General features: G+C 73.1%; 53 protein-coding genes (2 of these 53 running past the window's edge). 25 read left to right on the top strand and 28 right to left on the bottom strand.

Going from position 1 to position 57095, the window contains the following annotated elements:
- Window positions 1–901 carry the 5' portion of a malate dehydrogenase gene (locus ABD665_RS15370; protein ID WP_204913499.1) on the bottom strand. Its footprint begins 89 nt before the window's first position, so the window shows 901 of its 990 coding nt (coding positions 1–901); its start codon is at window positions 899–901; its stop codon lies off the left edge, out of view.
- A gap of 86 nt (window positions 902–987) precedes the next feature.
- Between ABD665_RS15370 and ABD665_RS15365 the strand changes: the two genes are divergently transcribed.
- The gene (locus ABD665_RS15365; RefSeq protein ID WP_204913498.1) at window positions 988–1563 is read left to right on the top strand and encodes a hypothetical protein; all 576 of its coding nucleotides are present in this window, start codon (window positions 988–990) and stop codon (window positions 1561–1563) included.
- A 63-nt stretch (window positions 1564–1626) separates the two neighbouring features.
- On the opposite strand, the gene ABD665_RS15360 is transcribed toward ABD665_RS15365, so the two are convergent.
- The 4 genes from ABD665_RS15360 to ABD665_RS15345 all read right to left on the bottom strand — a co-directional run bounded on the left by ABD665_RS15360 (window position 1627) and on the right by ABD665_RS15345 (window position 6812).
- Entirely contained in the window at window positions 1627–2598 is a 972-nt protein-coding gene (locus ABD665_RS15360) for a DNA polymerase domain-containing protein (protein ID WP_344742497.1), read from the bottom strand.
- A 13-nt stretch (window positions 2599–2611) separates the two neighbouring features.
- Window positions 2612–4834, bottom strand: coding sequence for an NADP-dependent isocitrate dehydrogenase (locus tag ABD665_RS15355; RefSeq protein ID WP_204913497.1), 2223 nt, complete (start codon window positions 4832–4834; stop codon window positions 2612–2614).
- A 174-nt stretch (window positions 4835–5008) separates the two neighbouring features.
- Entirely contained in the window at window positions 5009–5398 is a 390-nt protein-coding gene (locus ABD665_RS15350) for a cupin domain-containing protein (protein WP_344742496.1), read from the bottom strand.
- Between the two features lie 97 nt (window positions 5399–5495).
- Window positions 5496–6812: a nucleotide sugar dehydrogenase gene (locus tag ABD665_RS15345; RefSeq protein WP_204913495.1), complete on the bottom strand. Its 1317-nt coding sequence runs from the start codon at window positions 6810–6812 to the stop codon at window positions 5496–5498.
- Window positions 6813–7032: 220 nt separating this feature from the next.
- Here ABD665_RS15345 and ABD665_RS15340 point away from each other — a divergent pair, with 220 nt between their 5' ends.
- The gene (locus tag ABD665_RS15340; protein WP_204913494.1) at window positions 7033–8373 is read left to right on the top strand and encodes a CNNM domain-containing protein; all 1341 of its coding nucleotides are present in this window, start codon (window positions 7033–7035) and stop codon (window positions 8371–8373) included.
- Between the two features lie 28 nt (window positions 8374–8401).
- Here the strand turns inward: ABD665_RS15340 and ABD665_RS15335 are convergent, their stop codons facing one another.
- From ABD665_RS15335 to ABD665_RS15325, 3 genes are all read right to left on the bottom strand, one after another.
- Entirely contained in the window at window positions 8402–8914 is a 513-nt protein-coding gene (locus ABD665_RS15335) for a hypothetical protein (RefSeq protein ID WP_204913493.1), read from the bottom strand.
- Window positions 8911–9501: a sigma-70 family RNA polymerase sigma factor gene (locus ABD665_RS15330; RefSeq protein ID WP_204913492.1), complete on the bottom strand. Its 591-nt coding sequence runs from the start codon at window positions 9499–9501 to the stop codon at window positions 8911–8913. The genes ABD665_RS15335 and ABD665_RS15330 overlap by 4 nt, the downstream gene beginning before the upstream one ends.
- Before the next feature lie 345 nt (window positions 9502–9846).
- Complete coding sequence (locus ABD665_RS15325; protein WP_204913491.1) at window positions 9847–11751, bottom strand: Na+/H+ antiporter; 1905 nt, start codon at window positions 11749–11751, stop codon at window positions 9847–9849.
- Between the two features lie 66 nt (window positions 11752–11817).
- On the opposite strand from ABD665_RS15325, the gene ABD665_RS15320 reads away from it, so the two are divergent.
- A complete protein-coding gene (locus tag ABD665_RS15320) occupies window positions 11818–13398 on the top strand; it encodes a methylmalonyl-CoA mutase family protein (RefSeq protein WP_204913490.1) in 1581 nt (526 codons plus the stop codon).
- Between the two features lie 265 nt (window positions 13399–13663).
- Here the strand turns inward: ABD665_RS15320 and ABD665_RS15315 are convergent, their stop codons facing one another.
- Window positions 13664–14557 carry an SIP domain-containing protein gene (locus tag ABD665_RS15315; RefSeq protein WP_204913489.1) on the bottom strand — a complete coding sequence of 298 codons (894 nt, stop codon included), beginning with the start codon at window positions 14555–14557 and terminating at the stop codon, window positions 13664–13666.
- A gap of 163 nt (window positions 14558–14720) precedes the next feature.
- Between ABD665_RS15315 and ABD665_RS15310 the strand changes: the two genes are divergently transcribed.
- From ABD665_RS15310 to ABD665_RS15280, 7 genes are all read left to right on the top strand, one after another.
- A complete protein-coding gene (locus tag ABD665_RS15310; RefSeq protein ID WP_204913488.1) occupies window positions 14721–15959 on the top strand; it encodes an amidohydrolase in 1239 nt (412 codons plus the stop codon).
- Window positions 15960–16134: 175 nt separating this feature from the next.
- Complete coding sequence (locus ABD665_RS15305; RefSeq protein ID WP_204913487.1) at window positions 16135–17253, top strand: BMP family ABC transporter substrate-binding protein; 1119 nt, start codon at window positions 16135–16137, stop codon at window positions 17251–17253.
- Between the two features lie 48 nt (window positions 17254–17301).
- Window positions 17302–18960 (top strand): ABC transporter ATP-binding protein, encoded by a 1659-nt coding sequence (locus tag ABD665_RS15300; protein WP_204913486.1) that lies wholly within the window; start codon window positions 17302–17304, stop codon window positions 18958–18960.
- A complete protein-coding gene (locus ABD665_RS15295) occupies window positions 18957–20171 on the top strand; it encodes an ABC transporter permease subunit (RefSeq protein WP_204913485.1) in 1215 nt (404 codons plus the stop codon). The genes ABD665_RS15300 and ABD665_RS15295 overlap by 4 nt, the downstream gene beginning before the upstream one ends.
- Window positions 20168–21469: an ABC transporter permease subunit gene (locus ABD665_RS15290; RefSeq protein WP_204913484.1), complete on the top strand. Its 1302-nt coding sequence runs from the start codon at window positions 20168–20170 to the stop codon at window positions 21467–21469. Before ABD665_RS15295 ends, ABD665_RS15290 begins: the two co-directional genes overlap by 4 nt.
- 9 nt (window positions 21470–21478) lie before the next feature.
- Window positions 21479–21925 carry a cytidine deaminase gene (locus tag ABD665_RS15285; protein ID WP_204913483.1) on the top strand — a complete coding sequence of 149 codons (447 nt, stop codon included), beginning with the start codon at window positions 21479–21481 and terminating at the stop codon, window positions 21923–21925.
- A 43-nt stretch (window positions 21926–21968) separates the two neighbouring features.
- Window positions 21969–23051, top strand: a complete 1083-nt coding sequence (locus ABD665_RS15280) for an adenosine deaminase (RefSeq protein WP_204913482.1) — start codon at window positions 21969–21971, stop codon at window positions 23049–23051.
- Between the two features lie 172 nt (window positions 23052–23223).
- On the opposite strand, the gene ABD665_RS15275 is transcribed toward ABD665_RS15280, so the two are convergent.
- Together ABD665_RS15275 and ABD665_RS15270 are read right to left on the bottom strand one after the other, a co-directional pair.
- A complete protein-coding gene (locus ABD665_RS15275; RefSeq protein ID WP_344742495.1) occupies window positions 23224–24453 on the bottom strand; it encodes an ArgE/DapE family deacylase in 1230 nt (409 codons plus the stop codon).
- Between the two features lie 75 nt (window positions 24454–24528).
- Window positions 24529–25047 carry a mycothiol transferase gene (locus ABD665_RS15270; RefSeq protein WP_204913481.1) on the bottom strand — a complete coding sequence of 173 codons (519 nt, stop codon included), beginning with the start codon at window positions 25045–25047 and terminating at the stop codon, window positions 24529–24531.
- Between the two features lie 62 nt (window positions 25048–25109).
- Between ABD665_RS15270 and ABD665_RS15265 the strand changes: the two genes are divergently transcribed.
- The 4 genes from ABD665_RS15265 (at window position 25110) to ABD665_RS15250 (ending at window position 29499) form a co-directional block, all read left to right on the top strand.
- Window positions 25110–26105, top strand: a complete 996-nt coding sequence (locus tag ABD665_RS15265) for a WYL domain-containing protein (RefSeq protein WP_204913480.1) — start codon at window positions 25110–25112, stop codon at window positions 26103–26105.
- A 31-nt stretch (window positions 26106–26136) separates the two neighbouring features.
- Window positions 26137–27921 (top strand): methionine--tRNA ligase, encoded by a 1785-nt coding sequence (metG, locus tag ABD665_RS15260; RefSeq protein ID WP_204913479.1) that lies wholly within the window; start codon window positions 26137–26139, stop codon window positions 27919–27921.
- Between the two features lie 231 nt (window positions 27922–28152).
- The gene (locus ABD665_RS15255; RefSeq protein WP_204913478.1) at window positions 28153–29004 is read left to right on the top strand and encodes a phytanoyl-CoA dioxygenase family protein; all 852 of its coding nucleotides are present in this window, start codon (window positions 28153–28155) and stop codon (window positions 29002–29004) included.
- Window positions 29005–29076: 72 nt separating this feature from the next.
- Window positions 29077–29499 carry a PPOX class F420-dependent oxidoreductase gene (locus tag ABD665_RS15250; protein WP_344742494.1) on the top strand — a complete coding sequence of 141 codons (423 nt, stop codon included), beginning with the start codon at window positions 29077–29079 and terminating at the stop codon, window positions 29497–29499.
- Between the two features lie 37 nt (window positions 29500–29536).
- On the opposite strand, the gene ABD665_RS15245 is transcribed toward ABD665_RS15250, so the two are convergent.
- Window positions 29537–30721: a M20/M25/M40 family metallo-hydrolase gene (locus ABD665_RS15245; RefSeq protein WP_344742493.1), complete on the bottom strand. Its 1185-nt coding sequence runs from the start codon at window positions 30719–30721 to the stop codon at window positions 29537–29539.
- Window positions 30722–30950: 229 nt separating this feature from the next.
- On the opposite strand from ABD665_RS15245, the gene ABD665_RS15240 reads away from it, so the two are divergent.
- The gene (locus ABD665_RS15240) at window positions 30951–32186 is read left to right on the top strand and encodes an MFS transporter (protein WP_204914964.1); all 1236 of its coding nucleotides are present in this window, start codon (window positions 30951–30953) and stop codon (window positions 32184–32186) included.
- A 188-nt stretch (window positions 32187–32374) separates the two neighbouring features.
- On the opposite strand, the gene ABD665_RS15235 is transcribed toward ABD665_RS15240, so the two are convergent.
- Window positions 32375–33232 (bottom strand): NAD(P)-binding domain-containing protein, encoded by an 858-nt coding sequence (locus tag ABD665_RS15235; protein WP_204913477.1) that lies wholly within the window; start codon window positions 33230–33232, stop codon window positions 32375–32377.
- A 149-nt stretch (window positions 33233–33381) separates the two neighbouring features.
- On the opposite strand from ABD665_RS15235, the gene ABD665_RS15230 reads away from it, so the two are divergent.
- The 3 genes from ABD665_RS15230 (at window position 33382) to ABD665_RS15220 (ending at window position 36229) form a co-directional block, all read left to right on the top strand.
- Window positions 33382–34308, top strand: a complete 927-nt coding sequence (locus ABD665_RS15230; RefSeq protein ID WP_344742492.1) for a hypothetical protein — start codon at window positions 33382–33384, stop codon at window positions 34306–34308.
- 128 nt (window positions 34309–34436) lie between these two features.
- On the top strand, window positions 34437–34799 hold the full coding sequence (locus tag ABD665_RS15225) for a DUF2256 domain-containing protein (protein WP_344742491.1): 363 nt from the start codon (window positions 34437–34439) through the stop codon (window positions 34797–34799).
- Between the two features lie 212 nt (window positions 34800–35011).
- Window positions 35012–36229 carry an MFS transporter gene (locus ABD665_RS15220; protein ID WP_344742586.1) on the top strand — a complete coding sequence of 406 codons (1218 nt, stop codon included), beginning with the start codon at window positions 35012–35014 and terminating at the stop codon, window positions 36227–36229.
- 42 nt (window positions 36230–36271) lie between these two features.
- Here the strand turns inward: ABD665_RS15220 and ABD665_RS15215 are convergent, their stop codons facing one another.
- From ABD665_RS15215 to deoC, 4 genes are all read right to left on the bottom strand, one after another.
- A complete protein-coding gene (locus ABD665_RS15215; RefSeq protein ID WP_344742490.1) occupies window positions 36272–36880 on the bottom strand; it encodes a uridine kinase in 609 nt (202 codons plus the stop codon).
- Window positions 36881–37020: 140 nt separating this feature from the next.
- Window positions 37021–37917, bottom strand: coding sequence for an aldehyde dehydrogenase family protein (locus tag ABD665_RS15210; RefSeq protein ID WP_204913475.1), 897 nt, complete (start codon window positions 37915–37917; stop codon window positions 37021–37023).
- Window positions 37917–39389, bottom strand: coding sequence for an aldehyde dehydrogenase family protein (locus tag ABD665_RS15205; protein WP_204913474.1), 1473 nt, complete (start codon window positions 39387–39389; stop codon window positions 37917–37919). The genes ABD665_RS15210 and ABD665_RS15205 overlap by 1 nt, the downstream gene beginning before the upstream one ends.
- Before the next feature lie 13 nt (window positions 39390–39402).
- Entirely contained in the window at window positions 39403–40413 is a 1011-nt protein-coding gene (gene deoC, locus ABD665_RS15200) for a deoxyribose-phosphate aldolase (RefSeq protein WP_204913473.1), read from the bottom strand.
- A gap of 99 nt (window positions 40414–40512) precedes the next feature.
- On the opposite strand from deoC, the gene ABD665_RS15195 reads away from it, so the two are divergent.
- A complete protein-coding gene (locus ABD665_RS15195) occupies window positions 40513–41892 on the top strand; it encodes a TrpB-like pyridoxal phosphate-dependent enzyme (protein ID WP_204913472.1) in 1380 nt (459 codons plus the stop codon).
- Between the two features lie 69 nt (window positions 41893–41961).
- Here the strand turns inward: ABD665_RS15195 and lat are convergent, their stop codons facing one another.
- The gene (gene lat, locus ABD665_RS15190) at window positions 41962–43299 is read right to left on the bottom strand and encodes an L-lysine 6-transaminase (RefSeq protein ID WP_204913471.1); all 1338 of its coding nucleotides are present in this window, start codon (window positions 43297–43299) and stop codon (window positions 41962–41964) included.
- A gap of 115 nt (window positions 43300–43414) precedes the next feature.
- Window positions 43415–43780, bottom strand: a complete 366-nt coding sequence (locus ABD665_RS15185) for a metalloregulator ArsR/SmtB family transcription factor (protein ID WP_204913470.1) — start codon at window positions 43778–43780, stop codon at window positions 43415–43417.
- Window positions 43781–43883: 103 nt separating this feature from the next.
- Between ABD665_RS15185 and ABD665_RS15180 the strand changes: the two genes are divergently transcribed.
- A complete protein-coding gene (locus ABD665_RS15180) occupies window positions 43884–45128 on the top strand; it encodes a sodium:proton exchanger (protein WP_204913469.1) in 1245 nt (414 codons plus the stop codon).
- 4 nt (window positions 45129–45132) lie between these two features.
- Here ABD665_RS15180 and ABD665_RS15175 read toward each other — a convergent pair whose 3' ends face one another.
- From ABD665_RS15175 to ABD665_RS15160, 4 genes are all read right to left on the bottom strand, one after another.
- Window positions 45133–46818 (bottom strand): phosphohexomutase domain-containing protein, encoded by a 1686-nt coding sequence (locus ABD665_RS15175; protein WP_204913468.1) that lies wholly within the window; start codon window positions 46816–46818, stop codon window positions 45133–45135.
- Window positions 46819–46826: 8 nt separating this feature from the next.
- Window positions 46827–47639 (bottom strand): purine-nucleoside phosphorylase, encoded by an 813-nt coding sequence (locus ABD665_RS15170; protein ID WP_204913467.1) that lies wholly within the window; start codon window positions 47637–47639, stop codon window positions 46827–46829.
- Between the two features lie 107 nt (window positions 47640–47746).
- Window positions 47747–48706: an oxidoreductase gene (locus ABD665_RS15165; protein ID WP_204913466.1), complete on the bottom strand. Its 960-nt coding sequence runs from the start codon at window positions 48704–48706 to the stop codon at window positions 47747–47749.
- A gap of 70 nt (window positions 48707–48776) precedes the next feature.
- Window positions 48777–49232: a gamma-glutamylcyclotransferase gene (locus tag ABD665_RS15160; RefSeq protein ID WP_204913465.1), complete on the bottom strand. Its 456-nt coding sequence runs from the start codon at window positions 49230–49232 to the stop codon at window positions 48777–48779.
- Between the two features lie 86 nt (window positions 49233–49318).
- Here ABD665_RS15160 and ABD665_RS15155 point away from each other — a divergent pair, with 86 nt between their 5' ends.
- Both ABD665_RS15155 and ABD665_RS15150 read left to right on the top strand, forming a co-directional pair.
- On the top strand, window positions 49319–50752 hold the full coding sequence (locus tag ABD665_RS15155) for an NAD(P)H-quinone dehydrogenase (RefSeq protein WP_204913464.1): 1434 nt from the start codon (window positions 49319–49321) through the stop codon (window positions 50750–50752).
- Complete coding sequence (locus ABD665_RS15150) at window positions 50752–51060, top strand: hypothetical protein (RefSeq protein WP_204913463.1); 309 nt, start codon at window positions 50752–50754, stop codon at window positions 51058–51060. Before ABD665_RS15155 ends, ABD665_RS15150 begins: the two co-directional genes overlap by 1 nt.
- A 25-nt stretch (window positions 51061–51085) precedes the next feature.
- On the opposite strand, the gene ABD665_RS15145 is transcribed toward ABD665_RS15150, so the two are convergent.
- Both ABD665_RS15145 and ABD665_RS15140 read right to left on the bottom strand, forming a co-directional pair.
- Window positions 51086–51304, bottom strand: a complete 219-nt coding sequence (locus ABD665_RS15145; protein WP_204913462.1) for a hypothetical protein — start codon at window positions 51302–51304, stop codon at window positions 51086–51088.
- Window positions 51301–52008, bottom strand: coding sequence for a haloacid dehalogenase type II (locus ABD665_RS15140; protein WP_204913461.1), 708 nt, complete (start codon window positions 52006–52008; stop codon window positions 51301–51303). The genes ABD665_RS15145 and ABD665_RS15140 overlap by 4 nt, the downstream gene beginning before the upstream one ends.
- Window positions 52009–52076: 68 nt before the next feature.
- Between ABD665_RS15140 and ABD665_RS15135 the strand changes: the two genes are divergently transcribed.
- Entirely contained in the window at window positions 52077–52925 is an 849-nt protein-coding gene (locus ABD665_RS15135; RefSeq protein ID WP_344742489.1) for a Sir2 family NAD-dependent protein deacetylase, read from the top strand.
- Between the two features lie 141 nt (window positions 52926–53066).
- On the opposite strand, the gene ABD665_RS15130 is transcribed toward ABD665_RS15135, so the two are convergent.
- Both ABD665_RS15130 and ABD665_RS15125 read right to left on the bottom strand, forming a co-directional pair.
- Window positions 53067–53876 (bottom strand): hypothetical protein, encoded by an 810-nt coding sequence (locus ABD665_RS15130; protein ID WP_204913460.1) that lies wholly within the window; start codon window positions 53874–53876, stop codon window positions 53067–53069.
- 107 nt (window positions 53877–53983) lie between these two features.
- Entirely contained in the window at window positions 53984–55771 is a 1788-nt protein-coding gene (locus tag ABD665_RS15125) for an ATP-binding protein (protein ID WP_204913459.1), read from the bottom strand.
- A 113-nt stretch (window positions 55772–55884) separates the two neighbouring features.
- Between ABD665_RS15125 and ABD665_RS15120 the strand changes: the two genes are divergently transcribed.
- Window positions 55885–56460 carry a DinB family protein gene (locus tag ABD665_RS15120; protein ID WP_344742488.1) on the top strand — a complete coding sequence of 192 codons (576 nt, stop codon included), beginning with the start codon at window positions 55885–55887 and terminating at the stop codon, window positions 56458–56460.
- Between the two features lie 16 nt (window positions 56461–56476).
- Here ABD665_RS15120 and ABD665_RS15115 read toward each other — a convergent pair whose 3' ends face one another.
- The gene (locus ABD665_RS15115) at window positions 56477–56950 is read right to left on the bottom strand and encodes a VOC family protein (RefSeq protein WP_204913458.1); all 474 of its coding nucleotides are present in this window, start codon (window positions 56948–56950) and stop codon (window positions 56477–56479) included.
- A 129-nt stretch (window positions 56951–57079) separates the two neighbouring features.
- Between ABD665_RS15115 and ABD665_RS15110 the strand changes: the two genes are divergently transcribed.
- A protein-coding gene (locus ABD665_RS15110) for a serine hydrolase domain-containing protein (RefSeq protein WP_344742487.1) crosses the window boundary here: on the top strand, window positions 57080–57095 show its 5' portion. It continues 1358 nt past the right edge of the window; 16 of the gene's 1374 nt are visible here — the first part of the coding sequence; the start codon lies at window positions 57080–57082; its stop codon lies off the right edge, out of view.

Raw genomic sequence — 57095 nt, 5'->3', positions numbered from 1 at the left:
TGACCTCGAGGCCCTCGACGATCGTGTACGACCCGTCCGCGGTCGTGCAGGCGAAGGAGCTGACGATGCCCTCGGGGACGCCGTACGAGCCGTCGGACGGCACGGCCATGGAGACCCAGTCGCCCTCGGGCGTGCCGAGGACCCAGTCGTGCATGTGGTCGATCGTGGCCTTCGCCGCGCTGGCCGCGGAGCTCGCCCCGCGGGCCTCGATGATCGCGGCGCCGCGCTTCTGCACGGTCGGCAGGAAGTCGTTCTCCAGCCACGCGGTGTCGTCGATGACCGTCGAGGCCTGCTCTCCGCGGATCCGGGCGTTGAAGACGTCCGGGTACTGCGTGGCGGAGTGGTTGCCCCAGATGGTCACGTGGCTGACGTCGGCGACGGGCACGCCCGCCTTGATCGCCAGCTGGCCCGCGGCCCGGTTGTGGTCCAGGCGGGTGAGGGCGTTGAAGCGCTCGGCGGGGATGTCGGGGGCGTTGCTCAGCGCGATGAGCGCGTTGGTGTTAGCCGGGTTGCCGGTGATGAGGACCTTGACGTCGTCGGCGGCGTGGTCGTTCAGCGCGCGGCCCTGCGGCTTGAAGATCGCGCCGTTGGCCTCAAGCAGGTCGCCGCGCTCCATGCCCTTGCTGCGCGGGCGGGCGCCGACGAGGAAGGCGAGGTTCACGCCGTCGAAGACGTGGTTGGGGTCGTCGCCGATCACCACGGAGTCGAGCAGCGGGTAGGCGCAGTCGTCGAGCTCCATCACGACGCCCTCGAGCGCCTTGAGCGCCGGCGTGATCTCCAGCAGGCGCAGCTGCACGGGCTGGTCCCGACCGAGCAGCTCGCCGCTCGCGATCCGGAACAGCAGGCTGTAGCAGATCTGCCCAGCTGCTCCGGTGACGGCGATCTTCACGGGTGTGCTCACGGGTCTCCTCGCATCGGTGCTGGCGCCCTCGGGGCGCCGTTAACCTGACCGACGCTAGTCGACGGGCGTCGGCGTACGGAGGTCAGGTGGGGGTCCGGATCCGGGCGGACGAGGTGCCGGCGTTCGTCCACGGGTGCCTGGCCGGGCTGGGCGGCACCCGCTGGGTGGGGATCGACGGCAAGGGCGCCTCGGGCAAGACCACGCTCGCGGCGGTGGTGGCGGCCGCGCTGCCCGGGGCCGTGGTGGTGCACGTGGACGACTTCGCGCGACCGTCGGTGGAGACCTGGGAGCGCGACCGGTTCGTCGAGCAGGTGCTGACGGCGCTGCGGCAGGGGCGTCCCGCGCGCTACGAGCGGTGGGACTGGGGGACCGACGCCTCGGCCGGCTGGTCGGAGGTGCCCGTCGGCGTCCCGGTCGTGGTCGAGGGCGTCTCGAGCACCGACGTGCGCCTCGGCGTCCCCTGGGACGTCACGCTCTGGGTCGACGCGCCCGCCGACGTGCGCCTGGCCCGCGCGCTCGCCCGCGACGGCGAGGCCATGCGGGAGCAGTGGGTCGAGCGGTGGATGCCCGCGGAGGACGCCTACGAGGCCGCTCAGCGCCCGCAGGACCGCGTCGACGCGGTCGTCGTCGCGGGAGTCGTCGCCGACGTCGCGGAGTTCTGACCCCTCGTTGGCCTCAGTGCGCCGGCGTGAGCCTCGACGGCTCCGCGCCGTGCGGTCGAACGGTCACTTCGCCGCGTCGCCGCCGCCGGCCTCCCGGGCGCGCTTGCGGCGCTTGCCCTCGTGCATGGCCAGGACGCGCGCGACGGGGATCTCGTGGCCCTCGGCGACGAGGTCCGCGGGCAGCTCCTGCGGCGCGGGGAGGTGCTCCTCCCAGGACGGCCGGCCGTTCAGCAGCCCGAGGACCGTCCGGACGGTGAAATCGGCCGGCGTCACGGCGTCGAGGTCGTCCCAGGCCACCGGGAAGGAGACCGCCGTGCCGGGCCGGACCCGCGGGCTGTAGACGGCGGCCAGCGTCCCGCCCCCGACCCGGGTGGGGTCGAGGAACACCTTCCCGTCTCGGTCCTCCCTGAGGTACGCGGTGGTGGTCAGCGCGGGGTCGGCCCGCTCGGCGCGCACGGCCAGCGCCCGCGTCGCGGCCGCCGCGTCGGTCGTGGTGGTGGGGCCCAGCGGCACGACGACGTGCACGCCCTTGGAACCGCTGGTCTTCACCGCCCCGACCAGCCCGGCCTCGTCGAGCGCGTGCCGGACCACCCGCGCCGCGGCCACGACGACGTCGAAGCCGGTCCCCTCGGGCGGGTCGAGGTCGAGCACCAGGGCCGTGGGCCGGTCCGGCTCGGCCAGCCGGTAGAGCGGGACGTGGTACTCGACCGCCCGCTGGTTCCCGAACCACACGAGCGCGGTCACGTCCTCGGCGACGGCGTACGCGACCTCCCGGTGCGACGCCTCCGACCACTGCGGGACGCGTCGGATCGAGGCCGGGGCGTACGCGGGCAGGTTCTTCTGCATGAACGCGGGCTGCCCGGGCCGCACCCGGATCACCGAGAGCGGCCGGTCCACGAGGCCGGGCAGCATGACGTCCGCGACGGCCTCGAGGTGGTCGAGCAGGTCGCGCTTGGTCGCGTCCGCGCCGGCGAACAGCTGGTCGTCCAGGGAGCTCAGGGAGATCCCGTGACGCTGCTCGCCGGACGCGGTCACGACGTGGGGCCGATCAGGCGTTCAGGTCGGTGAGGACCGCGTTCAGCGTCGCCGACGGGGTCATCACCTCGCGCACCCTGGTCACGTCGGGGCGGTAGTAGCCGCCGATGTCGACGGGGTTGCCCTGGACCGCGGCGAGCTCGCCGACGATCGTCTGCTCGTCCTCCGCCAGGCGCCGGGCGGTGTCCTTCATCGCCGCCGCCAGCTCGGGGTCGTCGGTCTGCGCCGCGAGCTCCTCGGCCCAGTAGCGGGCGAGGTAGTAGTGGCTGCCGCGGTTGTCGATGGTGCCGAGGCGACGACCGGGGGAGCGGTTCTCGTTGAGGAAGGTCCCCGTCGCCCGGTCGAGCGTGTCGGCCAGCACCTGCGCGCGGGCGTTCCCGGTCGACTGGGCGAGGTGCTCGAGGCTGACCGCGAGCGCCAGGAACTCGCCCAGGCTGTCCCAGCGCAGGTAGTCCTCGCGGACGAGCTGCTGCACGTGCTTGGGCGCCGAACCGCCGGCGCCCGTCTCGAACAGGCCACCGCCGTTGATCAGCGGGACGACCGAGAGCATCTTGGCCGACGTCCCCAGCTCGAGGATCGGGAAGAGGTCGGTCAGGTAGTCGCGGAGCACGTTCCCGGTGACCGAGATCGTGTCCTCGCCGCGGCGGATCCGCTCCAGCGAGAAGGCCGTCGCCTCGACGGGCGGCAGGATCGAGATCTCCAGGCCCTCGGTGTCGTGGTCGGCGAGGTACGTCTGCACCAGGCGGATCAGGTTCGCGTCGTGCGCGCGGTCGGCGTCGAGCCAGAAGACCGTCGGGCTGCCGGTGGCGCGGGCGCGGCTCACGGCCAGCTTGACCCAGTCGCGGATGGCCACGTCCTTGGTCTGGCACATGCGCCACACGTCGCCGGCGGCGACCGGGGTCTCGAGCACGGTGGTGCCGTCCTCGGCGACGACGCGGACGGTGCCCGGCCGGTCGACCTCGAACGTCTTGTCGTGGCTGCCGTACTCCTCGGCGGCCATGGCCATCAGGCCGACGTTCGGCACCGAGCCCATGGTCGTGGGGTCGTACGCGCCGTTGGCCCGGCAGTCGTCGATGACGACCTGGTAGATGCCGGCGTACGAGGAGTCCGGGATCACCGCGAGGGTGTCGGCCTCCGCGCCGTCGGGGCCCCACATGTGGCCGCCGATGCGGATCATCGCCGGCATCGAGGCGTCGACGATGACGTCGCTGGGCACGTGCAGGTTGGTGATGCCGCGGTCGGAGTCGACCATCGCCAGCGGGGGACCGGCGGCCAGGCCGGCGTCGATCGCGGCGCGGATCTCGTCGCCCTGCGGCAGCGCGTCCAGGCCGGCGAGGATCGCGCCGAGGCCGTTGTTGCCGTTCAGGCCGGCGGGCAGCAGCACGTCGCCGTAGCGCTCGAACACCTCGGGCAGGAACGCCCGGACCACGTGGCCGAAGATGATCGGGTCCGAGACCTTCATCATCGTGGCCTTGAGGTGCACCGAGAAGAGCACGCCCTCGGCGCGGGCCCGCGCGATCTGGTCGGCCAGGAAGGCGTCCAGCGCGGCCACGTGCATGGCGGTGGCGTCGACGACCTCGCCGGCGCGGACCGCCACCTTGTCCTTGAGGACCGTGGTCGTGCCGTCCTCGCCCACGAGCTCGATGCGCAGCGAACCGGCCTCGGCGACCACGGCGGAGGTCTCGCTCGAGCGGAAGTCGTCGGCGGTCATGTGCGCGACGTTCGTCTTGCTGTCGGGCGACCAGGCGCCCATCGAGTGCGGGTGCGAGCGGGCGTAGCCCTTGACCGACGCGGGCGCGCGCCGGTCGCTGTTGCCCTCGCGGAGCACGGGGTTGACCGCGCTGCCCATGACCCGGCCGTACCGGGCGCGGACGTCGCGCTCCTCGTCGGTCGTCGGGTTGTCGGGGTAGTCCGGCAGCGCGTAGCCCTGGGACTGCAGCTCGGCGACCGCCGCCTTGAGCTGGGGGACCGAGGCCGAGACGTTCGGAAGCTTGATGATGTTCGCCTGCGGCGTCTTCGCCAGCTCACCGAGCTCGGCGAGCGCGTCCTCGACCTGCTGGTCGGCGGGCAGCCGGTCGGAGAACTGGGCGATGATCCGCCCCGACAGCGAGATGTCGCGGGTCTCGACCTCCACGCCCGCCTGGCTCGTGAAGGCCTGGATGATCGGCAGCAGGGAGTAGGTCGCCAGCATCGGCGCCTCGTCGGTGTGGGTGTAGATGATCGTCGCGTCGTTCACGTGACAAACCTATCTGCCCTCGCCCCGCTCGGGCGCGGCCCGGGCTCTGACCCGATGCCTTCGTCGTCGCCGGTGACGACGGAGAAGCGTGTCGTCACCCGCTCCTCCTCCAGGCACCGGCGCCCGGACCGGCGGTCGTCACCCGTCAAACGGCGTGGGTCGAGTTCTGAGTGGTCAGGCGGGGGGCTCGTCCTCGCCCGACTCCTCCGCGGCGTCGGCCTCCTCCTTGGTGTGGTGCACCGCGTCGGGGGCGTGGTCGGGCGGGCCGTAGACGGTGAAGAGGACGAGCGGGTTCGGGCCGGTGTTGACGAAGTTGTGCAGGGCGCCGGCCGGGACGCACACGAGGTCGCCGTCGGTGACCGGCTCGACCTCCCCGTCGATGCGGGCCTCGCCCACGCCGCTCAGGAAGATCAGGATCTGGTCGTTGTCGGGGTGGGTCTCCTCGCCGATCTCGCCGCCCGGCGGGATGGTCATGCTGACGATCTGGGTGTGCTCGCCGGTCCAGAGCACGCGCCGGAAGTCGGCGCTCTGCTCGGCGGCGGTCGCGATGCGCAGGTGCTTCATGCGCACCATCCTGGTCGAGGCCCGAGACGCGACGACGGGCGCCCTCGTACGAGGACGCCCGTCGGGCACAGCGTGGGGTCCGGACAGGACCCGCGGATCACATCGTGGCGGCGCGGCCGATCTGCACGAGCTTCCAGCCGGCGTTGCGCCAGGTGGGGGCGTGCAGCTTGAGGCGGCCGTCGATGATGATCTGGCTCTTGACCAGGTGGCCGAGCTTCTCCGGGTCCAGCTGACGGAACTCGGGCCACTCGGTCAGGTGCAGCACGATCTCGGCGCCGAGCATGGCCTGCTCGACGCTGGCGACCTGCGTGAAGCCCTCGCGGGGAGGGAGCCGGGCCTCGGGGTCGTAGATCCGGACGTCGGCGCCCGCCTCGTGCAGCCGGTCGGCCACCGTGAGCGCGGGGCTGTTGCGGGTGTCGTCGGTGCCCGGCTTGAACGCGGCGCCGAGGACGGCGATGCGCTTGCCGGTGACGTCGCCGCCGGCCTGCTCGATGGCCAGGTCGGCGATCTCGTTGCGCTGGCCGGCGTTGATGGCCTCGACCGAGTGGATGAAGTCGCTCAGCACGTGCACGCCGAGCTCGTCGGCGCGGACCGCGAGGGCCGCGATGTCCTTGGGCAGGCAGCCGCCGCCGAAGCCGAGGCCGGCGTTGAGGAACTCGCGCCCGATGCGCTTGTCGAACCCGATGGCGTCGGCGAGCAGGGTGACGTCACCGCCGGCGGCCTGGCACATCTGCGCCATGGCGTTGATGAAGCTGATCTTGGTCGCGAGGAAGGAGTTCGCGGCGACCTTGATGAGCTCGGCGGTCGCGATGTCGCAGCGGACGACCGGGGTGCGGTCGCTGAGCGGGAGGGCGTAGATCTCGGCGAGCACGTCCAGCGCGTGCTGGGAGTGCGTGCCGAAGACGAGCCGGTCCGGGTGCAGCGTGTCCTCGACGGCGTACGCCTCGCGGAGGAACTCGGGGTTCCAGGCGACCTCGACCTGGTCGCCGGCCGGGGCGAGCTCGCGGATCCGGGCCTCGAGCTGCATCGCGGTGCCGACGGGGACGGTCGACTTGCCGACGACGAGGCAGGGCTCGGTCAGCAGCGGCGCGAGGCTCTCGATCGCCGAGTAGAGCTGGCGGAGGTCCGCCTTGCCGTCCGGCTGCGAGGGGGTGCCGAGGGCGAGGAAGTGGACGTCGGCCCAGTCGGCGATCTCGGTGTAGTCGGTGGTGAAGCGCAGGCGGCCGGTGGCCGTGTGCTTCTCCAGCAGCGGCTCGAGCCCGACCTCGAAGATGTGGGACTGGCCGGCGTTGAGGATCTTGACCTTGTCCTCATCGATGTCGATGCCGACCACCTGGTGGCCGAACTCGGCCATACCGGCGGCGTGCGTGGCTCCCAGATAGCTGGTGCCGATGACGCTGACGCGAAGAGTCATGGCTGAATCTTGGCATGCTTAGTACGCCGGAGGGTATTTCGTCATGCTCTCCCGCGTGGGTGAATCTTGTCACCCGCCTCGGCTGGCCCGGCAGGGACCCCCTGTGGTATCGACTCGGCGGGGTCCCGCGTTGGACTCGTCCGGTGCGTCGCGCAGGCGGGTCGCTACCCTCGATGTCCGCTTCTGAAGGAGCACCTGAACCCACCGTGGACCACCCGCGATGAACCGCACGCTCGTCGACGCCCTCGTCGTCCTCCTCCTCATCCTCGTCAGCGGGGTCTTCGTCGCCGCGGAGATGTCCCTGGTCTCGCTGCGCGAGAGCCAGATCAAGCAGATGGCCCACCACGGCCGTCGCGGCCAGGCCGTCGCCCGGCTCAACGAGAACCCCAACCGCTTCCTCTCCGCCGTCCAGATCGGCGTCACCCTCACCGGCTTCCTGAGCGCCGCCTTCGGTGGTGCCACGCTCGAGGCCGCCGTCTCGCCGCTGCTCGTGCGGTGGTTCGGGCTGTCCGAGCAGGTCGCCTCGACGGTCGCGCTGATCGTCATCACCATCCTCATCTCGTACGTGTCGATCGTGGTCGGGGAGCTGACGGCCAAGCGGCTGGCGCTGCAGAGCACCGAGTCGTACGCGATGGCCCTGGCGCCGTTCGTCGACCTCGTCGCCCGCGTCCTGCGGCCGGTGATCTGGCTGCTCGGCGTGTCCACGAACTTCCTGGTCAAGCTCCTCGGCGGCGACCCGTCCGCGGGCCGTGAGGAGGTCAGCGACGAGGAGATCCGTGCGCTGGTCAGCGGCTCCAGCACCCTGGGCGCGGAGGAGCGCCGGATCGTGGACGACGTCTTCGACGCCGGGGAGCGCAGCCTGCGCGAGGTGATGCTGCCGCGCACCGAGGTCGACTTCATCTCGGGCGACATGCCGGCCCACAAGGCGGTGCGGGAGCTGTTGCGCTCGCCGCACTCCCGCTACCCCGTGACGGGGGACTCCGCGGACGACGTCCTCGGCTTCGTGCACGTGCGCGACCTGCTCGACCCCGACGTGAGCACCCGGAACACCCGCGTCTCCGACCTGGCCCGCCCGGTGCTGCGGATGCCCGACACCGTCCGCGTGCTGCACGCCCTGTCGGAGATGCGGCGCGACCGCTCGCACCTCGCGATCGTCGTCGACGAGTACGGCGGCACGGCCGGCATCGTGACGATGGAGGACCTCGTGGAGGAGCTCGTCGGCGACATCACCGACGAGTACGACGTCGTCCAGCCCGAGCGCCCGGGCGTGCGCGGCAACCTGAGCATCGACGGGTTGACGACGCTCGAGGAGTTCGCGGAGAAGACGGGCTTCAGCCTCGCCGAGGGCCCGTACGACACCGTCGCCGGCTTCTTCATGGCCCAGCTCGGCCAGCTGCCCGCGGTCGGCGACTCCGCGGTCGCCGAGGGCCAGCCCCTCGACGACGAGGAGGCCGAGCCCGTGAGCATCTCCCTGCGCGTCGGGGAGCTCGACGGGCGCCGCGCGGCCCGGTTCGTCGTGCACCGGGTCGACGGCGGCGACTTCAACCCCGTCCCGGACTAGCCGCCCGGGGTCGAGCACGTCGGACGGGTCAGAGCTCGATCGTCGGGCTCAGCACCGTCCGGCCGGGCGGGTGCAGCGCGAAGCGGGCCAGGCCCCGGGGGACCGACTCGACGACGAAGCGCCCGTCCTCGTCGGACGTGACCTCGAGCGAGCCGTCCTCGCGGAGGACCTCGACGCGGAGGGACGCGGCGGGCGCGATCCAGCCGTCCACCCGGACCGTCCCGTCGGGGGCGTCGGTCAGCGTCACCATCACGTCGATGGTCTCGGTCGAGAACGTCACGGTCCGCACGGACTCGGTCTCGCCCGCCCGCGAGCCCGACGGGGCCAGGTCGGGCTGGGTCAGGGTCGCGACCTCGGTCTCGAGCGCGTCGAGCGTCAGCGCGAACTCGAGCCGTTCCGCCAGCCCGTCCGGCACCGGGTCGTGCTGCGCCCACAGCCGGCCGAGCCGCTCGAGCAGGGCGAGGTCGTCGGGCCCGACCGGTCCGGCGGCCTCGGCCGCCTCCTCGGCGGACGTCCCGCGGTCCGGGCCGGGCGCGTTCACGCGGCACCCCACTGCGGGTCGGCGGCGAGCGCGAGCCGCAGCTTGGCCAGGCACCGCCCGCGCGTCGGGCCGATGCTGCCCACCGGCATCCCCAGGGCGCGCGCGATCTGCGCGTAGTCGGGCTTCGCCGCGAAGGCGATGACGCGGAGCAGGGCCTGGCAGCGTTCCGGGAGCTGCTGCACGTGGCGCCACAGGACGAGGTCGGACTCGGCCCCCGCCACCTGCTCGCCGACCTCCGCGGCCCCGTCGGTCTCGCTCGCCCGGGTCGTCTCCACGTCCTCCGGGCGTACGCGGTCCTGGCCCCGGGACACGCGCCACGCCTCGCGCCGGGCCGAGACGACGAGCCACTGCAGGACCGCGTTCGGCTCCACGATCGTGCCGGCGTGGCGTACGAGGCTCAGCCACACCTGCTGGAGGACGTCCTCCGCGGCCGCCGTGTCGAGCCGGGTCGCGCGCACGGTGTGCCACAGGAGCGGGGTCAGGGTGCGGACGAGCTCGCTCATCGCGGCGTCCTCGCCGGCGCGGTAGGCGGCGAACAGCCGCCCCGCCCGTACGGCGAGGCTGTCCTCCACCGCACCGCCCGTCATCGCGGACCCGCACCCATGACTGCCTCCAGCCTCGCGGCTCACGGGCTCCTCGAGTCCCACGACCCCGACCTGTGCTGATTCATACCGCACAGGAGGCGCGGGGCATAGGCCCTGATACGCGTTGTCTGTCTCCGCTTCGCCCCTACGCGGCCTGCGCTCCGACCCGACGCCTTCTCTGGTCCCGGCACACCTACCTGGTCCCGGCACACCTACCTGGTCCCGGCACACCCTGCACGGTGTGCCTCCGTGAACAAGGTGTGCCTCGTTGCGCAGGGTGTGCCGAGCTGGGCCGGGTGTGCGGAGCTGGGCTGAGTGTGCCGACCTGGATGGGTGCGGGCGCTCGGCTCAGCCGAGGCGTTCGTCCACGTAGCACCAGCGCCAGTCCTCGTTGGGCTCGAAGCTGCGCATGACCTTGTGCCTCGTCGTGTGGAAGTGCTTGTCGGCGTGGCGGCCGGGGGAGGAGTCGCAGCAGCCGACGTTGCCGCAGGTGAGGCAGATCCGCAGGTGGACCGGGCTGAGGTGCTCGCGCACGCAGTCCAGGCAGCGGCCGTCGCCGTCGGGGTCGATCTCGGTCGGGGCGGCCTCGAGGTGCTCGCAGGGGCCGATCGGGTCCACGGGCGTCCGGACCTCGTCGTCGGCCTCGTCGATCTCGTCGGCCCGCTCGCCGGAGATCGTGAGCATCGACTCCTCGATGTCGAAGGAGTCGAGGACCTCCTCGATCACCTCGTGGTCGACGGTGCCGTTGGAGCGCACCTTGAGCACGCTGTCGCGCTGGACCTGGAGGGTCTGCAGCCGCAGCCGGCGGTACGCCTCCGCGGGCGTCTCGCCGTTGCTGTGGTCCCCGAGCCGCTCCCAGAGCCGCTCCGGCCCGGAGTTGAGCCGGTCCCGTACGCGGTCGACGACCTCCGGGTTGTCCTTGGCCCCGCTGAGGTCGTCCAGCGCCTTGAGCGCGGCGGTGGTCGAGGTGGTCAGGACCGTCGCCGCCTGGAGGGCGTCGGACCGGGCGTCGGGACCGCGCAGGCGCAGCGCCCGGACCAGCGGCGGCAGCGTCAGGCCCTGCAGCAGCAGGGTCCCGAACGTCACGACCATCGCGGCGAAGATCAGCACCGGCCGGATCTCGTGCGTCGTGGGGTTGTCCGGGATCAGCAGCACCGTGGCCAGCGTGACCACCCCGCGCAGCCCGGCCCAGCCGACGACGAGCGTCGCCTGCCAGGGCACCTTGACCTCGTCGTCGTCCCCGTCGCGCTGCCGCCGGAAGAGCGAGATCCGCATCAGGAAGACCCAGATCATCCGCAGCACGATGACGGTGAGGAGCACCGCGACGCAGAACACGGCGATCTCGAAGCCCGAGAGCGGGGAGTCGGCCAGGGCCGCGACCGTACGGCGGGCCTGCAGGCCGATCAGCAGGAAGACGGTGTTCTCGAGCAGGAACTGGATCGTGCCCCAGTTGACGCGTTCGTTGAGGCGGCTCTGGCCGCTCTGGATCACCTGCGACTTGTGCCCGAGCAGCAGCCCGGCGGTGACCACGGCGATGACGCCGGAACCGTGCGACTCGTGGTAGCCCACGAACTCGGCCGGCAGGTAGGCCGCGAACGGCACCATGAACGAGATCGCGGTGTCGTAGACGGGGCGCCGGACGCGGACCCGGATCATCACGGCGAGGGCGCCGACGGCGAGGCCCACGGCGACCCCGCCGAGCAGCGCGATGAGGAACCCGAGGCCGGCGTCGAACACCGAGAACGACCCGCCGATCGCCGCGATCGCCACCCGGAGGCAGGTGATGGCCGTGGCGTCGTTGACCAGCGACTCGCCCTCGAGGATCGTCACGACGCGGCGCGGCAGGCCGACGCTGCGGGCGATCGAGGTGGCCGCGACGGCGTCCGGCGGGGCGACGACGGCGCCGAGGGCCAGGGCGAGCGGGAAGCTCACCGGCAGCAGCCACCAGGTGACGACCCCGACGCCGAGCGCGGTGATGAGCACGAGCAGGACCGACAGGTACGCGATCGGGCGCAGGTTGTGCCGGAAGTCAATGATCGACGTGCGGATGGCCGCCGAGTAGAGCAGCGGCGGCAGGAACCCGAGCAGCACGACCTCGCTGCTCAGCACCGGCTCGTCGATGAACGGGAGGTACGACCCGCCCACCCCGACGAGCAGCAGCAGGAGCGGTGCGGAGACCCGCAGCCGCTCCGCCAGACCGCTCACCGCGACCACCACGGCCGCGATCCCGAGCACCTCCAGAGCGATCTCCACGCGCACATGCTGACAGCAGGGACAAGCGCCGTCCGGTTCGTCGGGGGGCGGTGGGACGATGCGGGGGTGAGCGGACAGACCGAGTCGGGCACCCCGTTCGCCGACGTCTACGCCCCCGGCGAGCCGGAGGGCTTCGACCCGGCGACGGCGCTCGGCGCGCCCGGTGCGTACCCCTACACCCGCGGCGTCCACCCCAGGATGTACACGACGCGGCCGTGGACGATGCGCCAGTACGCGGGGTTCGGCACGGCCGCGGAGTCGAACGCGCGCTACCTCGAGCTGATCGCCCACGGCACCGCCGGGCTGTCGGTCGCCTTCGACCTGCCGACCCAGATGGGCATGGACTCCGACGCGGCGCTGGCCGCCGGCGAGGTCGGCAAGGTAGGCGTCGCGATCGACTCGGTGGACGACATGCGGGTGCTCTTCGCCGGCATCGACCTGGCCCGGGTGTCGACGTCGATGACGATCAACGCGCCCGCCGCGGTCCTGCTGCTGCTCTACCAGCTGGTGGCCGAGGAGAACGGCATCGACCCCGCGCTGCTGACCGGCACGATCCAGAACGACGTGCTCAAGGAGTACATCGCCCGCGGCACGTACATCTACCCGCCGCAGGCGTCGTTGCGCCTGGTGGGGGACACGTTCGCCTACTGCGCGCAGGCGCTCCCGCGGTGGAACACGATCTCCATCTCGGGCTACCACATGGCCGAGGCCGGGGCCACGCCCGCGCAGGAGATCGCCTTCACCCTCGCGAACGGGATCGCGTACGTCGAGGCCGCGCTGGCCGCCGGGCTCGAGGTCGACCAGTTCGCGCCGCGGCTGTCCTTCTTCTTCGTCTCGCGGACGACGGTGCTGGAGGAGGTGGCCAAGTTCCGCGCGGCGCGGCGGATCTGGGCGCACGTGATGAAGGAGCGCTTCGGCGCGACCAACCCCAAGTCGCAGATGCTCCGGTTCCACACCCAGACCGCGGGGGTCCAGCTGACCGCGCAGCAGCCCGAGCTGAACCTCGTCCGCGTCGCCGTGCAGGCCATGGCCGCGGTGATGGGCGGCACGCAGTCGCTGCACACGAACTCCTACGACGAGGCGCTTGCGCTCCCGACGCCCAAGGCCGCGCGGCTCGCGGTGCGGACCCAGCAGGTGCTGGCGTACGAGACCGACCTCACCCGGACCGTCGACCCGTTCGCCGGCTCGTACGTCGTGGAGTCCCTGACCGACGACGTCGAGGCGGCCGCGCTGGCGTTGATGGAGGCGGTCGAGACGCGCGGCGGCGCCGTGGCCGCGATCGAGCAGGGTTTCCAGAAGGGCGAGATCGAGAGCTCCGCCTACGCGATCGCGCAGGAGATCGACGCGGGGGAGCGGGTGGTCGTCGGCGTGAACCGCTTCGCCCTCGACGAGGAGGAGCCGTACGAGCCCCTGCGCGTCGACCCGTCCCTCGAGGCCGCGCAGGTCGCCCGCGTGAACCGGATTCGCGCGGGTCGCGACAACGCGAGGGTCGAGGCCGCGCTGGAGCAGCTCCGCTCCGCGGCGCGCGGTTCCGCGAACGTCCTCCCGCCCATGAAGCGCGCCCTCTCCCTGCGCGCCACCGTCGGCGAGGTCAGCGACGCCCTCCGCGACGTCTGGGGCGTCTACCGCCCGAGCGAACGCTTCTGAGGTAACGCCTCCTGAACCTGTCGAAGGGCCCTGCGGAAACGCCCCCTGAGCCTGTCTAAGCGCCCTGCGGAAACGCCCCCTAAGCCTGTCGAAGGGCCCAGCGGAAACGCCCCCTGAGCCTGTCGAAGCGCCCTGCGGAAACGCCCCCTGAGCTTGTCGAAGGGCCCCGGAGGGGTTGGCGTCTCCGAAGCTGCAGAGAGCCGACCTCTTCGAGGCCCTTCGACAGGCTCAGGGGGCGCACCTGGCCCTCGACAAGCTCAAGGGGCTACAGCCCCACGCGCTCCAGGGCCTCGTCGTAGAGCTCGAGGGCGTCGTCGCTGGTGGCGCCGGCGGCGACGGCCTCGGTGTAGACGGCCTCGAGGGCGGGGGCGACCTCGGCGTAGCGGGCGTCCCAGCGCTCGGAGTCGAGGCGCCAGTAGCCGAGCAGGGTGCAGCGGGAGACGGGCAGGCCGCGCTCGTGGCGCAGGTGCTTGCGGACGGCCCTCGAGGCGCTCGCCTCGGCCGCGAACCAGACGTAGCCCGGCCCGTCCGGCGTCGGGAAGGCGGCCACGGCGTCGGCGAGCCGGCTCGGGCCGGTGTCGTTCCCGGAACCCTCCAGCCACGTCCACGTCACGTCCCCGGCGGTGACGACCTCGAGCCGGTCCGCGGCGGAGGGGATCTCGGCCAGGACGTGCGCGCGGGTGCCGGCCGGCAGCTCCTCGACGGCCCGCGCCAGGGCGGGCAGCCCGGCCAGGTCGGCGACCAGCAGCTGCCAGGTGGAGTCGGCCGGCGGGCGGTACCAGCCCATCGCCTCGGTCAGGTAGATCACGTCGCCCACCTCGGCCTCCTGCGCCCAGGTCGAGGCGACGCCGCCCTGGTGCACGACGAAGTCGACGCACATCCGGCCGGCCTCGCCGTCCCAGGAGCGGACCGTGTAGCTGCGCATCGGCGGCTGGTTCTCCGGGTCCGGGTAGTCCTGCGTCCCGTCCGGCATGGTCACGGGCCGGGCGACCTCGCGGGAACCGGGCTCGGGCAGCACGAGCACCAGCCGCTCGTCGGGGACGCCGCTGGACTCCCAGGTGCGCATCCCGTCCCCGCCCAGCTCGACGCGGACCAGGTGCGGGGTCAGCCGGCGCGTCGCGACGACCTCCGCGCGGTGGTAGACGTCGTAGTAGCCCACGGTGCTCCTGCTCGTCGGGACCGGCGCTCGGGGGTGCCGCAGGTCGAGTTAGGAGAGCCTAACCTCGTCCTCGGCACGCGGGCACCCCTCGGGCGTTCCCGTCGCGTTACGGAACGTCTCAGACCCACGTGCGGGTGACCACTGCGTGACAGACTGACGACCGATGCCTGAACCCGTCGACGACCACGTGCGCCGCGCCCGCATCGTCGCCGAGGCCGACGAGCTGCACGAGCGTCTGATCGCCATCCGCCGCGACATCCACGCGCACCCCGAGGTCGGCAACGCCGAGCACCGCACCACCGCCCGCGTGGTCGAGGTCCTCGAGTCGGTCGGCCTGGTCGCCAAGATCCTCCCGATCGGCACCGGCGCGTGGTGCGACGTCGTCCCGTACGGCTTCGACGAGCAGCGCGAGGGCCTGGTCGGCCTGCGCGCCGACCTCGACGCCCTGCCGATCCCGGACGGCAGCGCGGTCGACTTCGCCTCCCGGGTGCCGGGCGTGGCCCACGCGTGCGGCCACGACGTGCACACGACGATCGTGCTGGGCGTGGGCATGGTCCTCGCCCGCCTCCGCGAGGAGGGCCTGCTCACCCGCGGCGTGCGGCTGATCTTCCAGCCCGCCGAGGAGACGAGCCCCGGCGGCGCGGTCGACGCGATCGACGGCGGCGTCCTGACCGACCTCAGCGAGGTCTACGCGCTGCACTGCGACCCGCGCACCGACGCCGGGCAGATCGCGCTCAAGGTCGGCCCGGTGACGTCGGCCGTGAGCCAGGTCAGCGTGACGCTCACCGGGACCGGCGGCCACACCTCGCGCCCGCACCTGACCCAGGACGTCGTCGCCGCACTGGGCACGCTCGTCACCCAGACGCAGCTGGTGTTCGCGCGCCGGGTCGACCCCCGCAGCGGCGTCTCGATGATGTGGGGCAAGGTCACGGCCGGTTCCGCCCCGAACGCGATCCCGAGCAGCGGCCAGGCCCTCGGGACCCTGCGCGCGCTCGACCTCGCGGGCTGGGAGCAGGCCAAGGCGCTGCTGCCGGAGCTCGTCACGCAGCTCGTGGCCCCGTACGGGGTCGAGGCCCGCGTCTCGATCAACGAGGGCACCCCGCCCGCCGTGAACGCCCAGTCCGGCATCGACCGGCTGGCCGCGGCCGGGGACGCGATGCTCGGGCCGGCGGGCGTGACGGCCACGGAGCAGTCGCTCGGCGGCGAGGACTTCTCCTGGATGCTGCAGCAGGTCCCCGGCGCCATGGCCCGGCTCGGCGTCCGGACGCCCGGTGCGGCCAGCTGGCCCGACATCCACCACCCGAGCTTCCGCGTGGACGAGAGCTGCATCGCGGTCGGCGTCAAGGTGCTGGCCGACGTGGCCAGCAGCAGCGGCGCCAGCCCGTCGACCACCACGGGCTGAACGGTTCGTGACCGGATGGTGACCGTCGCGGTCCGAGGTCGTGGGGTTCCGAGCCGCTAGAGTGCTCTGCGCCGGGGTCGACCCCCGGCGGCGCGAGGTTTCCTCGCCGCGGCCACCGCCGGCCGCACGATCTCTTGACTGTGTGACGTACGCAGACCGAACGAGGAGACCCTCCGTGAAGAAGACCCTGACCCTGGTGGGCGCGCTGGCGACCTCCGCCGCCCTCGCCCTCTCCGGCTGCGCCCAGGCGCCCGGCACCGACGCCGGCAGCTCCGCGGCCCCGAGCGGCGGCGCCTCCTCGGCCGCGGCCGACGCCTCCGGCTTCAAGGCCTGCATGGTCTCCGACTCCGGCGGCTTCGACGACAAGTCGTTCAACCAGACCGCGTACAAGGGCCTCACCGACGCGAAGACCTCGCTCGGGATCGAGACCGGCCAGGTCGAGTCGAACGCCGCCGCCGACTACGCCAAGAACGTGCAGTCGATGGTCGACGCCAAGTGCAGCATCATCGTCACCGTCGGCTTCGCCCTGAGCGACGACACCCTGGCCGCCGCCAAGGCCAACCCGGACATCAAGTTCGCGATCGTCGACAACAACGACCCGTCGACCTACCCGGCCGCCAAGAACCTCAAGCCGCTGGTGTTCAACACGGCGCAGTCGAGCTTCCTCGCCGGCTACCTCGCCGCGGGCATGAGCCAGACCAAGAAGGTCGCGACCTTCGGCGGCCAGAAGTTCCCGACCGTCACGATCTTCATGGACGGCTTCGCCCAGGGCGTCGAGTACTACAACACCCAGAAGAAGTCGGACGTCCAGGTCCTCGGCTGGGACTCGGCCAAGCAGGACGGCCAGTTCGTCGGCAGCTTCGAGGACCAGAAGGGCGGCCAGCGCGTCGCCCAGGGCCTGATCAGCCAGGGTGCGGACGTCGTCCTGCCCGTCGCCGGCCCGGCCGGCCTCGGTGCGCTCCAGGCGACCAAGGCCAGCGGCGGCAAGGCCAACGCGATCTGGGTCGACACCGACGGCTGCGTCAGCGCCGAGACCTACTGCTCGAACATCATCACGAGCGTGACCAAGGGCCTCGACGTCTCGGTCACGGACGCGATCAAGGCGGCCAAGGACGGCTCGTTCGACAACAGCCCGTACGTCGGCACGCTGGAGAACTCCGGCACCGGGCTCGCGCCGTACCACGACTTCGACACCAAGGTCCCGGCCGAGCTGAAGACCGAGGTCGACGCCCTCAAGGCCGACATCGTCTCCGGCAAGATCACCATCGAGTCCAAGTCGCAGCCGACCTCCTGAACCGTCCGGCCCGACGACCCGCGTCCGCGCTGACGTAACCTCCCCACCGTGCCTGCCACTCCCACCGAGGAGACTCGACCGGACGGGGCTGACCCCGCAGCGCCACCCGCCTCAGGGCTGGCGCTGCGGGGCATCACCAAGCGTTTCGGCTCGCTGGTCGCCAACTCCTCGGTCGACCTCGACATCGTCCCGGGCCAGATCCACTGCCTGCTCGGGGAGAACGGTGCCGGCAAGTCGACCCTGATGAACGTCCTCTACGGGCTGCTCAGCCCCGACGAGGGGCAGATCTTCGTCGACGGGTCGCCGGTGGTGATCCGGAACCCGAAGGAGGCCATCGCCGACGGGATCGGCATGGTCCACCAGCACTTCATGCTCGTCGAGGTCTTCACCGTGGCGGAGAACCTCGTGCTCGGCCGCGAGGGGGGCATCGGCCTGAGCATGGGCCGGGCCCGCCGGACGGTCCGCCAGCTGTCCGAGCGCTACGGCTTCGACGTCGACCCGGACGCGGTCGTGGAGGACCTGCCGGTCGGCATCCAGCAGCGCGTCGAGATCCTCAAGGCCCTCGCGAACGACGCCCGCTTCCTGATCTTCGACGAGCCGACCGCGGTGCTGACGCCGCAGGAGATCGACGAGCTGATGGACGTCATGCGGGCGCTCCGTGACGAGGGCAAGGCGGTCGTCTTCATCACGCACAAGCTCCGCGAGGTGCGCGAGATCGCCGACACCATCACCGTCATCCGGCGGGGTGCCGTCGTCGGCACGGCGAGCCCGCAGGAGTCCGAGGCCCGCCTGGCCGAGCTCATGGTCGGCCGCGCGGTCAACCTCGTCGTCGACAAGGAGCCGGCCCGGCCCAGCGCCGAGCCCCGGCTGCGGCTGCAGGGCGTCTCGGTCGCCGACGCCGGCGGGCACGTGGTCGTCGAGGGCCTCGACCTCGACGTGCACGGCGGCGAGATCGTCTGCGTCGCCGGCGTCCAGGGCAACGGCCAGAGCGAGCTCGCCGACGCCCTGCTCGGCACGCTTCCCGTGACCTCCGGCTCGATCAGCCTCGACGGCACGGTGATCAGCGGCCGGTCGCCGAAGGAGATCATCGACGCCGGCCTCGGCTTCGTGCCCGAGGACCGCCAGCACGACGGCTTCGTCGGCAGCTTCACCGTCGCCGAGAACCTGGTCCTCAACAACTTCGACGAGGCCCCGTACGCGCGCGGCATCCGCCTCGACCTCAACCGCATCCGGGCCAACGCCGACGAGCGGGTGGGGGAGTTCGACATCCGCACGCAGACCATCGACACCCCGGTCAGCTCGCTCTCGGGTGGCAACCAGCAGAAGGTGGTCCTGGCCCGCGAGCTGTCCCGCCCGCTCGCGGCGCTCGTGGCCAGCCAGCCGACGCGCGGCGTGGACGTCGGGGCCATCGAGTTCCTGCACTCGCGGCTCGTCGCCGAGCGCGACCGCGGCACCGCCGTCCTGATCGTCTCCACCGAGCTCGACGAGGTCGCCGCGCTCGCCGACCGGGTCGCCGTGATGTACCGCGGCCGCGTCGTCGGCGTCGTGCCCCCCGACACCTCGCGGGAGGTCCTCGGCCTGATGATGGCCGGCGTGCCCGCGGACGAGGCGCTGGCCAGCGCTGGCGCCCCCGCGTCTTCCGAGCCCCCTTCTCCGCCCCCCGAGCCCCCTTCTTTGTCCCCTGAGCCCGTCGAAGGGCAGCGATGAGCACCGCCACGGCCCCCGTCCCCACGGCCCCGAGGCCGGCGCAGCGGGCCCGGCCCGCGCGGCGGTTCCCGTGGACCGACGTGATCACCACGGTCGCGGCCTTCGTGCTCGCGTTCCTCGTGGGCGCGGTCCTGATGATCGTGTCCGACACCGAGGTGCGCTCGAAGTTCACCTACTTCTTCGCCCGCCCGTCCGACGCGCTGGTCGCCTCGGTCGACAAGGTGGGGAGCGCGTACGGCGCGCTGATCGCGGGCTCGGTCGGCGGCTACGGGCCGATCACCGAGACCACCGCGCAGGCCGCGCCGCTGATCTGCGCCGGCCTCGGCGTGGCGCTCGCCTTCCGCGCGGGGCTGTTCAACATCGGCGCCCAGGGCCAGGCGATCATCGGCTCGATCTTCGCCGCGTACGTCGGGTTCAGCTGGCACCTGCCGGCCGGGCTCCACCTCCTCGTCGCCGTGGCCTTCGGGCTGCTCGGGGGCGCGATCTGGGGCGGCCTGGTCGGCTGGCTCAAGGCCGGGGCCGGGGCGCACGAGGTGATCGTCACGATCATGCTCAACTACGTCGCCGCCGGGCTGCTCGACTACCTGCTCACCACGACCGCCTTCCAGCGGCCGGGCCGCACCGACCCGATCTCGCCGATCGTCGACTTCAGCGCGACGTTCCCCCGCCTGGTCGGGGGTCAGCTGCACCTCGGCTTCGGGGTGGCGATCCTCGCCGCCGTGTTCGTGTGGTGGCTGCTCGAGCGCTCGACGACCGGCTTCGCGATCCGCGCGGTCGGGGCCAACCCGCACGCCGCGGCCACCGCGGGCATGAGCGTCGCGCGCACCACGGTGATCACCATGGCGGTCGCCGGCGGCCTGGCCGGGCTGGCCGGCGTCCAGGCCGCGCTCGGCCCGTCCGCCTCCGGGCTGCCGGTCCCGCTCTCGGCCGGCATCGTCGGCTCCATCGGCTTCGACGCGATCACCGTCGCCCTGCTCGGCCGCTCGACCCCGCTCGGCACCGTCCTCGCCGGGCTCCTCTTCGGCGCCCTGCACGCCGGCGGGCTGGCGATGCAGAGCGTCGCCCAGACGCCGCTGACGCTGACCACTGCGCTGCAGGCCCTGATCGTGCTCTTCGTGGCCGCGCCCGCGCTGGTCACCAGGCTCATCCCGTTCGTCCGGACCCGCAAGGCCCATGCCACCGGTCCCGTCCCCGAGGGAGGCCTCGCGTGACGGCGCTCGACCCGGCCCCGCGTACGCACGCGGTCGCCCCGACCGCCGCCGAGACCGTCGAGTCGCCCGAGAAGCGCCGCCAGCGGCTCTCCACCGGTGCGCTCATCGGCATCGTCGGGCTGCTGCTCCTCGTCGCCCTCGGGTCGACCCGCGGCGAGGCCCGGTTCGCGCTGTCGGACGCGTTCGACGAGGTCCAGCTGCCGACCGTGCCGCTGCCCGGCGTGCCCACGGTGGTCGTCTGCGCCGTGCTCTGCCTCGCGGCGGCCGCCGCCTTCCTCAGCGGTCGGGTGCGCGGCCGTCGCGCCGCTCTCGCCGCCACGGTGGCCGGCATCGCCGTCGTGCTCGGGTTCCTGACCTGGGCCGCGGCCGGGCGTGACCTGCCCTTCCCGGTCAGCAACCAGTTCGCGGGAACGCTGTCGCTGGCCACCCCGCTCGTCTTCGGGGCGCTCTGCGGCGTCCTGTGCGAGCGGGCCGGCGTCGTGAACGTCAGCATCGAGGGCCAGTTCCTCGCGGCCGCCTTCGCCGCGGCCGTCGTCGGGAGCATCACCCAGTCGGTGCCGGCCGCCATGATCGCGGCCGTCGTCGCGGGGCTGGCCATGGCTGCGCTGCTCGCCCTCTTCTCGATCAACTACCTGGTCAACCAGGTCGTCCTCGGCGTCGTGCTGAACCTGCTCGCGGTCGGCGTCACGGGCTTCCTCTTCGACCAGCTCGTGCAGCCCGCGTCCTCCACCTACAACAACGCGCCCGTGCTCGAGACGATCCCGATCCCGGGGCTCTCCTCGATCCCGTTCTTCGGCCGGGTGCTCTTCGACCAGAACGTGCTGGCCTACCTGGCGATCATCGCCGTGGTCGTCGTCTGGGTGCTGCTCTACCGGACGACCTGGGGCCTGCGCATCCGCTCCGTCGGCGAGCACCCGCAGGCCGCCGACACCGTCGGCATCAGCGTCCGCGGCGTCCGCTGGTCAGCGGTGCTGGCCGGCGGCGTGCTGGCCGGGCTCGGTGGCTCGTTCTTCACGCTCGCCTCGACCGGGCAGTTCACCAAGGAGTTCACGGTCGGCAACGGGTTCATCGCGCTCGCCGCGCTGATCATGGGCCGCTGGCGCCCGGTGCTCGCGACGATCATGTGCCTGTTCTTCGGCTTCGTGACCCAGATGGCCTCGCAGCTGCAGACCCTCAGCACCCCGATGCCCAGCCAGCTGCTGCTCGTCCTGCCCTACATCGCCACGATCATCGCCGTCGCCGGGCTGGTGGGCCGCGTCCGACCGCCCGCCGCCGACGGCGTGCCGTACGAGAAGTAGGGGCGGACCATGACGTCGGACCAGGCACCGGAGATCGACTGGGCGCTGCTGCGCACCCGGGCCGTCGAGATGATGGAGCGGGCGTACGCGCCGTACTCCGGCTACCCCGTCGGGGCCGCCGCGCTCGTCGACGACGGCCGCCTCGTCGGGGGCTGCAACGTCGAGAACGCCGCGTACGGGGTCACGCTCTGCGCCGAGTGCGGCCTCGTCTCCGACCTCGTCGCGGGCGGCGGCGGCCGGCTCGTCGCGTTCAGCTGCTGCGACGCGAACGGCGCGCAGATCATGCCGTGCGGTCGGTGCCGCCAGCTGCTGTGGGAGCACGGCGGCGCGGCCCTGCTCGTCGACACCCCCGCCGGCGTGCTGCCGATGACCGAGGTGCTGCCCCAGGCGTTCGGCGCGGAGGACCTGAGCACCGTCGGGCCCCGCGGCGCGGCGCTGGAGGACGACCCGGCGTAGGCCGACGCGCGGTCCGGGCCCGGACCGCGAGAGACTGACGTCCATGCCTCCGCTCGACGTCGACCGCCTCCGCGCGCTGCCCAAGGTCTCCCTGCACGACCACCTCGACGGCGGTCTCCGTCCCGCGACCGTCCTGGAGCTGTCCGAGGAGATCGGGCACGTGCTCCCGCCCGCGGCCGCCGACGGCGCCGAGGCGCTGGGACGGTGGTTCGTCGACGCGGCCGACTCCGGCTCGCTGGTGCGCTACCTCGAGACGTTCGACCACACGATCGCCGTGATGCAGACCGCGCCGCACCTGCGTCGCGTCGCGCGGGAGTTCGCCGAGGACCTCGCGGCCGACGGCGTCGTCTACGGCGAGGCCCGCTGGGCACCCGAGCAGCACACGACGGCCGGGCTGACCCAGACCGAGGCGGTCGCCGCCGTCGCCACCGGCCTCGAGGAGGGCATGGCCGCCGCCCGGGCCCGCGGCCAGGAGGTCGTGGTCCGCCAGCTCCTCACCTCGATGCGGCACGTGGAGCCGACCCTCACCGGCGCCGACCTCGTCCTGGACGACCGCACGGGTTCCGTCGTCGGGTTCGACATCGCGGGGGCCGAGGACGGCTTCCCGCCCGAGCGCTTCCTGCCCGCCTTCGTGCACCTGCGCACGCACGGCTGGCCGTACACCATCCACGCCGGCGAGGCCGCGGGCGTCGACTCCATCGCCGGGGCCGTCCTGGCCTGCGGGGCGACCCGCGTCGGGCACGGCGTCCGCATCGTCGAGGACATCGGCACGGGTCCGGACGGCGGCGACGCCCTCGGGCCGGTGGCCGCGTACGTCCGAGACCGCCGCGTCCCGCTCGAGCTGTGCCCGTCGTCGAACGTGCAGACCGGCGCCGTCACCTCCGTCGCGAACCACCCGATCGCCCGGCTCGACCGGCTCGGGTTCAAGGTGACGGTCAACTGCGACAACCAGCTGATGAGCGGCACGACCCTGACCCGCGAGACGGGCCTGCTGGTCAGCGAGCTCGGCTACGACCTCGACGGCCTCCGCCGCCTCGCCGTCAACGCCGCCGAGTCGATCTTCCAGCCCTACCCCGTCCGCCGCCGCCTGATCGAGGACGTGATTCTCCCCGCGTACGCCCGCTAGCCGCTCCGGGCCTTCGTACCTTCGTCCCAGGGGTCACGGGACTTTCACGTAAACGTGAAACTCCGGTACTGACCACGGCAGATCTGCCGTGGTGAGTACGGGTCTTTCACGTAAACGTGAAAGTCCTGGGACTCCTGCGCACGGGCCGCGCTGCGAGCGGGAGAGCCCCGGGTCAGGCGACGCCCTCGCGGAGGAGCCGGGTGAACACGGCGGCGGTCAGCTCGACCTGGTCGAGGGGGACGCTCTCGTCGGGGCCGTGGGCGAGGCGGACGTCGCCGGGGCCGTAGTGCAGCGTCGGGACGCCGGCGCCGGCGTAGAGGCGGAGGTCACTCCCGTACGGCGCCCCGCGCTCGGCGTCCACCTCGCGGCCCGTCTCCTCGGCGTGCGCAGCGGCGACCTGACGGGCGAGCGCGTGCCCGGCCGGCAGGTGCCCGCCGCGGAACCGGCCGCCCGGCCACGTGACCACCGGCGGGTGGTCGCGCAGGAACGGGTGCCCGGCCGCAGCCTCCGCGACGGTCTGCTCGAGCTCGGCGACGGCGACGGCGGGGTCCTCCTCGACGCGCAGCCCGTAGCGACCCTCGGCGACGAGGCGGTCGGGCACGCTGCTCGGCCAGTCGCCCGCCTGCAGCCGGCCGACCGACAGCGGGTAGGGGACCGGCAGGTGGTCGAGAAGCGGCTCGCGGACGCGGTTGCGGCGTTCCGAGAGCCGGGCGAGCGCGGCGTGCAGCGGCAGGTAGGCGTCGATCGCCGACACCCCGGCGTACGCGGTGCTGCCGTGCGTCGCCACCCCGGGGACCTCGATGCGGAACGTCAGCGACCCGGCGTTCGCGGTCACCAGCCCGAGGTCCGTGGGTTCCGGGATGACGCACGCCCGGCCGGTGTGGCCGCGGGCGAGCGTCGCGTACGCGCCGAGCCCGCCGTCCTCCTCGCCGACCACGCAGTGCACCGCGAACGGCGCCACGGCGGTCACGTCGGGCCCGAGCGCCTCCACGGCGCCGAGGATGCCGGCGAGCCCGCCCTTCATGTCGCAGGTGCCGCGCCCGAGCATGTTCCCGGCGGTCACCACGGGCGCGTACGGCGCACCGCTCCACGAACGGAGGTCACCGGGCGGCACGACGTCGACGTGGGCGGACAGCACGAGCCCGACGTCCTCGCCGGGCAGGTTCGTCGCGACGAGTCCCCAGGCGGCGGTGCGGTCGACCTCCTCGCCGGGGTAGCCCGGGTCGGCCCGCAGGGCGTCGAGGTCGAGCGGCCACAGGTCGACGGTCAGGCCGAGGTCGCCGAGACGCTCCGCGAGCAGGTGCTGGATGCGCAGCTCGTCGGCGGCCCCGCCCTCGCTCGGGACCGCGACGAGGTCGTGGAGGGTGCGGAGGACGCGCTCGGGACCGGGCTGGGCTGGCACAGTTCCGCATTCTCCCGGGATCGGGACGCTTCGGCACCTCCCCGGTGCCGAATCGTCCCCGGTCCGTGCGGCGGCCTACCCCATGGTCTTCTGACCGTCGATGCTCTCGCGCAGGATGTCGGCGTGGCCGGCGTGCTGGGCGATCTCCGCCAGCACGTGCATGAACACCCTCCGGTTGCTCCACACCTCGCCCGGCGGGAACCACGGCGCCTGCGGGAGCGGGTGGGTCTCGTCGAGGTCGGCGCTGCGGACGAGCGCGTCGGTCCGGGCGGCCGCCGCCTCCCAGTCCTCGAGCACGCCGGCGAGGGTCTCCTCGGGCAGGAGCCGGAAGCCGTTGGCGAAGGCCTCGAAGAGCGCCGGGTCCGGGTTCTCCCAGTCGATTCCCATGCCCCCTCCCGCCGGCCCGTGCTCGACGAAGTCGAGCCACTGCGCGACCGTCGCGGTCACATGCTTGACGAGCCCGCCCAGGCTCAGGGCGCTCACCGTCGGCGTCAGGCGGGCCTGCTCGTCGGTAAGCCCCGCCACGGTGACAAGGAACAGCCCGCGGTGCTTGGTGAGGATGGCGACGATCTCGTCGCGCTCGGTGATGGTCATGAGGACGACGCTAGCGAGGGACGCGGTCACTTCCTGTCCGCGATGGCGGGCAGAATCGGGCCGTGGCCAACACCAGCTCGCGCACCCTCCGGCTGCTGTCGCTGCTGCAGGCGCGGCGCTGGTGGCCGGGCCCGCAGCTGGCCGCGGAGCTGGACGTCTCCCCGCGCACGCTGCGGCGCGACGTGGACCGGCTGCGCGAGCTCGGCTACCCGGTGGACGCGGCGCCCGGGGTCGAGGGCGGGTACGCGCTCGCGGCCGGGACCGCGCTGCCGCCGCTGGTCGTCGACGACGAGGAGGCGATGGCGCTGGCGGTGGCGATCCAGTCGCAGCTGGTCACCGGCGGCGGCGGGGATGCGGCCGTCCGGGCCTTCACCAAGGTCGTGCAGGTGATGCCGCGTCGGCTGCGCCTCCGCCTCGACGCGGTCCAGGCCGCCACCACGCCGGCCCGCTGGGGCGACGAACCCACCGAGCGCCTGGACCACCAGGTCCTCGCCGTCCTCGCCCTGGCATGCCGCGACGGGGAGCGGATCAGGTTCGACTACCGGACCCCGTACGGCGGCTCTTCGGGCCGGGCCGGCCCGAGGCGGCTGGAGCCGTTCCGTCTCGTTCCCCTGGGGCGCCGCTGGTACCTCGTCGGCTACGACCTCGACCGGGCGGCCTGGCGGACGTTCCGCATCGACCGGATCACCGGGGCCGAGGGGACGGGGGTGCCGTTCGCGCCGCGTACCCCGCCCTTCGACGACGTCGCCGCGTTCGTCCTGACCGGGGTGCAGGGCGCGGGGGCGCGCGGGGCGGGGACGTACGCGGTGGAGGCCGTGGTCGACGCGCCCGCGGCGGAGGTGGCTCCGCGCGTCGGCGGGTGGGCGCGGGCCGAGGTGCGCACGGCGACCACCTGCACGTTCCGGATGGAGACCGACAGCCTCGACGGCGCGGTGTTGACGCTGGGCCTGACCGCCGCGCCGTTCCGGGTCCTCGAACCGCCAGAGCTGGCCGAACGGCTCCGCACCTGGGCCGGTCGCCTCGAGGCCGCGGCGGCCGCTGCCGGGACGTCGGGCTGACGACCTCCCGCGGCGACTAGGCTCGACGGTCGTGGCTCGCATCCTGACCGCTGTCGCCTGGCCGTACGCGAACGGCCCCCGACACATCGGTCACGTCTCCGGTTTCGGTGTCCCCTCCGACGTGTTCAGCCGCTTCATGCGGATGAGCGGGCACGACGTGCTCATGGTGTCGGGCACGGACGAGCACGGCACGCCGATCGGCGTCCAGGCCGAGCGCGAGGGGCTGACCAACCGCGAGGCGGCGGACAAGTACAACCGCGTCATCGTCGAGGACCTGCAGGGCCTCGGGCTGTCGTACGACCTCTTCACCCGCACCACGACGCTGAACCACTACGCCGTCGTGCAGGACCTCTTCAGCGCGCTGCACCGCAACGGCTACGTCGTCGCGCGCGTGCAGATGGGCGCGATCAGCCCGTCGACCGGCCGCACGCTGCCCGACCGCTACATCGAGGGCACCTGCCCGATCTGCGGCTACGGCAACGCCCGCGGGGACCAGTGCGACAACTGCGGCAACCAGCTCGACCCGATCGACCTGATCGACCCGCGGTCCAAGATCAACGGCGAGACGCCCGAGTTCGTCGAGACCGAGCACTTCTTCCTCGACCTGCCGTCGCTGGCCGGCTCGCTCAGCGCGTGGCTCGAGACGCGGACCGACTGGCGTCCCAACGTGCTCAAGTTCAGCGAGAACCTCATCGCCGAGCTCAAGCCGCGCGCCATCACGCGCGACATCGACTGGGGCGTGCCGATCCCGCTCGACGGGTGGCGCGACCAGCCGATGAAGAAGCTCTACGTGTGGTTCGACGCGGTGATCGGCTACCTCTCGGCCGCTATCGAGTGGGCCAAGCGGTCCGGCGACCCCGAGGCCTGGCGGCTGTGGTGGTCCGACCCGGAGGCCCAGAGCTACTACTTCATGGGCAAGGACAACATCGTCTTCCACTCGGTCATCTGGCCGGGGATCCTGCTCGGGCAGAACGGGCAGGGCGACCACGGCGGCGTTCCGGGGGACCTCGGCGTGCTGAACCTGCCGAGCGAGATCGTCTCCAGCGAGTTCCTGACCATGAGCGGGTCGAAGTTCTCGACGAGCCGCGGCCAGGTGATCTACGTCGGCGACTTCATCCGGGAGTTCGGCCCGGACGCGCTGCGCTACTTCATCGCCGTCGCCGGGCCGGAGAACACCGACTCCGACTTCACGTGGGAGGAGTTCGTGCGCCGCACCAACTTCGAGCTCGCGAACGAGTGGGGCAACCTGGTCAACCGCTCGATCTCGCTGGCCTGGAAGAACAACGGCGGGATCCCCGAGCCGGGCGAGCTGGCCGACGTCGACCGCGCCCTGCTGGCCACGGCGGCCGAGTCGTACGCGACCGTCGGCGCGCTGCTCGAGCGGAGCCGGTTCAAGCAGGCGATCAGCGAGGCGATGCGGCTGGTGCAGTCGGCCAACCGCTACCTGTCCGAGACCGAGCCGTGGAAGCTCAAGGACGACCCCGCCCGCCGCGACACCGTCCTGCACACGGCGCTCCAGGTCGTCTCCGACGCCAACACGCTGCTGACCCCGTTCCTGCCGCACGCCGCGCAGAAGGTCTTCGAGGCCCTCGGCGGCGAGGGCGTCTGGGCCGCGCAGCCCGAGATCCGCACGGTCAGCGAGGAGGGCGGGCCGGACTACCCGGTGCTGATGGGCGACTACGCCAACGAGCAGGCCGTCTGGGCGAGCCGCCCGATCGTCCCCGGGACGCCCCTGGTCAAGCCCACGCCGCTGTTCACCAAGCTGGACGAGGAGCTCGGCCGCACCGGCCCCGACTTCGCCCGCCTGGACGCCTGAACTCCGTCTGAGGCTCCCTTGGGGCGCGTCCCACCGGCCTCAGGACTTTCACGTTTACGTGAAACTCCCGTACTGACCACGGCAGATCTGCCGTGGTCAGTACCGGTCTTTCACGTAAACGTGAAACTCCTGTGACTGAACCCCCCGCCAGCGCGCCAGACCCGGGCCGACGGCGTACGCAGGGGTGGGGGCGCACCCCCGCGTACGGGGTGGCGTCCTAAAATCAGGCGCATGACCGACGTCGCTCAGACCAGGCAGGCCCCGTCGATCGAGGGGCTCGACGACGAGGCCCGGGAGGCCGTCGAGGCGCTCTACGGCGACGGGATCGTCGCGCGCAAGGGGGCGTTCCCGACCGCGTGGGTCGACCGGCTGAACGAGGACGTGCTGGCCGCGTTCGAGGAGGCGCGGCAGCGCGAGGGCGGGGCGGTGAGCCGCGGGCCGAACCGCTTCTACGTCGAGGTCCACCCCGAGCAGCTGAGCGGGTTCGTCGACCTCGTGACGCACCCGTGGGTGACGAAGGTCTGCGAGACCGTGCTGGGCCCGGACTACGAGATCGTCGAGATCGGCTTCGACATCCCGTTCGCGGGCGCCAAGGACCAGCCGTGGCACCGGGACTTCCCGTCGCCGCCGGAGACGTACGAGCAGGGCCGGCTCACGTCGCTCGCCTTCAACGTCACGACGGTCGACACGACCGAGGACATGGGCCCCTTCAACATCTCGCTGGGTACCCAGTTCGAGACCGGGCTCGAGTTCGACCACCAGCAGTTCCCGGACCGCTCGGAGTGGCCGCGCTACGAGGCGGGCAGCGTCTACAAGCTGCCCCGGCGCGGCGACATCTCGGCCCGCTCCGCGCTCACGATCCACCGCGGCACCGCGAACCGCTCCGAGCTGGCCCGCCCCGTCGTCGTCCTCGGGGTCGACGCGCCCGGCGCCGGCCACGACGAGCTGCACGACATGATGGTCACGAAGGCCTACCACGACGCCCTGCCGCCCGAGCTGCGCCGACACCTGCACGCCCGCGTGGTCGACGAGCTCGTGCCGATCGTGCAGAAGCACGACATCGAGGGCCTGGTGATGGGCTAGGGCGTGCCTCCGGGCGCCGACCGGTAGCGGTCGACGCCGACGGCGCGAGGCGAGGACTCGTACGGTGGCTATGTGACCACCGACGTGTCCTCGCCCCTGCCCGACGCCCTGCCCGACGCCCTGCTCGCCCTCCTGCGCGGCGCCGCGCCCTGCTTCGTCGCCACCGTGATGCCCGACGGTTCGCCGCAGCTGACGGAGACCTGGGTCGACACCGACGGCGAGCACGTCGTGATCAACACGGTCGAGGGCTTCCAGAAGGTGCGGAACCTCCGCCGCGACCCGCGGGTCTCGCTGAACATCTGCGACCCGAACGACGTCAGCCGCTACTTCGAGGTCCGCGGTCACGTCGTCGACATCACCGCCGAGGGCGGCTGGGAGCACATCGAGCTGCTCTCGCAGCGCTACACGGGCGGCCCGTACCAGAACTACGGCGGCCGGCCGAGCGTCCGGCTCGTCGTCACGATCGCCGTGGACAAGGTCCGCGCCCCCTGGTGACGTCCGCCCCGGGCGACGGCGCCGGCCGCGGCAGCGTTCAGGCCTGATCCTCCGCCAGCTCGACGACCAGCGCCGCGAGCAGCGCCGCCCGCTCGGGCATCGTGGAGACGAGCACGTGCTCGCCCTCCGCGTGCGCCCCGCCGCCCACGGCTCCGAGCCCGTCGAGCGTCGGCACCCCGAGCGCCGCGGTGAAGTTCCCGTCCGAGCCGCCCCCGACCCGGGCGGCGTCGGGCGGCGCGAGCCCGCAGCCTGCGGCCGCACGCCGGGCCAGCGCGAGGAGGTCGGTGGCCAGGGCCTCCTCCAGGGGTGGGCGGTTGATCCCGCCCTCCACGCGTACGGTCGCCCCGCCCTCCACGGTCAGGGCGCGCAGGGCGTCGTCCACCCGGGTCTGCTCGGCCGTGCTGGCCGCCCGTACGTCGACGGCGACCGAGGCGGACGCGGGGACCGTGTTCTGCGCGCTGCCGGCCCGGGCCAGGGTCGGGGTCACCGTCGTGCCCGCGGCGGCGTCGGCCAGGCCGGCGAGCTCGAGCACCAGGCCGGCGGCGGCGACGAGAGCGTTGACGCCGAGCTCGGGCTCGAGGCCGGCGTGCGCTGCCCGGCCGGTCACGTGCAGCCAGTAGTTCCCGACGCCCTTGCGCGCGACCTTGAGGGCGCCGCACGGCGCCGACGCCTCGAGCACCAAAACCGCGCGGGCGCCCTGCGCGGCGTCCTCGACGAGAGCGCGCCCGGCGGGGGAGCCGATCTCCTCGTCGGCGGTGACCAGCAGGACGACCTCGGGGTGCGCCAGCCCGGAGTCGTCGAGCTCGGCCAGGGCGAACAGCGCCTGCACCAGCCCGGCCTTCATGTCGAAGGTCCCCGGCCCGGTGGCGTGGTCGCCCTCGACCGAGAACGGCCAGCGCTCGGTGGTCCCGGCCGGCCAGACCGTGTCCAGGTGCGCGAGCAGGACCACCGGTCTGACGGCGTCCCCCACGTCGTCCGCGACGTCCGGCGTCGGGGGCAGCGACCAGCGCAGCGCCGGTGCCCCGGTGGTTGCCAGCCGCTCCGGCGCCCGCCCGAGCAGCGCCTGGCCGCGTTCGGCGACCAGGTCGGTGGTGGCGGCCAGCAGCGCCGGGTCGTCGGACGGGGACTCGCTCGTCACCAGCGCCCCGAGCAGGTCAACCATCGCGTCCTGACGGGCGGACAGACGGTTCACGAGGTCGGCGAGCGAGGCGGGGGACGGCACCGCCCCATGATCGGGGAGGCCGGGCCTCGCCCGTCCGGCAGGGGCGTACGGACCCGCACCGCGTTGTCCTGTGGGGGACCTGTGCGCTACTATTTACATAGCAGTGCTAAGCAAAGGTCTGGGCGGAGCGGCCCGGACGGAACGGACGAGGGCCGCGGTCAGCGGCGGAACGAGGTCAGGTCGAGTGGCCACCCACACGACGACGAGGGGCGCCGAGGCGCCCACCAGCATCCTGCGCCAGCCGAAGTCGGTCTGGGCCGTGGCGTTCGCGTGCGTGATCGCCTTCATGGGCATCGGGCTCGTCGACCCGATCCTGCCGGCGATCAGCGCCGAGCTCGGCGCCACGACCGCGGAGACGGAGCTGCTGTTCACCAGCTACCTGCTCGTCACCGGGCTGGCGATGTTCTTCACCAGCTTCGTCTCCAGCCGCATCGGCGCCAAGCCCACGCTGCTCGTGGGCCTCGCGCTGATCGTCGTCTTCGCCGCGCTGGCGGGGGCGAGCGGCTCGGTGAACGAGGTGATCGGGTTCCGCGCGGGCTGGGGCCTCGGGAACGCCCTGTTCATCTCCACCGCGCTCGCCACGATCGTCGGGGCGGCCAGCGGGGGAGCGGACCGCGCGATCATCCTGTACGAGGCCGCGCTGGGCCTCGGCATCGCGATCGGACCGCTGCTGGGTGGGGCGCTGGGCAGCATCAGCTGGCGCGGGCCGTTCTTCGGCACCGCCGTGCTGATGGCGATCGGCCTCCTGGCCATCGTCGTGCTCCTCGGGAAGATCCCGACCCCGACGACCCGTGTGCCGCTCTCGGCGACGTTCCGCGCGCTCAAGCACCGCGCGCTGCTCACGCTCGGCCTGGCCGCGCTGTTCTACAACTTCGGCTTCTTCACCCTCCTCGCCTACACCCCGTTCCCGCTGGAGACCGCCGCTCGGGCGTCGGGCTACGCCGACTTCGGCGCGCACCAGCTCGGGCTGATCTTCTGCGGGTGGGGCCTCTGCGTGGCGATCACCTCGGTGTTCGTGGCGCCCCGCCTGACCGCACGTTTCGGGCGGCAGCGCACCCTCTACGCGATGCTCCTGCTGCTGGCGCTCGACCTCGCGGCGATGGCCCTGCTGGGCGACCGCTTCTGGGTCCTCGTCGGCTGCACCATCGGCGGCGGGCTCTTCCTCGGCGTGATGAACACGGTCCTCACCGAGTCGGTCATGGAGGCGACGGAGCTGCCGCGGGCGGTCGCCTCGTCGACCTACTCGGGCATCCGCTTCGTCGGCGGCGCCATCGCCCCGGCGCTCGCGGGCGTGCTGTCCGCAGGGCTCAGCCCCGCCGCCCCGTACGCGGTCGGCGCCGTCGCCCTCGTCGTCTCGATCGGCGTGCTGCTGCTCGGGCGTCGTTCCCTGGCCCACCTCGACGCGGAGCCCGAGCCCGAGACCCTGCGCGAGCAGGCGACGGTCCTCACCGCTGCCGACAGCTGAGCGAGAACGCCCGCTGAGCCGGAGCGCCCGCTGAGCCAGAACGCCCCCTGAGCCCAGAACGCCCCCTGAGCCTGTCGAAGGGCCTCGCAGAGGTCGGCTGAGCGTGCAGGCCGACCACTCCGTGGCCCCTCGACAGGCTCAGGGGCCGTTTCCGCAACGCCGTCCGTCGGGCGGCGGCGCCCAGCGCCTCAGGCCTCGCGGAACGCCGTCATCACGGCGGCCATGTCCTCGGAACCGTGCCCCTGCGCCGCGGCCGCGTCGTAGCAGGCCAGCGCGGCCTCGGTCAGCGTCGTGCTCGTGCCGGAGGCCAGCTCGGCCTCGCGGATGAGCCCCAGGTCCTTGCGGACGCCGTCCAGCGCGAAGGACGGCGGGTACTCACCCCTCAGCATCATCGCGCCCTTGACGTGCACGTACGGCGAGTCGCTCGCCCCGCCGTCGAGGGCGTCGAGGAACAGCTGCGGGTCGATCCCGAGCTGGTGCGCCAGGCCGACGGACTGGCCGATCGCCGCCGTCAGGGTGCCGACGAAGGCGTTGCAGACGAGCTTGAGGGCCGAGCCGCGACCCGGCTCCTCGCCCACCCAGATGGTCTTGGACCCCATGGCGTCGAAGGCCGGGGCGACCCGCTCGCGCAGCTCCTCGGCCCCGGCGGCCAGGAACACCAGCGTCCCCTGCTCGGCCGGCTGCTTGGTGCCCAGCACGGGGGCGTCCACGAACGGCGCGCCGTAGCGGCTGGCCAGGTCGGCGGCCTGCGCCGTCCCCTCGAGCCCGATCGTGCTCGACTGCACCCACACCGCGCCGTCCTGCACGGCGGGCAGCGCCTCGGTCAGCACCGCGAGCACCGCGTCGGTGTCGAACAGCATCACCACGACCACGTCGGCGTCGGCGACGGCCTCGGCGGCGAAGCCGCAGACCCGCGCCCCGTCCTGCGCCAGCGGCTCGGCCTTGTCCCGCGTGCGGTTCCACGCGTTCACCTCGATGCCGGCCCGCCGCAGCGACCGCACCATCCCGACGCCCATGACACCTGTTCCCAGGACCGCAACCCGCACGCCCGCATCCTCGCAGCAGGTGGACGACGAGGGGTGCGCGCGCCCCTCGGAGCGGATTCCGCCGAACGCCAGCGGAAAACTGAAGATCCTCTTAGGGTCGTCGCGACGAGGTCGCCGACGACCTCCGCCCCTACCCCCGAGGAGCACCCGTGACCGACCCCATCACCCCGTCCGACGAGGCCGTCCTCCAGCGACGCCGTTTCCTCCGCGGCAGCGCGCTGCTCGCCGCGGCCGCCGGCGGCGCCGTCGCGGCGACCGCCACGAGCGCCCTGCCCGCGTCGGCCGATCCCGGTGAGGCCGTCCTGCTCGGCCAGTCGTCCAGCAGCACGACGACGACCACGGTGGTGCTGGACCCGGGCAGCTCGTCCGCGGCCGCCCTCACGCTGACCAACCCGTCGGGTGCCGCGCTGCTGCTCACGCCGGCGTCCGGCCTCCCGGACGACCTGCCGGTCGGCGGGCTGGCCGCGGGCCCCCGCGGCCTGGTCGTCGGTGTCGACGACGGCGACGAGGGCGTCACCGCCGAGGTGCTGACGACGTACGACCTGTCGACCCTGCCGCTCACCATCCCGTTCCTCGCGGGACGGGTCCTGAACACCAAGGACTCCGCCACCCGGGAGAGCATCGTCGCGACCTCCACGGACGCCTTCGACTCGAAGGGCCGGCTGCGGAAGGGGGCGTGGATCGACGTCGCCCTCCTGCCGACGGAGGTGACGCCCTTCTTGGCGATCGCGGCGCACCTCACCCTGACCGCGCTCGGCTCCAGCAGCGCGGGCAGCCTCGTCGTCTGTCCTCCCGGCCCCAAGCCCCCCAAGGTGGCCACGCTGCCCTTCGACAAGGGCCGCACCGTGGCCACGGGCACGTACGTCGAGCTGGGCGTGGTGGAGAAGACCTCCGCGGTCCGGATCTACGCCAGCGCGACGACCCACCTGAAGCTCGACGTCACCGGCCTGACCGTCCTGGTCGACTTCGACACGATCTCGAACAACGGGCCGGGCCTCGCCAAGGTGACGAGCTCGGCGCAGAAGAAGGTCGCTCAGCACGTCGCGCAGGTCTCGGCCCGGGCACGACTGGCCTGACGTCGCGGGCAGCTCCGGCGGCGGTGGCGCACCTCCTGGCCCCCGTCGCCGGCCTGCTCGCCCGGACTGGCGGTGCGATCGGGCGCGGACCGTGGCGGGGGCCTCGGGCCGCGAAGCACACTGGGTGCGTGCCGCCCCCCGACAAGACCTGCGCGAGCTGCGGGCGCCGTATCGAGTGGCGGGCGAAGTGGGCCAAGAACTGGGACGACGTCCGCTACTGCAGCGACGCCTGCCGGAGGCGCAAGCTGACGTCGGTCGACGTCCGGCTCGAGGCGCTGCTCCGTGCCCTGGTCGAGAAGGCCGGCCGGCAGGGGGTGGACCCGGACGACGCCGCGCGCTGCGTGGACCCGACGGCGGGGGAGACGCTGCACGAACCGGCCCGCCGCGCCGCCCGTCGTCTCGTCGCGGCGGGGGTCGCAGAGATGGTGCAGCAGGGCCGGGTGGTCGACCCCTCGACCGCGAAGGGCGCCGTGCGGCTGCGACGGGCCTGACCAGGGCGGGAGCGGGTCCGGGTGCGCGTGCGGGGCTGGCGTGGTGTGGTAAAACGTTTAAGAGAGTCCGGCTAAGCACCTGCCGGTCTCGGGCGACCAGGTCGCGGCGATGACGGCGTGCCGGCCCTCCCGTCAACCACGATCGAGACACGACCACGTCTGCTGCACGCACGCCCACCCGCACGTCCAACCGGCTCCCGCTCGCGCTCGTCCTGCGCGACCGCTTCTACCGCTCGGCGCTGCTCGCCCTGCTGCTCTCGGGCATGGCGACCTCGGTCGCCGTGCCGCAGCTCACCACCTTCTTCGTCACCGACCTCGGCGCGACGCTGCCGCAGGCCGGCCTCTACTACCTGACCAACGTGACGGCCCCGGTGGTCGGCTTCGCCCTCGGCCGGCTCTCGGACCGTCAGCCGGACCGGCTCCGGCTGTTCCGGATCGGCGCGCTCGTCGGGGCGGCCGGCTGGACCGCCATGGGCCTCGCGACGCAGCTGTGGATGCCGTTCGTCATCAGCGTCGTGGCCCTCGGCGTCGCCGGCGCCGCCGGTGCCCAGGTGTACGCGGCCGTGCGCGACGAGCTGAACCGCCGCCCGAGCGGGATGGACGTCGAGCTCATCTCCACCGTCCGGATGGGCTTCACGCTGGGCTGGGTCCTCGGCCCCGTCGTGGGCTCGCTGGCGGGCGGGTTCTTCGGGCTGCGCACGGTCATGCTCCTCACCGCGGCCCTCTCCGCCCTGCAGCTCGTGCCGATGATCGGGGTGAAGGCACCGCGCTTCGTCGCGGCGGCTGCCGTCCCGACCCCCGGTGACCGACGCCCGACGGTCGGTTCCCGGCGTGCCCTGCTGCCGCTGCTGTCCTTCTGCGCGCTCGTGACCGTCGCGGCCTGCGGGGACACCGTGAAGTTCGCCTACCTGCCGCTCTACATGAGCCAGCAGCTGCACCTGCCCGCCGCCGTGAGCGGCGGGGTCATCGCGCTCCAACCGGTCTGCGAGCTCGCGCTGATGCCGCTGGCCGCCCGGCTCGCCGGGCGCCACGGCCCGATGAAGATCGTCATGGCCGGCACGGTCTGCGCCATCGCCGCGCACCTCTGCTACGCGACCAGCACGAGCGTCGTGGGCCTCGTCGTGGCGCAGGTGCTGCTGTCGGCGATGTGGGCCGGGATGGCCGGGCTGGGCGTGTCCGTCGCCCAGGACCTCTACCCCTCGGGCGTGGGGCTCGCGTCATCGACGTTCATGAGCTCGATTCTCTTCGCCTCCACCGTCGGCGGGCTCCTCGGCAGCCTGTTCGTCTCGGTGCTCGGGGTCCCCGGCGTCTTCGTCGTGCCCGCCGTGCTGTGCACGCTCGCCCTCGTGGGGATGGCCCTGCTGGCGCGCCGGCTCGGTCGCCGGACCGTCGTTGCGCCGGACCTCGTCGAGGCGACCGCGTCAGTGTGACCACCTGTGCACCGAACACGGTGCACAGGTGTCCACCCTGAGTCAGAGCCGCGTGCCGCGCACCACGCGGAACGCCTCGGCCATGCTGACGGGGCGGCAGCCGCAGGTCAGGGCGTGGGTGCGGAGCGCCGGCTCGGCGCGGAACAGCGCGAGGCCGCGGCGCAGCAGCACGGGCAGCGGCTTGCGGTGCTCGGAGACGTCGCGGACGAAGCGGAACAGCAGCGTCTGCAGCCGCGGCCGGTCGAGGTAGATCGCGTCCATCTCGAGCCCCGCCGCGCGGGCCGCCGGGACGAGGTCCGGCGCGAAGAGCCCCTCGGCCACGAACGTCCGCGCCTCGCCGAGGTCGACCGTCCGGGTCCCGGTGCGCCGGCTCGACGAGATGTCGTACGTGGGGACCTCGGTGACGCCCGTCGTGCAGAGCGAGACCAGCGCGGCGAGGGCCGCGTCGGCGTCCCAGCTGCCGACGTCGTCCCAGTCGACCGCCGGCGCCTCGTCCGCCCCGACCGTCGTCGTCGTGCGCGGGTTCGCGGGGTCGTCCTCGTCCCGGTAGAAGTCGTCCAGGTTCACCCGTGGGCAGCGCACGGCGTTGACCAGCCGCGACTTCCCGCTGCCGGACGGTCCAGCCAACAGGACCAAGCGTGCGGTGGCCATCTCTTCGTCCTCAGCCATCGACGGATCGCGCGCCGGTGTCTGGACGACGAGAGAGCGAACACGCTTCTTCGTTCGCGAACGAGGAGGAAGACATCGGGTTCGAGCGCGATCCGCGCCGGAGCGGAGCGGAGGCCATCAGCTCAGTAACCACCGCCGCCGGACATCGAGAGGGCGCCGGTCGGGTGCCAGACGGTCTTCGTCTCCAGGAACGCGCGCAGCCGGCCCAGGCCGGGCTCGGCGGTGAAGTCGGGCGTGCCGCGCGGGACGTAGACCCGCTTGACCGTGTCGGACGCCGCCCGCTCGAGGTCGGCCCGCAGGTCGGCCGGCGCGCCGGTGAGGTCGAGCGCGTCGACGTCCCCGTGCGCGGCGAGCACGGGAGCCAGCTCTGCGACGGAACCGGTGAGGACGTTGACCGCGCCGGCCGGGACGTCGGACGTGGCCAGCACCTCGGCGAACGTCACCGCCACGCACGCGTCCGGCTGAGCGGCGACGACGACGGCCGCGTTGCCCGTCGCCAGGACCGGGGCGAGCACCGAGACCAGGCCGAGCAGCGGCGAACCCGAGGGGGCCAGCACACCGACGACGCCCGTGGGCTCGGGCGAGGAGTACGAGAAGTACGGCGCGGAGACCGGGTTCGTCGAGCCGAAGACGGCGCCGAGCTTGTCGGTCCAGCCGGCGTGGTGCACGAGCCGGTCCACGCTCGCGTCGACCTCGGTCGTGGCCGCGGCGCGGGTAGCCCCGCCGGTGACGAGCAGGTCGACGAGGTCGGACCGGCGCCCGTCGAGCATCTCGGCGATCCGGTAGACGACCTGGCCGCGGTTGTACGCCGTGGCCTTCGACCAGGAGCGGAACCCCTTGCGCGCGGCGACCACCGCGTCACGGACGTCCTTGCGAGAGGCGAGCGCGGCGTTGGCCCAGAAGGCGCCCTTCGCGTCGCGGACGACGTACGTCCGCCCGGACTCCGAGCGCGGGAACGCGCCGCCGAGGTAGAGCTTGTAGGTCTTGGGCACGCCGAGGCGGCTCTCTCCGGCGCTCATCAGGACTGCTCCTCCAGGTAGGCGGCCATGCCCGACGGGCCGCCCTCGCGGCCGAACCCGGACTCCTTGAACCCGCCGAACGCGGCCGTCGGGTCGAAGCGGTTGAACGTGTTGTCCCAGACCACGCCGGCCTTCAGCGCGCCGGCCATGGCCATCGCCCGCGAACCCTTCTCGGTCCACACGCCGGCCGACAGCCCGTACGGGGTGTTGTTCGCCTTGGCGACCGCCTCGTCCGGGGTCCGGAACGTCTCGACGGTCAGCACCGGGCCGAAGATCTCCTCGCGCACCACCCGCGACGAGCCGGCGACGTCGGTGAGGATCGTGGGGGAGACGTACCAGCCGCGCTCCGGGACCGGGCACGACGAGCGCCAGACGTGCGCGCCGTCCTCGGAGCCCGCGGCGACGAGCTCGTCGATCTTCGCCTTCTGCCGCGGCGAGTTGATCGCGCCCACGTCGGTGTTCTTGTCGAGCGGGTCGCCGACCCGCAGCGTCTGGGCGCGGGCCTCGAGCTTGGCGAGCAGCTCCTCGGCCACCGGCTCCTGGACCAGCAGCCGCGAACCCGCGCAGCAGACCTGGCCGGCGTTGAAGAAGATGCCGGTGACGATGCCCTCGACGGCCTGGTCCAGCGCGGCGTCGTCGAAGACGATGTTCGCGCCCTTGCCGCCCAGCTCCAGGGTCACGCGTCGGCCGGTCCCGGCGAGCGAGTGCTGGATCCCGCGACCGACCGCGGTCGAGCCGGTGAAGGCGACCTTGTCGACCCCGGGGTGGTTGACCAGCGCGGAGCCGACGTCGCCGGCGCCGGTGACCACGTTGACGACGCCCGGCGGGAGGCCGGCGTCGGCCATCACCTCGGCGAGGACGAGCACCGAGAGCGGGGTCGTCTCGGCCGGCTTGATCACCACGGTGTTGCCGGCGGCCAGCGCGGGCGCGATCTTCCACGCGGCCATGAGCAGCGGGAAGTTCCAGGGGATGACCTGGGCGGCGACGCCGAGCGGCCGGGGCGCCGGGCCGAGGCCCAGGTGACCGAGCTTGTCGGCCCAGCCCGCGTGGTAGAAGAAGTGCTGCGCCGCCGTCGGCACGTCGAAGTCGCGCGTCTCGCGGATCGGCTTGCCGTTGTCCAGGCACTCGAGGACGGCGAGCTCGCGGGCCCGCTCGGCCAGGCCGCGCGCGATCCGGAACAGGTAGCGGCCGCGCTCGGCGCCGCTCATCGGCGACCAGACGTCCTCGTACGCCCGCCGCGCGGCCGCGACGGCCGTGTCGACGTCGGCGGTCGTGCTCTGCGACACGGTCGCCAGCACCTCGGCGGTGCCCGGGTTGAACGTCTCGGCGTCGTCGCCGTGGCCCTCGACGAAGGTGCCGTCGACGAAGGGCAGGTAGCGGTCCTTGACGGCGGCGATCGCGGCGGACTCCGGGGCGGGCGCGTACGTCCAGCCGTCGCTCAGCGCGGCGGCGGGCGTGGTGGGGGCGGTCATGGGGGTGTCTCCCTCAGTCGAGCGGGACGGTCGCGGGGTCGGCGTAGTGCCCGTCGAGCTGGGCGCGACGCTGCAGGACGAGGTCGTCGAGCAGCGAGGACGCGCCGAAACGGAACCAGTGCGGGTCGAGCCACTCGGGCCCGGCGACCTCGTTCACGGCGACGAGGTGGCGGATCGCGTCCTTGGTGTTCCGGATACCACCGGCCGGTTTGACCGCGACCTGCTGCCCGGTCTGGTCGCGCCAGTCCCGGACGGCCTGCAGCAGCACCTGGGTGACGGGCAGCGTCGCGGCGGGGGACACCTTGCCGGTGGAGGTCTTGAGGAAGTCGGCCCCGCCGAGCAGGGCGATCCAGCAGGCGCGACGGACGTTGTCGTACGTGGCCAGCTCACCGGTCTCGAGGATGACCTTGAGCCGGGCACGGCCGCCCGCCTCGCCCACGACGGCCTTGACCGCGCGGATCTGCTCGAGCACGAGCCCGTACTGGCCGGCCAGGAAGGCGCCGCGGTCGATGACCATGTCGATCTCGTCCGCGCCGGACTCCAGCGCGAGCCGGGTGTCGGCGAGCTTGACCTCGAGGCTCGACCGCCCGGAGGGGAAGGCCGTGGCCACGGAAGCGACCTTCACGCCGCTGCCGGCGACCTCGTCGGCCGCGGTCGCGACCCGGTCGGGGTAGACGCAGACGGCGGCGACGCGCGGGGTGCCCGGGCGCCCCGGGTCGGGGGACAGGGCCTTGCGGGCCAGGTTCCGCACCTTGCCCGGGGTGTCGGCGCCCTCGAGCGTGGTGAGGTCCACCATCGAGATGGCGAGGTCGATGGCGGCCAGCTTGGACGCCTTCTTGATGGAGCGCGTGGCGAGCGTCGCGGCCCGCAGCTCGAGCCCCACCGGGTCCACCCCGGGCAGACCGGTGAGGAAGCGCTTCAGCGTCGCCTCGTCGGCCGTCGCCCCCGAGAGGTGGGCGGGCAGCGGGACCTCGGCGCGGGCCTCACCCGACGCCTGGCGGGGCGGCGGGGCGTACGTGGTCATCTGACGATCCTAGGTCGCCCACCCCCGGGGGCCGACCCCCGGGGACCGCTCTAGGGTGCGGGCACCGTACGTCCGCGCGCACCGACACCGGGAGATCCCATGGCCGCACGCCCGCCGCACCAGATCAGGCTCGACGAGTCCGAGATGCCGACGCGCTGGTACAACGTGCTGCACGACCTGCCCACCCCTCCGCCGCCGGTGCTGCACCCCGGCACCGGTCAGCCGATCGGGCCGGAGGACCTCGCGCCGCTCTTCCCCCTGGAGCTCATCGCGCAGGAGGTGTCGACCGAGCAGTACGTCGACATCCCCGAGGAGGTCCAGGACGTCTACCGGCTGTGGCGGCCGAGCCCGCTCTTCCGGGCGTACCGCCTGGAGAAGGCCCTCGGCACCCCGGCGCGGATCTACTACAAGTACGAGGGCGTCTCGCCGGCCGGCTCGCACAAGCCGAACACGGCGGTCCCGCAGGCGTACTACAACGCCAAGGCCGGGATCAAGCGGCTGAGCACCGAGACGGGGGCCGGGCAGTGGGGCACCGCGCTGGCGTTCGCCTGCGCCCAGTTCGACCTGGCGTGCGAGGTCTGGCAGGTGCGGGCCAGCTTCGACCAGAAGCCCTACCGCCGGATGATGATCGAGACGTTCGGCGGGACGGTGCACCCGAGCCCGTCGGAGCTGACGGCCGCCGGCCGGGCGATCCTCGCGGCCGACCCCACGTCGAGCGGTTCGCTGGGCATCGCCATCAGCGAGGCCGTCGAGGTCGCTGCGCAGGACCCGACGACGAACTACGCGCTCGGCAGCGTGCTGAACCACGTGCTGATGCACCAGACGATCATCGGGGAGGAGGCGCTGCTCCAGCTGGCGAAGGTGGGGGAGACCCCCGACCTGCTCGTCGGGTGCACCGGCGGCGGCTCCAACTTCGGCGGCCTGGCCTTCCCGTTCCTGCGCGAACGCTGGGCCGGGCGGATGAACCCCCAGGTCCTGGCCGTCGAGCCCGAGGCCTGCCCGTCGCTGACCCAGGGCACGTACGCGTACGACTTCGGCGACACGGCGGGCATGACGCCGCTGATGAAGATGCACACGCTCGGGCACGACTTCATCCCCGACCCCATCCACTCGGGCGGGCTGCGGTACCACGGGATGAGCCCGCTGATCAGCCACCTCTACGAGACCGGCGAGCTGTCCGCCGTGGCCAAGCCGCAGACCGAGTGCTTCGCCGCGGGGGTGCTGTTCGCGCGGACGGAGGGGATCGTGCCGGCCCCGGAACCGACCCACGCCCTCGCCTCGGTCGTGGAGGAGGCGTTGCGCTGCAAGGAGACCGGCGAGGAGAAGGTCATCCTCACCGCGCTCTGCGGCCACGGCCACCTCGACCTGCCCGCGTACGACGCCTACCTCCACGGGCGCGTCGTGGACCACGGGTGGGAGTCCGCCGACCTCCAGGCCTCGGTCGCGAAGGCGCTCACCAAGCTCCCGCAGCTGGCCTGAGGGCGTCGCGGGAGACAACGAGGAGAGTTGTGCACCGAAGTCGGTGCACAACTCTCCTCGTTCCGGCGGTCAGGCGGCGGAGACCCGCGCCACCGAACGCTCGAGGGCGGTGACGGCCTCGTCGAGCTCGTCGGCGGTGACGACAAGGGCCGGACGGAACCGGATGGACCGCTCGCCGCAGGGCAGCGCGACGACGTGCTCGTACTCGAAGAGGTCGACGACGACCGAGTCCCGCAGGGTGCGGTCGGCGAGGTCCACGGCGGCGAACAGGCCACGGCCCCGGGGGTTGTCGACCAGCGTCGAACCGGCGGCCACGCGCTGCAGCCCGGCGAGCAGGTGGTCGCCCATGACGCGGGCGTTCTCGAACAGGCCCTCAGACTCCATGACCTCGAGCATCCGGCGCGAGCGGACCATGTCCACCAGCCCGCCGCCCCAGGTCGAGTTGATCCGGCCCGGGACGACGAACACGTTCTGCTCGACCTCGTCGACGCGACCGCCGGCCATGACCCCGCCGACCTGCGCCTTCTTGGAGAACGCGACGACGTCGGGGGTGACGCCGAGCTGCTGGTAGCCCCACGCGCTGCCGGTGGTGCCGACGCCCGTCTGCACCTCGTCGAAGATCATCAGCGCGTCGTGGTCGTGCGCGAGCTGCTTCATCCGGGCGAAGAACTCCGGACGGACGTGGTTGTCGCCGCCCTCGCCCTGGATCGGCTCGGCGATGAACGCCGCGATGTCGTGCGGGTGCGCCTGGAACGCCCGCTCGGCCTGCTCCAGCGCGCGGGCCTCGGCGGCCTCGACCTCGTCGAGGTGGTCCTCCAGCGGGAAGCGGATCGCCGGGACGTCGATGCGCGGCCAGTCGAACTTCGGGAACCGGTCGGTCTTGTTCGGCTCGGTGTTGGTCAGCGACATCGTGTAGCCGCTGCGGCCGTGGAAGGCGCGCGTCAGGTGCATGATCTTGGTGCCCAGGTCGCGGCTGCGGCCGTGGGACTCGTTCCAGCGGCTCTTCCAGTCGAACGCGACCTTGAGCGCGTTCTCGACGGCGAGCGCGCCACCCTCCACGAAGAAGAGGTGCGGCAGGGCCGGGTCGCCCAGCACCCGCGCGAACGTGGCGACGAAGTCGGCGTACGCGGTGCTGTAGACGTCCGGGTTGGCCGGCTTGTGCAGCGCGACCTGGCCGAGCTCGGCGACGAAGCCCGGGTCGTCGGCCAGCGCGGGGTGGTTGAACCCCAGCGGCGACGAGGCGAAGAACGTGTAGAGGTCGAGGTAGCCCTGCCCCGTACGGGCGTCGACGATGCGCGAGCCGCGGCTGCGCTCCAGGTCGACGACCAGGGCGGCCGGGTCGGTCAGCAGGTGCGACGCCAGCACATCGTGCACCTCGGCGGGGGTCAGTCGGGTCTGCTCAGCCATGTCTGCTCCTTCGTTCACGTACGGCAGAAAGATATCCTGCCAGACCAGAGCAGCGCGAGAAAATCGACCGACGAGGCGGACGACGACGAGAGTTAACCCCTCGGTCGCCCGTGCGTCACGGCGAACCCTCCGTCGCGCCCGGGCGCGGGTCGGCCAGCGGGAAGGGCGGGTCGGGCGCCAGCGAGCCGTCCGGGGCGATGTGGTCGAAGATCTGGTGGACCAGCGTCAGGACGTGCGGGTCGTCGACGGTGTAGATCTGCCGGCGGCCGTCGCGCCGTGCGCTGACGAGCCCGGCCAGCCGCAGCTTGGCCAGGTGCTGGCTGGCGGTCGCGATGCTGACCCCGGCCTTCTCCGACAGGGTCCCGACGTCGTGCTCCCCGGCGGCCGCGAGGGCGACGAGGTGCAGCCGTACGGGGGTGCCGAGCAGGGCGAACGTGCGGGCCGCGACGTCGAGCTGGTCGCCGGTGGGCTCGGTCGTCACCCCGGCATTGTGCCCGCCACCCCGGTCGCCCGCCCGGCTGGTGCGAGCCCTCCCGTGAGTTCGTCACTTGCGCGACTGACGAAACGTTGGCAGGCTGGTCGGCATGCGCGCCCTCCGACCCGTCCTGCTCTGCCTGCTCGTGGCGGTGCCCGCGGTCGCGGTGCGGCTGTCCGGCACGGAGCTCGAGCCCGGGCCGGCCCTGCTGGTCTTCGGCGTCGCCGTGGTGGCGTCGTCGTTCGTGCTGGCGTGGGCGGCGGAGGCGGCGGAGGTCGACATCTCCGGCGGCCTCGCGATCGCCGTCCTGGCGGTCATCGCCGTGCTGCCCGAGTACGCGGTCGACCTCTACTTCGCCTACACCGCCGGCTCGCGCCCGGAGTACGTGCAGTTCGCCGCGGCGAACATGACCGGCTCCAACCGCCTGCTGCTCGGGCTGGGCTGGTCGCTCGTCGTGCTGCTCGCGCTGTTCGTGGCCCGGCGGAGGACCGGTCGCCCGGTCCGGGAGCTGGTGCTCGACCCGTCGTACCGCGTCGATATCGGGTTCCTCGCGCTGGCCTCGCTGCTCGCCCTCGTCGTGCCGGCGACCGGCCAGATCCACCTGCTCCTCGGCCTCGTGCTGCTCGGCGTCTTCGCCTGGTACCTCGTCCGGATGGCCACCTCGGCCGACGACGACGACCACGACCTCGTCGGCCCGGCCGCGCGGATCGGCGCGCTGCCGACCCGGACGCGCCGGACGGCCGTGGTGGCGATGTTCGTCGTCGCCGCCCTGGTCATCCTGGCGTCGGCCGAACCGTTCGCGGACGCTCTCGTGGAGAGCGGTCAGGCGCTCGGCATCGACCAGTTCCTGCTCGTGCAGTGGCTCGCGCCGCTGTCGTCGGAGGCGCCGGAGCTGATCATCGCGATGATCTTCGCGCTGCGAGGCAAGGGCGGCGCCGCCCTCGGCCTGCTCGTGTCGGCCAAGGTCAACCAGTGGACGCTGCTCGTCGGGAGCCTGCCCGTCGCCTACCTGTTCGGCGGCGGCTCGACCAGCCTGGTGCTGGACGCCCGGCAGGTCGAGGAGTTCTCGCTGACCGTCGCGCAGACCCTGATGGGCATCGCGGTCCTGGTCTCCCTGCGCTTCCCGCGGTGGGCCGCCTGGACGCTGCTCGCGCTCTTCGCGGTGCAGTTCGCGGTGCCGGGCACGACCGGTCGCCTGGTCCTGTCCGGGGTCTACGTCCTGCTCGCCGCCGTCGCGCTGGTGGTCAACCGGCACAGCGTCTGGCCGACCCTGGCCGCACCGTTCCGTCGGACCTCGACGGTGGTCCACGCGGACCGGCCGTCGGTCGAGGACCTCGTGCCGGCCGGGCGCTGACCGGTCAGGACAGGCCGAGGGCCTCCGCCGTGTCCTGCCGCACCCGGGCCAGCGTCTCCGCGGCCCGCGCACGGTCGTCGGCGAGACCCCCGGTCTGCTCCAGCGGGACGCGCGCCTCGAGGTAGGCCTTGAGCTTGGGCTCGGTGCCGGACGGCCGCACGACGACGCGGACGGTCGGGCCCTCGAGCCGGACGGCGTCGGTCGGCGGCAGGTCGCCCAGGCCGCCGGAGAGGTCGGTGAACTCGACCGGCTCCCCGGCGAGGGTCGCGGGCGGCTGGGCGCGCAGGCGGGCCATCGCCGCGGTGATCTCGTCGAGGTCGTCGACGCGCACCGAGAGCTGGCCGGTGAGGACCACGCCGTACGTCGTCGCGATCTCGTCCAGCCGGTCGGCGACCGTCGTCCCGGCCGCCTTGAGCGCGGCGGTCAGGGCCAGCACCCGGACCAGGGCGGTCATGCCGTCCTTGTCGCGGACGGCCTCCGGGTCGACGCAGTAGCCGATCGCCTCCTCGTAGCCGAAGGCGAGGCCGGGCACGCGCCCGATCCACTTGAACCCGGTCAGCGTCGTCGTGCTCGGCTGCCCGTACGCCGCAGCGACCGTCGCGAGCTGCGTGCTGGAGACGACCGAGCACGCGTACGTGCCGACGGTCCCGCGGCGCAGCGCGTCCTCGCCGAGCAGGACGCCGAGCTCGTCGCCGGTGAGCATCCGCCAGCCGCCGGGGAAGCGGGCGGCGACCGCGCACCGGTCGGCGTCGGGGTCGTTGGCCACGACGACGTCGGCGTCGACCTGCTCGCCGAGGGCGAGCGCGAGGTCGATCGCGCCCGGCTCCTCGGGGTTCGGGAAGGCGACGGTGGGGAAGTCGGGGTCCGGCTCGGCCTGCTCGGCGACGACCGCGGGAGCCGGGAAGCCGGCGCGCGCCACGAGGTCGAGGACGAGGTCGCCCCCGACGCCGTGCATCGGCGTGTAGGCCCACCGCAGCTCGCGCGGCGCGTCGGCCGGGACCAGCGAGGCCGCGCGGGCGGCGTACGCGTCGAGGAGGTGGGGTCCGGCCGGCTCGTACGCGTCGCTGCGCGGCACGTGGCCGAGCGGGTGGCGCGCGACCTCGTCGATGCGGGCGGCGATCTCGGCGTCGGCCGGCGGGACGATCTGCGACCCGTCGCCCAGGTAGACCTTGTAGCCGTTGTCCTGCGCCGGGTTGTGCGACGCGGTGACGACGACCCCGGCGACGCAGCCGAGGTGCCGGATCCCGAAGGCCACGACGGGCGTCGGGACGGGGCCGTCGGTGACGAGCACCTCGAAGCCGGCCGCCGCGAGCACCTCGCCGGTGTCCCGGGCGAAGCGCGCCGAGCCGTGCCGGGCGTCGTGCCCGACGAGCACCTTCGCGCCGTACTCCTGGCGCAGCTCCACCTGGTCGCGCAGGTAGGCGGCGAGCCCGGCCGCGGCCTGGGTGACGACGACGCGGTTCATGCGGTTCGGGCCGGGACCCAGGCGGCCCCGCAGCCCGGCCGTGCCGAAGGCGAGCCGGCCGCTGAACGCGTCCGTCAGCTCGGCCTGCGCCGCGGCGGCCTCCTGCGGGTCGGTGCCGTCGGCCGCAGCGACCAGGCGCTCGGTCTCGGCGCGGGTCTGCGGGTCGGGGTCCTGCGTGACCCAGGCCCCGACGGCCTGGCGGACGGACGCGGAGAGGCTCGGCACGGCGGGTCCTAGAGCGCGGCCGCGATGCCGGCGAGCAGGCTGCGCAGGCGGGGTGCGGCGGCGGCGCCCGCCTCCAGCACCTCCTCGTGGTGCAGCGGGGTGGGGGAGATGCCGGCGGCCAGGTTGGTGACCAGGCTCAGCCCGAGCACCTCCGCGCCGAGCTCGCGGGCGGCGATCGTCTCGAGCCCGGTGCTCATGCCGACCAGGTCCGCACCGAGGACGCCGGCCATGAGCACCTCCGACGGCGTCTCGAAGGACGGCCCGTGGAACTGGGCGTAGACCCCCTCGGGCAGGTCGGGATCGACCGTGCGGGCCAGGTCGCGCAGGCGCTTCGCGTACGCCTCGGTCATGTCGATGAACCGCGCCCCGACGAGCGGGTTCGCGCCGGTGAGGTTGATGTGGTCGCGCATCAGCACGACCGTGCCGGCCGGGCGGTCGACCTTGAGCCCGCCGCAGCCGTTGGTGAGGACGACCGTCGTCGCCCCGGCCTTGACCATGGTCCGTACGCCGTGCACGACCGGCGCGACGCCGCGGCCCTCGTAGTAGTGGGTGCGGCCGGTCAGCACCGCCGCCGTCTTGCCGGACGCGGTGCGCACGACCCGCAGCAGCCCGCCGTGCCCGATGACCACCGGCGCGCTGAAGCCCGGCAGCTCGCCGAGCGGGCAGCTGCCGATCTCCTCGCCGAGGTCGTCCGACGCCGCCGCCCAGCCCGAGCCGAGCGTGAACGAGACGTCGATCCCGTCGATCCCGAAGAGGTCCCGGATCGCCTGCGCAGCCTCGTCGGCGAGCGCGTACGGGTCGGTGGTGGTTCCGTCAGCCATGGCTCGACCCTAGAGGAACGGTCCCCCCGCCCCGGGCGCTCCGTCCCTCCCGCACCCCCGACCCGACCCGCTCCAGCGGGAGAAGGGGAGGACAGGGAGGACGGGGGTCAGAAGGCGTTGACGCCGGTGAGGTCGGCGGAGAGGTCCCAGAGCCAGAGGGCCTGCTCCGGGTCGATGGCGTACGGCCGGACGCCCGGGGCGTCGTCGGTGGAGACGCGGGCGACGTCGCAGTCCTCGAGGTAGACCCCGCCGAGCCCGTCCAGCTGCGGGCTCGTCGCCGCCCAGACCGTGGTCGCCGCGCCCTGCCCGGTGCTCTTGAAGTCGACGAGCGGGTTCCCGTTCGAGTCGATCCAGCCCAGCCCCTGCTGCTCCTCGCTCGAGAGGTGCCGCTGCAGCGGGGTGAGGATGCCGCCGGGGTGCAGCGCGAACGCCCGCACGCCGGTCTCGGCCGCGAGCTCGTCGAGCCGGACCGCGAACAGCACGTTCGCGGTCTTCGCCTGCCCGTACGCCTCCCACCTGTCGTAGTCGCCGCGGGTGAACATCGGGTCGTCCCAGCGGATCGGGCTGCGCCGGTGGCCGGCCGAGGACACGGAGACGACCCGGCCACCGCCGGCGGCGATGAGCGGCCAGAGCCGGTTCACGAGGGCGAAGTGCCCGAGGTGGTTGGTCGCGAATTGCGCCTCCCAGCCGGGGCCCACGCGGGTCTCCGGCGCGGCCATGATCCCGGCGTTGTCGATCATGAGGTCGATGCCGCGGCCCTGCGCGAGCACGTCGTCGGCGAAGGCCGCGACGCTGTCGAGGTCGGCCAGGTCGAGGGCGGCGACGCTCGTCCGGGTGATCCCGTCCAGCGCCTCGAGCGCGTGCTCCGGGCGACGGGCGGGGACGAGCACGTCCGCGCCGGCGTCGACGAGCGCCCGGGTGGTCTCGAGCCCGATGCCCGAGTAGCCGCCGGTGACGACCGCCAGCCGACCGGTGAGGTCGATCCCGGCGGCGACCTCGGCCGCGGTCGTCTTGGCGCCGAAGCCCGAGCCGACGGGTTCCTGCGGGGTGCGCGTCCAGGTGTTCACGGTCCCGACGCTAGGTCGTGCTCAGTGGGGAAGTTCCGCCCGGGTAGTCGCGGTCGGATCTTCCCCGTTCTCACCAGCCGCTGCGGCAGGGCCTTCCGCGGAGCTCGGCGAGGTAGTCCTCGGGGGCGCCGGCGGTCTGCGCGGCGTCGGCGAGGATGCCGAGGGTGCGGGCGCTGGGCATGCCGCCCTCGAAGTCCTCGAGGACGTAGACCCAGGCGGTCTTGATGCCGTCGAGGGTCTCGACGCGGACGCGGACCTTGGAGTAGAGCCCCTGGTCGGCGCTCTCCCACTGGTCCAGCGTGGTCTCGTCGGCCGGGGTGACGTCGTAGACGGCGACGAAGACGTGCTCCTCGCCCTGGACGTCCCCGGGCGCCTCGACCAGGGTCGGGAGCGCCCCGTCGAAGCCGTCGCCCCCGAACGTCAGCCGCCACCCGGGGATCCAGCCGGTCCAGCGCAGCGGGCTGTGGGGGCAGCGGCCGCTCATCTGCGCGGGATCGAGGTTGCTCCCGTAGGCGGCGTACAGCACGCACGGAGGTTATCCGAACCGCCGAACCGCGGCGGGTGCTCGTCACCGGCGACCGGTTCCGTGGACGGGGCTGAGACAATCGGGGCGTGGACCGCGTGGCGATCATCGGTGGAGGGCCCGGCGGCTACGAGGCGGCGCTCGTGGCGAGCCAGCTGGGCGGTGCCGTCACGCTGGTCGAGGACCAGGGTCTCGGCGGCTCGGCGGTGCTCACCGGCACGGTGCCGTCGAAGACGCTGATCGCCACCGCCGAGGTGATGACCGAGGTCCGCGAGTCCGCCGAGCTCGGCGTGCGGCTGCACGCCGACGGCGAGCACGGCTGCGGCGCGGCACCCGCCGACGGCGACCCCGACCGGGGCGTGAGCGTCGACCTGTCCGCCGTCAACGCCCGCGTGCTCGACCTCGCCACCAAGCAGTCGGCCGACATCGCCGAACGCCTGCTCAACGAGCACGTCACGATCGTCGACGGCCGCGGCCGCCTGGACGGCCCGGAGCGCGTCGTCGCGACCCGGACCGACGGCGGGACCGAGGAGCTCGACGCCGACATCGTCCTGATCGCCACCGGGTCGCGGCCCCGCGAGCTGCCCGAGGCCCGCCTCGACGGCGAGCGGATCCTCAGCTGGCGCCACCTCTACGCCCTGAAGGAGCTGCCCGAGCGCCTCGTCGTCGTCGGCTCCGGGGTGACGGGGGCCGAGTTCGCCAGCGCGTACGACGCCCTCGGCTGCGAGGTCGTGCTCGTGTCGTCCCGCGAGCGGGTGCTGCCCGGCGAGGACGCCGACGCCGCGCAGGTGCTCGAGGACGTGTTCGCCCGGCGCGGGCTGACCGTGCTGTCGAAGTCGCGCGCCGCGAGCGTCGTCCGCGAGGGCGACGGCGTGGTCGTGACGCTGACCGACGGCCGGCAGGTCACCGGTTCGCACTGCCTGCTCGCGGTCGGGTCCATCCCCAACACCGAGGACCTCGGCCTGGAGACGACGCGTGTCGAGACCGACCGCTACGGCTCTGTCGTCGTGGACCGGGTGTCACGCACCAAGGCCCGCGGCGTCTACGCGGCGGGGGACTGCACCGGGGTGCTCCCGCTCGCCTCCGTCGCCGCCATGCAGGGCCGGATCGCGATGTACCACGCGCTCGGCGACGCGGTCGCGCCGCTCGACCTGCTCACCGTCTCCTCCAACGTCTTCACCACCCCCGAGATCGCCACCGTGGGCGTGAGCCAGCAGCAGGTCGACGACCACCTGGTGCCCGCGCGGGAGGTGGTGCTGCGGCTCCGCGGCAACCCGCGGGCCAAGATGCAGGGCAGCCGCGACGGGTTCGTCAAGCTCTTCTGCCGCAGCGTCACGGGCATCGTCATCGGCGGGGTCGTGGTGGCCCCACGGGCCAGCGAGCTCATCTACCCGATCGCGCTGGCCATCTCGCAGCGCCTGACCGTCGACCAGCTGTCGGCCTCGTTCACCGTGTACCCGTCGCTCTCCGGCTCGATCGCGGAGGCCGCGCGGCGCCTCCACGGGACGCGCTCCATCACCTGATGGCCCGGTCCGACAAGGACGTGGAGCGGACCGAGGACGGCCGGTTCCTGGTCATCGACGGCCGCCGCTGGCGCGCCACCGACCCGCTCGTGCCCGACGAGCGGCGCCACGAGCTGCAGACGGTGCTGATGGCCTGGCGCCGCGAGGTGAAGCGGACCAAGGGCACCGACGAGGAGCGCACCTCCCGCGACGGCGTGCAGGCGACCAAGGTCGCGCTCGGCGAGCGCGGCACCCCCTGGTGGGAGCAGACCGAGGACGAGCGGCGTACGCGCTGGGAGGCCGACGTACCGACGCCGGCCGAGCGCTGAGGCCCGGTCCCCGCAGAGGGACGGTTCAGTCGCCCGGCGCCGACCGCGGGCGGCGCACCAGCCCGACCACGAGCAGGACGAGCCCGACCACCGAGAGCACGGCACCGACCACCACCGCGCTGCCGGCGCCCTCGACGAAGAAGCCGACGGCCAGCGCGGCCAGGCCGATGAGCAGCAGGGTCTGACCCACCTGCAGGGCGAGGCTCGTCCGGGGCCGGTGGGGACGGCGGTCGTGGATGCTCATGCGGTCGCGCCGCTCAGCACGTCCGCCAGGTGCAGGAGGTCGTCGACCACCAGCTCGAACTCACCCTCGGGCGGCGGCTCCTCGCCCGGCCGGCGCACGTAGCAGGTCCGGAACCCCACGTCCGCGGCCCCACGGAGGTCCCAGGTGTGCGAGGCGACCTTCATGATCTCGGCCGGCTCGAGCTCGAGGGCGTCGACGGCCACCGCGTACGCCCGCGGGTCCGGCTTGAAGACGTGCGACGGACGGGCCGACAGCGCCAGGTGCCAGGCCAGGCCGGCGTGCCGGGAGAGGCCAGCCAGCTCGGCCGGGTCGGCGTTCGTCAGGGCCACGACGAGGTGGTCGGCGCGGAGGCGGGTGAGCGCGGCGGCCGAGTCGGGCCACGCGTCGAAGCGGTGCACGACCCCGCACAGCTCGTCCTCGTCCACCGGGTCCAGCGGGGCGAGGCCGGCGTCGGCCACGGCCGCCCGGATCGCCACGCGGCGCAGCTCGCGGTGCGGGGACCAGGGTCGACGGCCCGCGCTGACCTCGCCGAGCAGCGACCGGAGGCCCTCCTTCGTCGCCGTGGCCACCGTGGTCGCCGCCTGCTCGGGATCGCCGCGCCGGGTGAGGACGGCCACGGTCGCGGCGTGGATCCCGCCGGTGTCGTCGACGACCGTGCCCATGACGTCGAAGACGAGCGCGCGGGGTCGGGTCACGAGAGCCATCCGGTCATGCTGCCAGCCGCGGCTCGCGCGCCGCAGGGCCGTCCTGGCGGCGCGGGTACTCTCGCCGGGTGACGCTGGCAGACGTCGAGGCGCAGACCCGGGTGGGGGTCGAGGCGGTCGCGGACCTCCTCGTCGGCCGCACCTGGACCGTCCTGTCCGGCGCCGGGATGAGCACCGACAGCGGCATCCCCGACTACCGCGGGCCGACGTCGGTCAAGGCCACCCCGATGCTCTACGCCGAGTTCGTCCGCTCGCTCGACAACCGCAAGCGCTACTGGGCCCGGTCCTACCAGGGCTGGTCGCGGATGGGCCACGCCGAGCCGAACGACGGGCACCGGCTGCTCGCCGCCCTCGAGCCCCACGGGCAGATGGGGGTCGTCACGCAGAACGTCGACGGGCTCCACCAGCGCGCGGGCAGCTCGCCGGTCATCCCGCTGCACGGCTCGATCGCCGATGTCGTCTGCCTGGGCTGCGGCCGGGTGACCAGCCGTCGCGAGCTCCAGGACCGTCTCGCCCTGCTCAACCCCGACGTCGGCCAGCCGCGCGTGCTCGAGCACGCCGAGCTGCGGCCCGACGGCGACGCCGTCGTCGACGACTGGGGCGACTTCGTGCTCGCCGACTGCCTGGTCTGCGGCGGGGTGCTCAAGCCGGACGTCGTGTTCTTCGGCGAGACCGTTCCGCGGGACCGGGTCGACCAGGCGTACGCGCTCGTCGACGCCGCCGACGTCCTGGTCGTGCTCGGCTCGTCGCTGACGGTGATGTCCGGCTTCCGCTTCGTGCGGCACAACGCCAAGGCGGGCCGCGACGTCGTCATCGTGAACCGCGGCGACACCCGCGGGGACGACCTCGCGACCCTCAAGGTCGAGCTGGGCTGCACCGAGGTGCTCGCCGGCCTGCGGGACCTGCTCAGCGCCTAGAGCGCACGCTCCCTGAGCTTGTTGACGGGCCTCGAAGAGGTCAGCGTGGCGAGCCGAAGGGGTGCAGCCGACCCGTTCCGGGCCCCTCGACGAGCTCAGGGGGCGTGATCTGCTCGGCGGACGCCGCCGAGCGACAGACGGCTAATCGCCGCCGAAGAAGTCCCCGAGACCGTCGAACAGCCCACCGATGCCGTCGCCGACGGACTCGAATCCGTCGCCGATGCCCTCGCCGATCCCGCCAAGGCCGGCTCCGAGGCCGCCGAACAGGTTGCCGCCGCCCCCGAAGAGCATGCTGCCGATCAGGACGCCGGAGAGCATGTCGCTGCCGTTCCAGCGGCCGTAGTAGCCCTGCGCCCAGGGCGCGTAGCCCGGGCCGCCCTCCCAGTAGGGCACGCGCTGCGCGCCGACCTGGACGGTGCGGATGTACGGGTCGGCGCCGGCGAGGACACGCTCGGCGTCCGCGGGGCAGGCCGGGACGGAGCGGACGGCACCGCCGGCCGGGGCCCAGTCGACGTTCTGCGACGAGGGTCCGTGCGCCGGGTTGAAGAAGCACGGCGGGCGCTTCTGCGGCAGCGGCCGGCCGTTGACGCGGGCCTTGACGCACGCGACGGCGTAGCGGCCGTCCTCGAGGATCTCGGTGACGTGGCGGATCTCGTCGGGCTTCTGGACGGCGTCGAGCGAGCTCTTCGCGTCCTCGTACGCGTCGAGCGCGCGTTGGTAGTCCTGCTGCATGGCCTCGTCGAGCGGGTGGCCGGCCACGTCGATGTCGAGGCGCTGCAGCTCCTCGCCGAACTTCGTGACGTCCTCGTCGGCGGCACGGCGGGAGGTGGAGAGCTGGCTCTCCAGGGCGGCGCGCTCGGCGGTCTCGCGCTGCCGGATCGCGTTGCGCCGGTAGAGGCTCACGCCCCCGAGAATCACTGCCACGACGAGTAGCAGGACGAGGAATTCCATGGATTCGAGTGTGCCTCGCGACGTCGGGCGGACCGAAGACCCCGGCCCGCCTTCTTAACCACTTCTTGTCGCGATCGGCGACGCGGGGGTTGCGGGCCGGGGACCGGTCAGGCGTCGACGATCTCGCAGAGCACCATGCCGGAGGTGACGGTGGCGCCGAGCTCTGCGGCCAGGCCCGAGACCGTGCCGGACCGGTGCGCCGTGAGCGGTTGCTCCATCTTCATCGCCTCGAGGACGACGACGAGGTCGCCGGCCTCGACGTGGTCGCCGTCGGCCACCGCGACCTTGACGATCGTGCCCTGCATCGGCGAGGTCAGGGCGTCGCCGCTCGGCGCCGCCGCTGCGGCCGCCGCACGACGGGCCGGCTTGCGCGCCGCGGAACCGCCGTTGCCGCCGGAGGCCCGTCCCGCCCCCAGCCCGGCGGGCAGCACGACCTCGAGCCGGCGGCCGCCGACCTCGACGACGACGCGCTCGCGCTCGGCCTCGGGCGCCTCGGCGGTGGTGCCCTGCCAGGGCTCGATCGTGTTGTCGAACTCGGTCTCGATCCAGCGCGTGTGCACGCCGAACGTGCCGGAGGCGGCGGTGAAGGCCGGGTCGTCGAGCACGACGCGGTCGAACGGCACCACGGTGGGCATGCCCTCGACGACCAGCTCGGCCAGGGCGCGGCGGGACCGCTCCAGGGCCTGCTCCCGGTCCACCCCGGTGACGATGATCTTCGCGACCAGGGAGTCGAAGCTGCCGGGCACGGTCATGCCGGCGCGGTAGCCCTCGTCGACCCGGACGCCCGGGCCGAGCGGCGGCACCCAGCGCGTGAGCGTGCCGGGTGCGGGCAGGAAGCCGCGACCCGGGTCCTCGGCGTTGATCCGGAACTCGATGGAGTGCCCGCGGGTGACGGGGTCGCCGTAGCCCAGCTCCTCGCCGTCGGCGATGCGGAACATCTCGCGCACGAGGTCGAGCCCGGTGACCTCCTCGGAGACCGGGTGCTCGACCTGGAGGCGGGTGTTCACCTCGAGGAAGGAGATGGTGCCGTCCTGGCCGACCAGGAACTCGCACGTCCCCGCGCCGACGTAGCCGGCCTCGGTGAGGATCGCCTTGGACGACGTGTAGAGCCGGTCGAGCTGGTCCTGGGTGAGGAACGGCGCCGGGGCCTCCTCGACGAGCTTCTGGTGGCGGCGCTGCAGCGAGCAGTCGCGGGTCGACACGACGACCACGTTGCCGTGGCTGTCGGCGAGGCACTGCGTCTCGACGTGCCGGGGGCGGTCGAGGTAGCGCTCGACGAAGCACTCGCCCCGCCCGAACGCGCCCACGGCCTCGCGGACGGCCGACTCGTACAGCTCGGGGATCTCCTCCAGCGTGCGGGCGACCTTGAGGCCGCGCCCGCCGCCGCCGAAGGCCGCCTTGATGGCGACCGGCAGGCCGAACTCGGTGGCGAACGCCACGACCTCGTCCGCGTCGGCGACCGGGTCGGCGGTCCCGGGGACCAGGGGGGCGCCGACGCGCTGGGCGATGTGGCGCGCCTGCACCTTGTCGCCGAGCGCGGTGATGGCGGCGGGCGGCGGGCCGATCCAGACCAGCCCCGCCTCCATGACGGCGCTGGCGAAGTCGGCGTTCTCGGCCAGGAAGCCGTAGCCCGGGTGCACGGCGTCGGCGCCCGAGCGGGCGGCGACGTCGAGGATCTTGGCCACGTCGAGGTAGGTCTGCGCCGGTGTCGAGCCGCCCAGCGCGTACGCCTCGTCGGCCAGCGTGACGAAGAGCGCGTCCGCGTCCGGGTCGGCGTAGACCGCGACGCTGCCCAGCCCCGCGTCCGCCGCGGCGCGGATGACCCGCACCGCGATCTCGCCGCGGTTGGCCACGAGGACCTTGGAGATGCGTCCTGACCGGCTCGCCTGTGGCACGTGCCCTACCTCTCGCGGTGGCGCCCTCGGCTCCCGCGTCGAGGGAGTCTAGTGGTCGGAGCCCCGACGCCAGGTGCTGGGCGGCGGCGGGGCGGTTGTGCCAGGGTGGTGGCGTGGCAGCCGACGAGCAGGCCGACGTGATCGTTCCGGACGGCAAGGACTGGACCTGGGTCCTCGAGCGACGGTGCCCCGAGTGCGGGTTCGAGGCCCGTACCGTGCCCCGCGAGCAGCTCGGCGAGCGGTTCTTCCTGGCGGGCGAGGAGTGGGTGCAGATCCTCCGCGAGAACCCCGCGGTGGAGGTGCGGCCCGCGCCGGCCGTCTGGTCGCCGCTGGAGTACGGCGCGCACGTGCGCGACCTCTACGTCATCACCGGCCAGCGCCTCGAGCTGATGCTCACCTCCGACGACGCGGTCTTCGCCGACTGGGACCAGGACGAGGCCGCCGTCGCCGGGCGCTACGGCGAGCAGGACCCCGAGCAGGTGGCGGAGGACCTCGAGGCCGCCGCGCAGCGGCTCGTCGGCACGGTCACGGAGATCGAGGCGCGGGCCTGGGCGCGTCGCGGCACGCGGTCGAACGGCTCGGTCTTCACCGTGGAGACGTTCCTGCAGTACGTGCTGCACGACGTCGTGCACCACCTCTGGGACGTCACCGGCCAGCAGGACGGGGCGGCGTCGCTGCAGCTCGCCTGAGGGCAGCCAGGGCGCCTCAGCCGGCGGCGGCCGCCTCGAGCGCGGCGACGTCGAGGCGCTTCATCGTCATCATCGCGGCCATGGCGCGGCCGGCGCGTCCCGGGTCGGGGTCGGTCAGCAGCGCGGGCAGGACGTGCGGGACCACCTGCCAGGAGAAGCCGAACTTGTCGCGGCACCAGCCGCAGTCGCTCTCCTCGCCGCCGTCGCCGACGAAGGCGTCCCAGTAGTGGTCGACCTCCGCCTGGTCGGCACAGTCGACCTGCAGCGAGACGGCCTCGGTGAAGGTGAACTGCGGACCGCCGTTCAGGGCGGTGAAGGGGGTGCCGTCGAGGGTGAACTCGATCGTCAGCACCTGACCCTGGCGGGCCGGGTTCTCGGGACCCCAGCGCAGGATCTTCCCGACGGACGACCTCGGGAAGAGCGACACGTAGTACCGCGCCGCCTCCTCGCCCCGGTCGTCGAACCACAGGCACGGCGTGATGGCACTCATCGGCGTTCTCCTCGGGTCTGGTGTCCTCTGCACAGGTCGACCGGCTCGGACAGCCGGACTCATCGGGCTCGGCCCACTCCCGGGCGGACCCGGGCCGCGCCGCGTCGTCGGGGGTGATGGGCTGTCCCCGTGACGAGAGACCCCG

It is taken from the genome of Microlunatus spumicola (genome assembly GCF_039536445.1).
Taxonomy (GTDB): Bacteria; Actinomycetota; Actinomycetes; order Propionibacteriales; family Propionibacteriaceae; genus Microlunatus; species Microlunatus spumicola.
Note: the sequence above shows the minus strand (reverse complement) of the source record. Positions and strands in the feature narration are given on the sequence as shown.

Coding starts and splice junctions, on each gene's coding strand:
- ABD665_RS15150 (WP_204913463.1), top strand. CDS start 50,752: ATGGCCCGGTCCGACAAGGACGTGGAGCGGACCGAGGACGGCCGGTTC.
- ABD665_RS15345 (WP_204913495.1), bottom strand. CDS start 6,812: ATGACTCTTCGCGTCAGCGTCATCGGCACCAGCTATCTGGGAGCCACG.
- ABD665_RS15340 (WP_204913494.1), top strand. CDS start 7,033: ATGAACCGCACGCTCGTCGACGCCCTCGTCGTCCTCCTCCTCATCCTC.
- ABD665_RS15195 (WP_204913472.1), top strand. CDS start 40,513: ATGGCCGCACGCCCGCCGCACCAGATCAGGCTCGACGAGTCCGAGATG.
- deoC (WP_204913473.1), bottom strand. CDS start 40,413: ATGACCACGTACGCCCCGCCGCCCCGCCAGGCGTCGGGTGAGGCCCGC.
- ABD665_RS15130 (WP_204913460.1), bottom strand. CDS start 53,876: ATGGAATTCCTCGTCCTGCTACTCGTCGTGGCAGTGATTCTCGGGGGC.
- ABD665_RS15295 (WP_204913485.1), top strand. CDS start 18,957: ATGAGCACCGCCACGGCCCCCGTCCCCACGGCCCCGAGGCCGGCGCAG.
- ABD665_RS15140 (WP_204913461.1), bottom strand. CDS start 52,008: ATGGCTCTCGTGACCCGACCCCGCGCGCTCGTCTTCGACGTCATGGGC.
- ABD665_RS15145 (WP_204913462.1), bottom strand. CDS start 51,304: ATGAGCATCCACGACCGCCGTCCCCACCGGCCCCGGACGAGCCTCGCC.
- ABD665_RS15210 (WP_204913475.1), bottom strand. CDS start 37,917: ATGAGCGCCGGAGAGAGCCGCCTCGGCGTGCCCAAGACCTACAAGCTC.
- ABD665_RS15330 (WP_204913492.1), bottom strand. CDS start 9,501: ATGACGGGCGGTGCGGTGGAGGACAGCCTCGCCGTACGGGCGGGGCGG.
- ABD665_RS15170 (WP_204913467.1), bottom strand. CDS start 47,639: ATGGCTGACGGAACCACCACCGACCCGTACGCGCTCGCCGACGAGGCT.
- ABD665_RS15285 (WP_204913483.1), top strand. CDS start 21,479: ATGACGTCGGACCAGGCACCGGAGATCGACTGGGCGCTGCTGCGCACC.
- ABD665_RS15215 (WP_344742490.1), bottom strand. CDS start 36,880: ATGGCCACCGCACGCTTGGTCCTGTTGGCTGGACCGTCCGGCAGCGGG.
- ABD665_RS15310 (WP_204913488.1), top strand. CDS start 14,721: ATGCCTGAACCCGTCGACGACCACGTGCGCCGCGCCCGCATCGTCGCC.
- ABD665_RS15280 (WP_204913482.1), top strand. CDS start 21,969: ATGCCTCCGCTCGACGTCGACCGCCTCCGCGCGCTGCCCAAGGTCTCC.
- ABD665_RS15205 (WP_204913474.1), bottom strand. CDS start 39,389: ATGACCGCCCCCACCACGCCCGCCGCCGCGCTGAGCGACGGCTGGACG.
- ABD665_RS15180 (WP_204913469.1), top strand. CDS start 43,884: ATGCGCGCCCTCCGACCCGTCCTGCTCTGCCTGCTCGTGGCGGTGCCC.
- ABD665_RS15270 (WP_204913481.1), bottom strand. CDS start 25,047: ATGACCATCACCGAGCGCGACGAGATCGTCGCCATCCTCACCAAGCAC.
- ABD665_RS15115 (WP_204913458.1), bottom strand. CDS start 56,950: ATGAGTGCCATCACGCCGTGCCTGTGGTTCGACGACCGGGGCGAGGAG.
- ABD665_RS15255 (WP_204913478.1), top strand. CDS start 28,153: ATGACCGACGTCGCTCAGACCAGGCAGGCCCCGTCGATCGAGGGGCTC.
- lat (WP_204913471.1), bottom strand. CDS start 43,299: ATGGCTGAGCAGACCCGACTGACCCCCGCCGAGGTGCACGATGTGCTG.
- ABD665_RS15350 (WP_344742496.1), bottom strand. CDS start 5,398: ATGAAGCACCTGCGCATCGCGACCGCCGCCGAGCAGAGCGCCGACTTC.